Origin of the sequence: Paraburkholderia sp. J12 (genome assembly GCF_905220215.1) — a bacterium.
GTDB lineage: Bacteria > Pseudomonadota > Gammaproteobacteria > Burkholderiales > Burkholderiaceae > Paraburkholderia.
The window spans coordinates 1-55588 of sequence record NZ_CAJMZC010000014.1; the positions used below are offsets into that span (position 1 = coordinate 1).

Genomic DNA, 55588 nt, shown 5'->3' on the forward strand with positions numbered 1-55588 from the left:
TCGGGGACCCCAGTGTTGTATCAATCGCGGCGTTCCGGTTACGCCGCGTTCTCCGACTTCGACTTCGCTCTGTCTCGATCCCGCTCATGGCCGGCGGTCTTGCTGCCGCCTGTCATTTGCTAATGACCAAAACAGATATCCATATTGGAAAAGTTGGGGAAATGGTAATAAACTCGCCTTATATTTCAAACGACCAAAAAATCAGGTTGATATGCGACCAGGTTATAAGGGGTATCGATGAACCTGCACCAGTTCCGGTTCGTGCGCGAAGCCGTGCGCCAGAATTTCAATCTCACGGAGGCCGCCAAGGCCCTGTACACCAGCCAGCCCGGCGTTTCGAAGGCGATCATCGAGCTGGAGGACGAACTTGGGGTCGAAATCTTTACGCGCCATGGCAAGCGCGTGCGCTCGCTCACGGAGCCGGGGCGCATCATCCTCGCCTCGGTGGAGCGCATTCTGCAGGAAGTGGAGAGCCTCAAGCGCGTCGGCAAGGACTATGCGGCCCAGGATCAAGGCAATCTGGTGATCGCGGCCACCCACACCCAGGCGCGCTACTCGCTGCCGGCCGCCATCGCCGAGTTCAAGCGGCGTTTTCCCAAGGTGCACCTCTCCATTCTGCAAGGCAGCCCCACTCAGGTAGCGGAAATGGTGCTCCACGACCAGGCCGACCTCTGCATCGCCACCGAGGCGATCTCGGGCTACAAGGAACTGGTGTCGCTGCCCTGCTTCACCTGGCACCACGTGGCGGTGATGCTGCCCGACCACCCGCTGCTGGAACGCAAGCCGCTCTCGCTCGACGATCTGGCCCAATATCCGCTCATCACCTACGACAACGCCTTCGCGGGCCGCACCAAGATCAACGACGCGTTCCGCCTGCGCGGCCTCTCGCCCGATATCGTGCTGGAGGCAATCGACGCCGACGTCATCAAGACTTACGTCGAGCTCGGCATGGGCGTGGGGATCATGGCCGACATCGCCTTTAACGCCGAGCGCGACCGCCATCTGCGCGCCGTGCCCGTCGGCCACCTGTTCGGCAGCAACGTGACGCGCGTGGCGCTCAAGCAGGGGGCGTATCTGCGCAGTTATGTATACACACTCGTCGAACTGCTCTCGCCGAGCCTGAACCGCAAGCTGATCGAGCAGGCGCTCAAGGGGGAGCACGAAACCTACGAACTGTAAGGGCCGGACGGCGGTAGATCGCTACCCATCACAAGAAGACATTCCACGCCAACTCTGGCCGACAGGAGACCCACCGCATGAAGCCGCACCGCTTTCCGCGCCCGCTCGCCCTCGCTCTCGCTGCGGCGGCTACGCTCGTCGCCACCGCCGCACCCAGCGCCTTCGCCGACCTGAAGGTCGGCGTCGACCTCTCGAGCACGGGGCCGGCTGCCGTCATCGGCATCACCAGCAAGAACGCGATGCAGATGTGGCCCGACACCATCGCGGGCCAGAAGGCCGACTACATCGTGCTCGACGACGGCTCCGACCCGGGCGCGGCCGTGCGCAACATCCACAAGCTCATCAACGAAGACCACGTCGACGTGATCGTCGGCCCGAACATCACGCCGGCCGCGCTCGCGGCGCTCGATCCCGCGGCCGAAAGCAAGACGCCGATGATTACGCTGGTGGGCTCGGCCTCCGTGGTGGAGCCGCAGGAAGGGCCGCGCGTGTGGGCGTTCAAGATGGCGCAGACCGACGCCGCCATGGCCGACGTCATGACGCGCTACATGGCCGCGCACAACGTAAAGACGGTGGGCTTCATCGGCTTCGCGGACAGCTACGGCGACAGCTGGCTCAAGGAATTCACGAAATTCGCCGCCGAACGGCACATCCAGATCGTGGCGACCGAGCGCTTCAATCGCACCGACGCGAGCGTGACGGGCCAGGTGCTCAAGCTGATCGCGGCGAAGCCCGACGCGGTGCTGATCGCGGGCGCCGGCACGCCCACCGTGCTGCCGCAGCGCACGCTGGTGGAGCGCGGCTACAAGGGGCCGATCTACCAGACGCACGGCATCGCCACGCCCGAATTCATCAAGCTGGGCGGCAAGGACGTGGAAGGCACGCTGTTTCCGACCCAGCCCGTGGTCGTCGCGCGCACGCTGCCGGCCGGCGAGCCGGCGCAGAAAGCGGCGCTCGCCTTCGTCGACGCCTACGAGGCGAAGTACGGCCCCGGCACGGTCACGCAGTTCGCAGGCGATGCGGCGGGCGTGTATCCGCGCCTGCAGGACGCCGTCGCGCGCGCGCTCAAGACCGCGCAGCCCGGCAGCGAAGCGTTCCGCGTCGCATTGCGCGAAGCGCTGGAGCAGGCCCACGAGGTGGTCGTGCCGAACGGCTTCGTCACCACGAGCCCGGCCGATCACGTCGGGCTCGACCAGCGCGCAAGCGTGATGGGCACGATCCGCGACGGCAAGTTCGTGTATCTCGGGCAGTAAGCGCGCCGCCACCCTGCGGACCCGCAAGCCCCGCCGCAGGGGCCTTTGGTACAATCTCGCGGTTGCCGGTCACCTTTTTCCGGCGCTGCTGCGAGCGCGCCTGGGAGCGTACTTCCGAGCGCATCGACACGCGAGCGGCACGCCAGGCCGCCTGCTCCGAATCCGAACCACAACGCCCAGTCACCATGAACATCGAACAAGCGCGTTTCAACATGATCGAACAGCAGATCCGCCCCTGGGAGGTGCTCGACCAGGACGTGCTCAATCTGCTGTCGATCGTCAAGCGTGAGCAATTCGTCCCCGCCGCCTACGCGGACATCGCGTTCGCCGACCTGGAGATTCCGCTGCCCAACGGCCAGCAGATGCTGGCGCCGCGCATCGAGGCGCGCGTACTGCAGGAGCTCGCGGTGAAGAAGCACGAAAGCGTGCTGGAGATCGGCGCCGGTTCGGGTTACATGGCCGCCCTCCTCGCCCATCGCGCCCAAAAAGTGCTGACGGTCGAAATCGACCCGGAACTCGCGGAGTTCGCGCGCGCGAACTTCGTCAGGAACGGCGTGCTCAATGCCGAAGTCGCGCTCGGTGACGGCGCGCGCGGCTGGGCCGCCAATGCCCCCTACGACGTGATCTGCGTCTCGGGCGGCCTGCCGGTCGTGCCGCAGGAGCTGCTGGAACAGATCAAGGTGGGCGGCCGCATCGCCGCCTTCGTCGGCACCGCGCCGGTGATGGAAGCGCAGATCATCACCCGCATCGACGAAAAGCAATACCGTATCGCAAGCGTGTTCGAGACGTATGTCGAGCCGCTCGCAAACGCCATTCAACCGCCGCGCTTCAAGTTTTAAGCTCACGTTCCCGGCGCTTTCACGACTTCGAGTTTTCCATGCAGAACCTGACCGCTCCCGCCCTCGCCGAATGGCTCGCCGATACCTCGCGCGCCGCCCCCGTCCTGCTCGACGTGCGCGAGCCCTGGGAGATCGAAACGGCGAAGATCGCCGGCTGCGTGTCGATCCCCATGCGCGAGATCCCCGCACGCAGCGAAGAACTCGATGACGAGGCGCAGATCGTCTGCGTGTGCCACCACGGCGGCCGCAGCGCCCAGGTGGCGATGTTCCTCGAATCGCGCGGCTTTACGAAGGTGTTCAACCTGCAAGGCGGCGTTGACGCGTGGTCGCGCCAGGTCGACCCCAAGGTGCCGACTTACTGAGCGACGGCCGAGCCGCTGCGGGTACGCGCCCGCGACGGCCGGTTGCTCTTGATGGCTGTTGATTGTTACTGATTGCTCTTGAAGAAGGGCGCGGCTCCTGCCGCGCCCTTTTGCTTTGCCGCTCCCGCCCGCTCCCCCACCACCCTGCCTCGCAGAGCGCCCGCCACGCACAAGGGTGCAGCGCCCGCACCTTTCATGCACCTGTGTGCGCCTCGATGTACCGGTTGCCACACCTTGGCGCATCCGCGTACATCGCTGTGCGCGATCGCGCCTCCGGACGCACTGAGACGATGCAAAGCGCCCGAACATGCGCCTTCATGCACCACATTCGTCTGCACGCGCCGGCCAGCGCGCGAGCGCGCCGTCACGTCCCTGCCTTGATGAGCAGGCACGACGCATATTCGCAGCCCGTCGTCACAACTGGCATAGCGCTTGCAGAAGCAGACGCGCAAGACAGGCCATAACAAGGGACGGCGCGTCACCACATGCGCCGCATCCGCGACCTCACCCTCCCACCGTCAAGGGGAACTGAATGAAACGTCGTAGTCTGTTGAAACTGGGGACGATGTCCGGCGCGCTCGCCGTAGCGGGACGCATACCGTTCGCGCACGCGGACACCGGCAGCGGACCGATCAAGGTCGGCGTGCTGCATTCGCTGTCGGGCACGATGGCGATTTCCGAAACTTCGCTCAAAGATACGGCGCTCATGACCTTCGCCGACATCAACGCGAAGGGTGGCGTGATGGGACGCCAGATCGAGCCGGTGGTGGTGGACCCGGCCTCCAACTGGCCGCTCTTCGCCGAAAAGGCGCGCCAGCTGCTCACCCAGGACAAGGTCGCCGCCGTGTTCGGCTGCTGGACTTCGGTGTCGCGCAAGTCCGTGCTGCCCGTGTTCGAGGAACTGAACGGCCTGCTCTACTACCCCGTGCAATACGAAGGCGAGGAGATGTCGCGCAACGTGTTCTACACGGGCGCCGCGCCGAACCAGCAGGCCATTCCCGCCACGGAATACCTGATGAGCAACGAAGGCGGCGGCGCGAAGCGCTTCTTCCTGCTCGGCACCGACTACGTCTATCCGCGCACGACCAACAAGATCCTGCGCGCGTTCCTCAACTCCAAAGGCGTGCAGGACGCCGACATTCAGGAGGTCTACACACCGTTCGGCCACAGCGACTATCAGACCATCGTCGCCAACATCAAGACCTTCTCGCAGAGCGGCAAGACCTGCGTGATCTCGACCATCAACGGCGATTCGAACGTGCCGTTCTACAAGGAGCTCGGCAACCAGGGGCTGAAGGCCACCGACGTGCCCGTCGTCGCATTCTCGGTCGGCGAGGAAGAGCTGCGCGGCATCGACACGAAACCGCTCGTCGGCAATCTCGCGGCATGGAACTACTTCATGTCGCTGCGCAATCCGGAGAACACGAAGTTCAAGGCGATGTTCGCCGACTGGGTGAAGAAGAACAATCTTCCCGGCGGCAGCAAGCGCGTGACCAACGATCCGATGGAAGCGACCTTCGTGGGCATCCACATGTGGAAGCAGGCCGTGGAGAAGGCGAAGAGCACCGACGTCGACAAGGTGCGCGTCGCCATGATCGGCCAGGAGTTCGCCGCGCCGAGCGGCTACACGCTCAAGATGGACGGCAATCACCACCTGTGGAAACCGGTGATGATCGGCGAAGTACGCGCGGACGGCCAGTTCAACGTCGTGTGGCGGACCAAGACGACCGTGCGAGCCCAACCGTGGAGCCAGTACATCCCCGGCGACAAGGACAAGCCCGATGTCGTCAGCTCGATTCCCGACTTCCTGCGCCGTCGCCGCATGGCGTGAGCTTGCCCGCTTTGCTTCGAAAGGACGCGGCCCGGGGGCCGTGTCCCCACGATCCCTCCGGTCGACTTTTCAGGTTCCGCCCATGACATTCCGCCCCTTTCTGCGCACGTTCCTCGTGTTCGCATGGCTTGGGTGCGCCAGTTCGGCCGCGCTCGCGCTCGATGCCGCCGACGTCACGCCGCTCGGCGGCGACGACTTCGACGCCAAGTCCGCGGCCATCGACAAGCTCATCGCCACCCGCGACGCCGCATCGCTCGCCCTGCTCAAGGCGCTTGCGAACGACAACGTCACGGCCACCGACGCGGGCGAAGTGCTCCTGCAGGACGGCGACACCGCGCGCGATGCGATCACGGGCAAACCGGTCGCCGCCGATGTGGCGCAGGCGGCCCAGCCCGTCACGCTCAACAACCTGCTGCGCTCGAAAGTGGCCGGCGCGGTCTCGGGCCTGCAACTCGATTCGCCCGACCTCGAAACGCGCCGCGCCGCCATCGCGGAGCTCCTGAAGAATCCCGACCCGTCGATGAAGCCGATGATCGACGCGGCCCGCGCGAAGGAAACCGACCCCACGCTCAAGCGCCGCCTCGACACGCTCTGGGCGATGACCGCACTGCATAACCCCGACGCCGCCCTGCGGCTCGAAGCCGCGAAGCTCGTGGCCGCGCGCCACGATCTCGACATGTACGAACTGCTGCGCCCGCTCGTCGCGAAGACCGCCTCGGGCGCCTGGGCCGAACCCGACGCGCGCGTGCGCGCCGCCGCGCAAGCGGGCATCGAGGCGCTCGATTCGATCCAGCGCCGCAGCGAAATCCTCGGCACGCTGTTCGCGGGTCTCTCGCTCGGCAGCGTCCTGCTGCTCGCCGCGCTCGGCCTCGCCATCACGTATGGCCTCATCGGCGTCATCAACATGGCGCACGGCGAGTTCCTCATGATCGGCGCGTATGCCACCTATGTCGTGCAGACGCTCGTGCAGCACTATGCGCCGGGCGCGTTCAACTGGTATCCGCTCTTCGCCATTCCGGTGTCGTTCGTCGCCGCCGCGCTCGTGGGCGCCGTGATCGAGCGCCTCGTGATCCGCCATCTCTACGGGCGGCCGCTCGAAACGCTGCTCACCACCTTCGGCATCAGCCTGATCCTTATTCAGGCCACGCGCACGATCTTCGGCGCACAGAACGTGGCAGTGGAAAATCCCGCGTGGATGAGCGGCGGCGTGACCGTCATGCCCAGCCTCATCCTGCCGTACAACCGGATCGCGATTCTCGCGTTCTCGCTGATCGTGGTGGGCATTGCCTGGACCGTGCTCACGAAGACGCGCCTTGGCCTCTTCGTGCGCGCCGTCACGCAGAACCGCCGCATGGCGGCATGCGTGGGCGTGCGCACCGCGCGCGTCGATGCCTGGGCGTTCGCGTTCGGTGCGGGCATCGCGGGACTCGGCGGCTGCGCGCTCTCGCAGATCGGCAACGTCGGACCGGATCTCGGCCAGAGCTACATCATCGACTCGTTCATGGCCGTGGTGCTGGGCGGCGTGGGCCAGATCGCGGGCACCGTGATCGGCGGCTTCGGGCTCGGGCTCGTCAGCAAGGCCATCGAGCCGTTCTGGGGCGCGGTGCTCGCGAAGATCGTGGTACTCGTGCTGATCGTGCTGTTCATCCAGAAGCGTCCGCAGGGCCTGTTCGCCTTGAAGGGCCGCAGCGCGGAGGTATGAGATGACCACCGCCACGCATGACACCACCCACGCGCCCTACGGCGCCCCCACGCCGCAGCGCGGCGACGGCCCCGAGACGTTCGCGCTCGGGCTGCCCGCGCGGCCCGCGCTGCTCTCGCGCGGCGCGTGGCTCGCGCTCATTGCGCTCATCGTCGCCATCGGCGTGGGCGTGCCGCTTTGCGCGCTCGTACTGCCGCAATCCAGCGCGCTCCATCTCTCGGCCTATTCGATGACGCTCGTCGGCAAGCTCATGTGCTACGCGATCGCCGCGCTCGCGCTCGATCTCGTGTGGGGCTACTGCGGCGTCCTGAGCCTGGGCCACGGGCTTTTCTTCGCGCTGGGCGGCTACGCCATCGGCATGTACCTGATGCGCGAGATCGGCCACGACGGCGTGTACGGCAGCGATCTGCCCGACTTCATGGTGTTCCTGAACTGGCACCAGCTGCCGTGGTACTGGCAAGGCACCCAGCATCTCGGATATGCGCTCGCGCTCGTGGTGCTCGTGCCCGCCGTGGTGGCCTGGGTATTCGGCTTCTTCACGTTCCGCTCGCGCGTGAAGGGCGTGTATCTCTCCATCATCACGCAGGCCATGACCTTCGCGGCCATGCTGCTCTTCTACCGCAACGAGACGGGCTTCGGCGGCAACAACGGCTTTACCGACTTCAAGCGCATCGCGGGCTTTCCCATCACGCATCCCGGCACGCGCACGGTACTGTTCCTCATGACGTTCGCCACGCTCGTGCTCGCGTTCCTCGCGGCTCGTGCGATCGTCACTTCGAAGCTCGGGCGCGTCGTGACCGCCGTGCGCGACGGCGAAACGCGCCTCATGTTCCTCGGCTACAGCCCGCTCGGCTACAAGCTGTTCGTGTGGACCGTTTCGGCCGTCCTCTGCGGCATCGCGGGCGCGCTGTACGTGCCGCAGGTGGGCATCATCAACCCGAGCGAGATGTCACCCGGCAACTCCATCGAAATGGCGATCTGGGTGGCCGTGGGCGGGCGCGGCACGCTCATCGGCCCCATCATCGGCGCCTTCGCCGTGAACGGCGCGAAGAGCTTCTTCACCGCCTACTTTCCGGAGTACTGGCTATTCTTCCTCGGCCTGATCTTCGTGCTCGTGCCGCTGCTTTTGCCCCACGGCATCATGGGTCTCATCGAGCTCGCCCTGAAGCGGATGAAGGGCGCGAAAGGTACGAAGAGCACGAGAAGCCCGCAAGGAACCCGCAAAACATGAAGCCGGAACACGAGGCGCGCATGAACGGACACGCGATACTGCACGACCCGCTCGGCCACAACCCCTTCGACAACGCCATCGAGCACGACGAACTCACGCTCTCCGGCGTGGCCGGTCTCGGGCACGTGGTCGAGCCCGGCGCGATCGACACTTCGCACGGCACGATCCTCTATCTGGAAGACGTGACGGTGAGCTTCGACGGCTTTCGCGCGCTCAACAAGCTCACGCTCTCGATCGACGTGGGCGAGTTGCGCTGCGTGATCGGCCCGAACGGCGCGGGCAAGACGACGATGATGGACGTCATCACGGGCAAGACCGGGCCCGATTCGGGCAAGGTCTTCCTCGGCCAGACGCTCGACCTCACGCGCATGAACGAGCCCGCAATCGCACGCGCGGGCATTGGCCGCAAGTTTCAGAAGCCGACGGTGTTCGAACAGCACCCCGTGTGGGAAAACCTCGAACTCGCGATGAAGGCGGACAAGGGCTGGTTCGCCTCGCTGCGTGCGCGGCTCGACCGCGAGGCGCAGGCGAAGATCGAAGAAACGCTCGAGGTGATCCGGCTGGAAGGCGACGCGCGGCGACTCGCGGGCGAGCTCTCGCACGGCCAGAAGCAGCGGCTCGAGATCGGCATGCTGCTGATGCAGCGCCCCGCCCTGCTGCTGCTCGACGAACCGGCCGCCGGCATGACCGACGACGAAACCATGGAGCTCGCGGCGCTCCTCAACCGGCTGCGCGGCGGCTGCTCGATGATGGTGGTGGAACACGACATGGAGTTCGTCGCGGCGCTGGCCGGCGAGAGCGGTCGCGTGACCGTGATGGCCGAAGGCAGCGTGCTCGCCGAAGGCACGCTCGATGCCGTCAAACGCGAAGAAGCGGTGATCGAATCGTATCTGGGCCGCTGAAACGCATAACGACGAACCTACCGACAGGCATCGACATGCTGACTATCGACTCGCTGAACCAGTACTACGGCGGCAGCCATATCCTGCGCAACGTCTCGATGACGGTGCCCGAGGGCAAGCTCACCGTGCTGCTCGGGCGCAACGGCGTGGGCAAGACCACGCTGCTGCGCTGCCTGATGGGTGTGGTGCCGACGAAGAGCGGCGCCATCGCCTGGAACGGCGAAGCGCTCACGAAACTGCCCACGTGGGCGCGCGTCGCGCATGGGCTCGCGTATGTGCCGCAGGGGCGCGATATCTTTCCGCGCCTGACCGTGGAAGAAAATCTGCTCGTCGGCGCGGCCAGCAAGAAGCGCGCGCCTTCGAAGGTGCCCGCGCATATCTACCGGCTCTTTCCCGTGCTGGAGGACATGAAGGCACGGCGCGGCGGCGATCTCTCGGGCGGCCAGCAGCAGCAGCTCGCGATCGGCCGCGCGCTCATGAGCGAACCCAGACTCCTGATCCTCGACGAACCGACCGAGGGCATCCAGCCTTCGATCATCCAGGACATCGGCCGTACGCTGCGCCAGCTCGTGGAAGAGATGCAGATGACCGTACTGCTCGTCGAGCAGTACTACGATTTCGCCAAGGCGATTGCCGACCGCTACTGGGTGATGAGCCGCGGGGAAATTGTCGCCGGCGGCGAAGGGGCGGACATGGATGCCGATGGCGTGCGGGCGCTGATTGCGGTTTGAGGAGCGCGCGGCGGTCCGGCTGTCACAGAAAGTGAAAACTGCGCCAGGTCAGTGAAAAACCGCCGATCTCAATCGCGGCAAATCGAGCGGCCGGTGTGCGAACTCAACCGGCTAACCGGCCACCTCGCCCAGATCGGAACCGGCGCCCCCATGCGGAGGCAACGCAAGCACCGGCTGGGCAATAGATGGCCGCTTGCTTCAGCCCGACTGCCTGGTTGCCCGGCAGTGGCCGGTCAGTAGCGCTTTTTCGGCGGCAACGAACGTTTGATCTGCTTGCGCAGGCGTGCCACGGCAGCAGCCTTTTTGCGTTTGCGTTCTGCGGTAGGTTTTTCGTAGGCGGTCCGGGCACGAAGCTCCGGAATCAAACCATTGCGCTCAATCGCGCGACGGAAACGGCGCAATGCAACTTCTACGGGCTCGTCGGGTTTCAGAATAACGGTAGTCAATTTTTTCCTTCGTTGAGGTCCAGCCGCAATGGCGAATGATGAGGGGGATGGCGCGCAGCGTCGTCACAGGCAAAGGTCACAGACGACGCCCGGGTATCGCGTCATCAACGACGGCGAAACGCGGCTCTTTGCGTTGCGCCGCCGCTGCGTTCATCCTTGTGCCGAAAATTGATTCGCCCCTTCGTCAGGTCGTACATCGAGAGTTCCAGCGTTACCCGATCGCCCGCAAGGATACGAATGTGATTCTTCCGGATACGACCGGACGCATACGCCCCTACCACCACGCCATTGTCGAGCGTGACGCGGTAGCGGCTGTCTGGCAGCACTTCGTCAACGATACCGTCGAGTTCCAGCAGTTCTTCTTTGGCCATTCAAGGTTCCTGATCAATTGGCGGGACATGGGCTCGGATGTCGCGCCGAGGAAGAAGCCGCGGGCGTTGGCCGGCACGCGCTCCCGCGGTAGTGGGAAGCATGAAATTTGCTGGGCAGCCCTCGTGCCCGGGATGTCTTGGACACCGCCCTGCCCGGGCGGCGAATCAGGTACACGAGGGGATTGTCCAAACGCGGCGGCTCGCAATACCGGTCCGATGCGAGTCGGGGCGTGCAGTCCAGCGAGCCCTGTTATCGCTGGCCTCACTGGAATCGATCAAAGGAAGATTCGCGACCAGCGACAGGCTTTTTTCTGCGTTGTGCAAAGCAAACCAGCCTTACATTGTAACCGAAGGCCGCCATCTGCACTGCCATTATCGGTGGGGCCAGAAAGAAGGCGGCTCAGAATACATGCCGACGATGCGCAGTTCGGGATCCCGCGTGATGTGGGCACTTCGAACCGTGACCTCGTTTTTAACCGCGCGTGTCGACCCAGTTGCGTGCCCAGTGGGTCGAGTGCTGCAACGCCTGCTCTTCACTCTTGAAGTAATCGAGCGAATAGAACCAGTAGCGGCCTTCGGCTCGCGCGTTATCGATACGTTCGAGCAGCAGGTTGGATGAAAAGCTACCGTCGGGCAAGCGATGCGCCGAGGGTTGGACGGCATAGCCGTTGTATTGTTGAATTTGTTTGTTCTGCATTTTAATTTTAATAATATTTGAGTGCGCGCGTGCCGTGCGAAAAGGGCACGGGTGCGCCGATCCAGCGCCATTCGAGCCGAATTCTCAAGCGATCGAAAAGCGGGAAATGACGTTGAAGCCTGAGGGGAAATGAGGTGCAACGAGGCGTATGGCGCCTGGCAAGCTGCTCAATAACAGATGCCAACCAGAAACGGGTGCGCCAACTGAGGGAGACAAAGCTCCGCGAGGGTGTCGCTGCAACCCGGCATCCGTGGCAGGAGGCCGGGTCCTTCAACTTTACAGCGGCTTGATGTTAGCCGCTTGCAGACCCTTCGGGCCTTGCTTCGTTTCGAAGCTCACCTTCTGGTTTTCAGCCAGCGTCTTGAAGCCGTCGCTGCGGATTTCGGAGAAGTGAGCGAACAGGTCGTCGCCGCCCTTGTCCGGGGTGATGAAGCCAAAGCCCTTGCTGTCGTTGAACCACTTAACGGTGCCGGTATCCATGAAGAATCCTTGATGAAAAAATATGAAAAAAAGCTCTATTAAAAAAGAGAGTATGAAGCTTCAAGGAGGGAGAGGACAACGAATACCGCCGAGGAGCGAGCAATTGATGAACAGCAATCGAGCTTCTTGAACTTCGAGCTGCACGATACCTGCCAGGCGGCCCAGCGTCAATACCTATCTTGTAACTATTTCAACAGGCGGCCCGTTCTGCAGACGAAGTGATGCGGCCCCGCGGAGCTGCGCCCCCTTACTTGGCACGGTGCGCTGGCATGGCGCGCAAGCTAGACAGAGGGGGCGGGCAGGCCCAGGGCGGCACCGCACCTGCTGCGACGGAATCGACCCGGCGGAGATGCGCACCACCCCCTTAAATTTGTGTCGGATCGGCGGATCGGTGGATTGACGGGCCGCTTCCGGGGTCGCAGGCGTTAGCGCTTGAGTGCGAAGGTAGCCAAAAACGTTGGAAGGAAGTTGTCGATGACGAACCATGGTTTGGGTTGTTGATCTTCGTAGAATCCCTTGAGCACAAATCCCGCTTCAAGTTGACCGCCGATCTGCTCACTCAGGCTGTGACCGAATACCAGGGCCTCTCCGCCCGCCTGCTTCCGGGCCAGTTCTGCTGGTGAGAGATCGCGCATGTCCGAATAGGGAATCTTGAAGCGCGGGCGAATCAAGCCCTGCTCGGCAAACTCAGGACTCCGATCGGCAACAAACACGACGGGATTGAAGAAGCTGGCAAGCAATCGTCCTCCCTTCGCCCGCAATACCCTGAAGCATTCGTGCCACACGGGACGCACATCCGGCACATACAGGTTGGAGATCGGATGAAAAACGATGTCGAACGATTCATCCGCAAAAACGGACAGATCGCGCATATCGCCTTGCACGATTTTAATGGCGAGGCTATCTCGACGAGCGACCCTCTCGTCTTGCGTGAGTTGCATCGCAGACGCGTCGAACACCGTGACGTCGGCACCGGCTGCCGCGAGAATCGGCGCTTGCTGACCACCGGCAGAGGCGAGGCAGAGAATACGCCGTGTCCGGACATCGGGCAGCCAATCCGGAGGAAGCGCATTGGGCGTCACACAGGTGCGTCGTAGGTGCCACGATAAGTGAAGAGGTCCGATGAATTCAGCGCCCCGGTTTTCACCTTCCCTGGCGTCCGATAGCGGCGATCCGGCAAGCACCGGCCACCTTGCACGAAGACCATAAAAAATCTATATTCGGACCGGTTCAGCCTTCCAGGAGCGCGGCATGCGCTATTCGTCCCAGGTCAAACCCATCAGCTACCTCAAGGCCAACGCGGCCGAAGTGCTGGCGCAACTGGCCGAGCAGCGGGAACCGCTCGTCATCACGCAGAACGGCGAGGCCAAAGCCGTCTTGCAAGACGTCGCTTCGTACGAGGAAACCCAGGAAACGCTGGCGCTGCTGAAGATACTGGCGCTCGGCAACCAGGAGGTCGCGGCGGGCAAGGTGAAGCCGGTGGCCGACGTGGTGGCACGCCTGCGGGCCAAACGGTCCGCGAGCTGATGCGGGGCCGAACCGAGCGCTTCGCCGTCGTGCTCACGGCCGGCGCGGAGCAGGACCTGGCGTCCCTATACGGCCACATCGCCGAATTCGATTGCGTGGCCAATGCAGACTACGTGCTGAACCGACTGACGACCGTGGTAGCAGACCCGTCGCGCTTGCCGGAACGAGGCCACTACCCGAAGGAACTGGCCGCACTCGGGATCAAGGAGTACCGGCAAGTCTCGTTCAAGCCCTGGCGCGTGATCTATCGCGTCCTGGACCGACAAGTGGTGATCTACCTGATCGCCGACAGCCGGCGCGATATGCAATCGTTACTCGCCCGCAGACTGCTCGGCGCCTGATGCGCCGGCGCCGCGCCTTCCCCAAGCTCCTTTCGCTCCCGCATGTCGCTTCACGAAAATCACCCGGCACTCGCCACCCGCACCGCCACCGCCCAGGAATGGCGCGCGCGCCTCGAACTCGGCTTCGTGCGCCACGGCGAGCGCACGACGCTCGCCCATCGTCTGCACACGGGGCCGCTGCGCGTGCAACGGCCGCTCTATCCCGAAGGCGATGCGATCTGCCATGCGGTGATCGTGCATCCGCCCGCCGGCATCGCGGGCGGCGACCGGCTCGACATCGAGGTGAACGTCGGCGCGCACACGCATGCCGTACTCACGACCCCCGGCGCCACCAAGTGGTACAAGTCGAACGGCCGCGTGGCGCGGCAGCGCATTGCGATCGCCGTGGGCGAAGGCGCGAAGCTCGACTGGCTGCCGCAAAACAATCTCGTCTTCGATCACGCGCACGCGGAACTCGAATTTGCGCTCACGCTCGGAAGCGATGCCACGGCCATCGGCTGGGACGCCGTGCAGCTCGGCCGCCAGGCGGCGGGCGAGCGCTGGTCGGCCGGCATGCTGCGCTCGGTCGCGCGCATTGCACGCGTCACGCGCGAGGCCGATGAAGGCGGCGACCTGCTGTGGTTCGAGCGTGCCCTCATCGACGCCGCCGATCCGCTGCGCGATGCGCCGCAGGGGCTGGCCGGCTATCCGGCGTTCGGCGTGCTGTGGGCCGTCGGCCCTGCCTGCACCGATGTCCTCGCGCAGCAACTCGCCGCCACCCTGCCGTTCAACGATGCGCTGCGCGGCGGCGCAAGCTGCGTTTGTCCGGGCGTGCTGGTGGTGCGCGTGCTCGCCCGCTCGATGGAGCCTTTGCAGCAGGCCCTCACGCGCTGCTGGACCGGCTTGCGGCCCATCGTGCATGGCGTCGAGGCCACCCCGCTGCGTCTCTGGACAACCTGAGCAACGCCTTCGCTCACGAACAGGCACTGTGGTGGGGCGATTGCGCACTGCCGCGCGTCGACGCATTCCATAAAAACACCACAACAGTGCGAAAACATGCCGAAAGTGGTGCAACCAGCCCTGTCCCCTTCATTGGCACATACCTTGCTGTGAGCTTGCAAACCCGCGCGTGGATCGCCCACGCCATTGCAATGGAACCGTAAATGGGCTCCGGTATGCTGCGGCAGAACGACTCCGGCCTACCGGCGTCGGCGCTGCGCGCCTGCCGCACCCCCGACGTCCCAACCGACTCAGAACGATGAAGCTCACGCCACGCGAGAAAGACAAGCTCCTCATCTTCACCGCCGCGCTGCTCGCCGAACGGCGCCGTGCACGCGGTCTCAAGCTCAACTATCCGGAGGCCGTGGCGTTCATCAGCGCCGCGCTCATGGAGGCCGCCCGCGACGGCAAGACGGTGGCCGAGGTCATGCACTACGGCACGACGCTGCTCACGCGCGACGACGTGATGGAGGGCGTGCCGGAGATGATCCCCGACATTCAGGTGGAAGCGACGTTTCCGGACGGCACGAAGCTCGTCACCGTCCACCACCCGATTCCGTGAGTGAGCAAGCGAGGCAGCCATGATCCCAGGCGAAATGCTGATCGACGACGGCGAGATCGAACTGAACGCCGGCCGCGAGACCGTCACCGTCACGGTGGCGAATACGGGTGACCGGCCGGTGCAGATCGGCTCGCACTTCCACTTCTACGAAGTCAACGACGCGCTCTCGTTCGAGCGCGAGGCCGCGCGCGGCTTTCGCCTGAACATCGCGGCGGGCACCGCCGTTCGCTTCGAGCCGGGCCAGGAGCGCACCGTCGAGCTGGTGGCGCTGGCAGGCGATCGCGCCGTCTACGGCTTCAACGGCAAGGTCATGGGGCCGCTCTGAGCGCGCGGCGCTCGAGCCCCAGGCGACGAATTCATCAGGAATCCTGATATGACATTGAAAATCGGCCGCCGCGCCTATGCGGAGATGTTCGGCCCCACCACCGGCGACCGCGTGCGCCTCGCCGACACCGAACTCGTCATCGAGGTCGAGCGCGACTACACCGTCTACGGCGACGAAGTGAAGTTCGGCGGCGGCAAGGTGATCCGCGACGGCATGGGCCAGTCGCAGCGCCTCGCGGCGGAGGTGGCCGATACGGTCGTGACGAACGCCGTGATCGTCGATCACTGGGGCATCGTGAAGGCGGACATCGGCATCAAGGACGGGCGCGTCTGGCGCATCGGCAAGGCGGGCAACCCCGACGTGCAGCCGGCCGTGACGATTCCCATCGGCGCCTCGACCGAAGTGATCGCGGGCGAAGGGCAGATCGTGACGGCGGGCGGCATCGATACGCACATTCACTTCATCAGCCCGCAGCAGATCGACGAGGCGCTCGCCTCGGGCGTGACCACGATGCTAGGCGGCGGCACCGGCCCCGCCACCGGCACCAACGCCACCACCTGCACGCCGGGCCCGTGGCACATGGAGCGCATGCTACAGGCCGCGGACGGCTGGCCGATCAACCTCGGCTTCCTCGGCAAGGGCAACGTGAGCCTTCCGAAGCCCGCCGAGGAGCAGATCGCCGCCGGCGCGATCGGCCTCAAGCTGCACGAGGACTGGGGCTCGACGCCGGCCGCCATCGACAACTGCCTGACGGTTGCCGACGCCACCGACACGCAGGTCGCCATCCACACCGACACGCTCAACGAATCGGGCTTCGTGGAAGCGACCGTGGGCGCCTTCAAGGGCCGCACGATCCACACGTACCACACCGAAGGCGCAGGCGGCGGCCACGCCCCCGACATCATCAAGGTGTGCGGCGAACCGAACGTGCTGCCCTCCTCGACCAACCCCACGCGCCCGTACACCATCAACACGCTCGACGAACACCTCGACATGCTGATGGTGTGCCATCACCTCGACCCCTCGATTGCCGAAGACATTGCCTTCGCCGAATCGCGCATCCGCCGCGAGACCATCGCCGCCGAAGACATCCTGCACGATCTCGGCGCGCTGTCGATGCTTTCATCGGACTCCCAGGCAATGGGCCGCGTGGGCGAAGTCATCATCCGCACCTGGCAGACCGCGCACAAAATGAAGGTGCAGCGCGGCACGCTGCCCGGCGACAGCGCGCGCAACGACAACTTCCGCGTGAAGCGCTATGTCGCCAAGTACACGATCAACCCCGCCATCACGCACGGCATCTCGCACGAAGTGGGCTCGGTCGAACCCGGCAAGTGGGCCGATCTCGTGTTCTGGGAACCCGCGTTCTTCGGCATCAAGCCCTCGCTCATTCTCAAGGGCGGCATGATCGCGCTCGCCCAGATGGGCGACCCGAATGCGTCGATCCCCACGCCGCAGCCGGTGCACTACCGCGAGATGTTCGCCACGCGCGGACGGGCTCTCGGACAGACGTCGCTCACCTTCGTCTCGCAGCTCGCGCTCGATCATGGCGTGGCCGGGCGCTACGGCCTGCAAAAGCGCGTCGTGGCCGTGCGCGGCTGCCGCAACGTGACCAAGGCCGACATGATCCACAACGCGTGGCAACCGGCGATCAGCGTCGATCCCGAGACCTACCAGGTGGTGGCGGACGGCCAGTTGCTCACGTGCGAACCCGCCACGGTGCTGCCGATGGCACAGCGTTATTTCCTCTTCTAGAATGAAACTGCCGCCGCGCCGCACAGCGGTCGCGGGCCGGCAGGAACCGATATGCGCACGATCGACAAACGCCTCAACGCGAAGCTTGCACCGGTACTGGTGAAGCGCGCCCCCACGCTCACGCTCCCCTACGACGCGCGCTGCAAGAGCCGCCTCGCCGCCACGCTCGACACAGGCGAAGAAGTGGGCGTGGTGCTGCCGCGCGGCACGGTGCTGCGCGACGGCGACATGCTGGTCGCCGACGACGGCGGCCTCGTGCGCGTGATCGCCGCCGCCGAAAGCGTGCTGCTCGTGCGCGCGCCCGACCGGCTCACGCTCACGCGCGCCGCATACCACCTCGGCAACCGCCATACGCCTGTCGAAGTCGGCGCCGACGAACTGAAGCTCGAAGCGGACCCCGTCCTCGAAGACATGCTCAGGCGCCTCGGCGCGCAGGTCGAGCGCGCGACGCTGCCGTTTCAGCCGGAAGCCGGCGCGTATGGCGGCGGGCATCGTCACGGCCACGACGAAACCTTCGCCGACGACTACGCTTTGGCCCAGCGCGTGTATGACGAACACCACGGCCATGCACACGATCATGCGCACGGCCACGATCATACGCACGACCACGACCACGTCCACGGCCCCGATTGCGGACACGATCACGGCCACGACCCTCACGGCCATGCGCATCGCTGAGCTGACCGCGCTGCTGCACCTCGCGTCGCCGGCGCTGCCGATCGGCGCGTTCAGCTACTCGCAGGGGCTCGAGGCGGCCATCGACGCCCACCTGATCGAAAACGCCGACGACGCCGCGCGCTGGATCGAAAGCGGCCTCGCGAACGTGCTGGCGCCGGGCGAACTGCCGTTTGTCGCGCATCAGCTCGAACGCTGGCGCACGCATGACGCCGAGGCACTCATCGCGGCGAATGCGGAGTTCATCGCGAGCCGCGAGTCGGAGGAATTGCGCCGCGAGACGGCGCAGATGGGCTGGTCGCTGCGGCAGCTCTGCACCCAGCTCGAATGGGGCGACGCCGCGCGCCGCGCCACGCTCGAACGCATGACGCCCGTCGCGCAGCCGAGCGCTTACGCCCTCGCCGCCTGGGCGCACGGCGCCGCGCCCGACGCAGCGCTCGCGGCCTATGCGTTCAGCTGGGTCGAGAACCAGACCGCGGCGGCGCTCAAAGCCGTGCCGCTCGGCCAGGTAGCGGGGCAACGCATCATCGTCGCCTTGCGGCCCGTGATCGAAGCGGCCGTTGCACGCGCGCTCGCCACGCCGCCCGATGCACTCAACACCTTCGCGCCGCAGCTCGGCATCCTTTCGGCGCGTCACGAATCGCAATACTCGCGGCTATTCCGCTCCTAGCACTTCACGAGAATCATGAACAACACCAAGCGCACGAAGAAACTGCCGCCGCTGCGCGTCGGCGTAGGCGGCCCGGTGGGCTCCGGCAAGACCACGCTGCTCGAAATGCTCTGCAAGGCGATGCGCGAGCGCTACGACCTCGTCGCCATCACCAACGACATCTACACCAAGGAAGACCAGCGCCTCCTGACCGTGGCGGGCGCGCTGCCCGCCGAGCGCATCATGGGCGTGGAGACGGGCGGCTGCCCGCACACGGCGATCCGCGAAGACGCTTCGATCAATCTCGAAGCCGTGGACCAGATGCTCACGCGCTTTCCCGATGCGGATATCGTCTTCATCGAATCGGGCGGCGACAACCTCGCGGCCACCTTCAGCCCCGAGCTGTCGGACCTCACGATCTACGTGATCGATGTGGCGGGCGGCGAGAAGATTCCGCGCAAGGGCGGCCCCGGCATCACGAAATCGGATCTGCTCGTCATCAACAAGACCGATCTCGCCCCGCTCGTGGGCGCGAACCTCGACGTGATGGCTTCCGATGCGAAGAAGATGCGCGGCGAGCGCCCCTTCGTGATGTGCAACCTGAAAGCGCTCGACGGCCTCGATCAGGTGATCGCGTTCATCGAGAAGAAGGGGTTGCTCGCAGCGAACTGAACCGGCTGAGCGGAATGAAAGAACAAGGGCGCGGACGATCCGCGCCCTTCGCATTCAGAGGTCGAGCGAAGCCGACGAAGGCGACGACGCAGCCGATGCGCCAGGCTCCGGCAACAGCGTCATGAGCACATCCACCGTGCGCTCCGTGGCACCGCGATGGCGCGCCGCGAATGCGGCCGCGGCCGCACCCATCGCCACGCGGCGCGGCTTGTCCTCGAAGAGTTCGCGCAGGGCGCGCGCGAGCTCCACCGGATCCTGGACCTGCAGCGCAGCGCCGGCCGCGACGGCATCGGCCGTCGCCTGGGTGAAGTTGAACACGTGCGGACCGATCAGCACCGGCACGCCCACGGCGCACGCCTCGATCAGGTTCTGGCCGCCCAGCGGCAGCAGGCTGCCGCCGATGAACGCCAGGTCGGCGGCCGCGTAATACGCGCCCATCTCCCCCATCGAGTCGCCCAGCAGCACGTTCACGTCCGGCGCCAGCGCGCGCGGCCCCGCATGCGCCGAAGCGGCCGATGCAGCCGATGCAGCCGATGCAGCGGCACTGTCGGCCCATTGCGAGCGGCGCACGAGCTTCAGGTTCCTGCGCTCGACAAGCGCGGCAACCTCGTCGAAGCGCTGCGGATGGCGCGGCACGAGAATCAGCAGCGCATCCGGGATACCGAGCGCCGCGAACGCCTGCAGCACCAACTCTTCTTCGCCCTCGCGCGTGCTGGCCGCCACCCACACGGGCCGCGCGCCGAACGCGCGGCGCCACTCGCGCCCGCGCGCAACCAGCGCAGGCGGGCTCGCCATGTCGAACTTGAGGTTGCCGAGCACCGCCACGTTGCGCGCGCCCAGCTCGGTGAGCCGCCCCGCATCGGCCGGACTTTGCGCGAGCACGCGCGTGAAGCCGCCGAACACTTCCTTGACCGCATCGCCGAACTTCGCAGCGCGCTTGTACGAACGCGCCGACATGCGCGCATTGGTCAGCACGAGCGGCACGTCGGCGCGCCGGCACTCGTCGATGAGCGTGGGCCACACTTCGGTCTCCATCACGAGGCCGAGCGACGGGCGCCACGCGCGCAGGAAACGCCGCACGGCAGACGGCGTGTCGTAGGGCAGATAGCAGCGCAGCACGCGATTGCCGAAGAGCTGCTCGCCGGCAGCGCGCCCGCCGGGCGTCATGTGGGTGAGCAGCACGCGGGCGTCGGGGCGCGCGGCGAGCAATGCGTCGACGAGCGGCTGCGCCGCGCGCGTCTCGCCCACCGACACCGCATGCACCCAGATGAGCGGCGTGTCGTCCTCGGGCAGGCGCCCGGCCGAGCGACCGAAGCGCTCGCCGATATGCTCGCGATAACCGCGCTCGCGCCGCGAACGGATGAAAAGGCGCAGCACCGCGAGCGGCGCGACGAGCCACCAGGCCGCACGATAAATGGCCCTCAGCATCGGGCCTCCGCGGGCAACGCGCGGCGGCGCACGAAAAGTCGCACGAAAGCGAACGCGCTCAAACCAGTTCCTTGCCCTTGAGGCGTTCGAGTATGCCGAGCGGCGCCCAGTCCGGATGCACCATGTCCTTGAGCGGCAGGAAGAAGGTCTGCTCCATCATGAACTGGCCGGACATCACCGCATGCGAGGTGTGATCGGAGAAACACACCCACACGCTGCCCGGCGGAAAACCGATGGTCTCCTGCGGACTCGTCTTCTGGTAGTCGAGGTCGGCCTTCATGCCGTCGTGCAGATTGAGCATCAGATGGTCGTACTCGCTGCGCGGCGACTTCGTGATGTGCAACAGATGCTGCAGCCAGGCCGAGCCCGGCATCTGCGGCTTGATGTTGGGGAGAAAGCGCCGCGCCATGTCCTCGAAGGGCTCGCCCACGCGCCACACGCGCGGCACGCCGTTCGGGTTCACGTTCGTGAAGACGCGCAGGATGCGCTCGCCGTAGTTGGGGCGCGAGGGGAAGGCGTCCACGTGCAGGCGCGAATCGTCCTTGCGCCACGAAGTCTGGCGCGTTTCCACCTGGTGCAGGCGCAGACTCGTGGGCGCGACGCGCAGCTTGCCGTCGTACTCGGGAAACAGGCCGTCGACGAGCGTGCGCGCGCAGCTCTGGTAGCGCGCGATGAGCGCGCGCACCGCCGACTGCGTGACGGTGTCGCCCAGCACGCCGTGCAGCGCGCCGCCGTTCGGATCGAGGCTGATGTTCTTGCGCTTGGGGTCGGCAATGGCCGGGTCGAGCAGCGCGCGCTCGCCGCCTTCCACCGGGAAGGCCAGGTTCGGGAAGTACAGCACCTTGCCCTGCTCGACGGCGTCGAGCAGCGTTTCGCGCGGCTGCGAAAGCTGCTGGCCGTGCCAGTCGGCGGAAGTGATTTCGATGATCTGGGATTCGTTCATGGTCGCCCCTGGAAGCGATGGATCGGGTTGCGTTGCGCATGGCATTGCCGGCAACCCTTATACCTGCCTGTCTGACCTGCCGCCTTGATCTGTCTTGAGCCGTGTCGATCTGCCTGGGTCTGCCTGGGCCGGCCTCGATCTGCCACAGCGCAGCGGCCGGCCCTGCCCGCGACACCGGGTCGCGTGCCGGGCGCGCTAAAGCAGCCCGAAGCCCGCCAGCGCGGTCTTGACCTGCGCGAGCGTGGGCGGCTGGCCCGCGGTGCCGAGATTGACGACGTTCGGCGACCAGTAGCCGCCCGTGCGCCACGCGGTCGCGAAATTGTACAACTCGACGGTCGGCCGCTTCAGCGCCGCGGCAATGTGGACGAGGCCGGTATCGACGCCCACGGTCGCCGCCGCGCCGTCGATCAGGCCCACCACGGCGGGCAGCGAAAGCCGCGGCGGCACGATGGCCGCCTCGCCGAACTCGCGCGCGAGGCGCTCGCTCGTGGCCCGCTCGGCGTCGCTGCCCCAGGGCAGCACGAGCGAGGCGCCGCGCCGCACCAGCGCCTGGCCCAGTTCGATCCAGTGGGCATCGGGCCATTGCTTGTCGGCGCGCGAGGTCGCGTGCACGAAGACCACATAGGGCACCGGCAGGTTCAGGCCGAGGGCGGCCAGCGCCTGGCCGGCGCGCACGGTGTCGAGGCCGAATTCGATGTCGTCGGTGGGCCGGGGCGGCGGCTCGTTCAGCGCCGCCGCCACCAGTTGCCGGGTGCGCTCGACCACGTGGGTGCGCGGCTCGATGCGGATCGCCCGGTCGTAGAAGAAGCGCACCGGCCACTCGTAGCCCGCGCCGTCCGTGCGGTTGCCGAGGCCCACGAGCGGGCCGCGGGCCCAGCTCGCCACCCAGGCGGTCTTGATGAGCCCCTGGCAGTCGATCACGAGGTCGTACTTCTCGGCGGCGAGCGCGTGGCGGAATGCCGAAATTTCGCGCCAGTTGGCCGCGGAAAAGAGCCGCTTGCGCCAGCGGCGCAGCGAAAACGGAATCGCGCGGCGCACGCCGTGCACGAGCTCGACGAGCGACTGGAAGCTTTCCTCGACGAGCCAGTCGATCTGCGCGTCGGGATGCCGCCGGCGGATATCGGCGATCGCGGGCATGTTGTGGACGACGTCGCCCAGCGACGATACGCGCACGATGAGGATTTTTTGTACGCTCAAAAGAGGATTGGCGGCGATCTGCGCCCAAAGATGCGTTAAAGGTTCGTGATTTTAACGCGGCGCGGGGCCGGGCGAGGAAAAGTCGCAGCCCGCGGCCGGCCCCGCAGGCAACGCGCCCGCCGGGGCCACCGGGGCTACCGGAGCCATCCGAACCATCCGAACCATCCGAACCATCCGAACCATCCGAACCATCGGAACCCCCGGAACCCTCCGAACCACCAACGCGGCTCAGGTCGCGCCGAGCGGAATCAGGCGCGGCTTCGTGAGGCTGTAGGTGATCTGCGTGAAGATGGTGCCGAGGCTGGACGTGCCGCCGGCGTTCGAGCAGGTGTCGGAGTAGAAGTAGCCCGAGCCCGAGGAGATCGACTGCATGGTGCCGCACGGCGACCACGGCGTGGTCGCGTCGAGCCCCTTCGCGTTGCTGGAGGCGTCGCTGCACGGCTGCGTGGTGTTCGCGCCCGACTCGCCGCCGATATAGGCGATCGTGTAGATCAGCGTGGCGGTGGTGTTGGGCGACTGCACGCTCGATTTGATCGAATTGGCGACGGTGACGGCGTCGGCGCATTCGCTGCCGACGATCGAACTGGCCGTCACCTTGCTGCCGCTGCTGCCGGGCGCAAGCAGACTGCCGCTGCCGAGCTGCTTCGACGAAGACGACGCATCGCCGTCGCTCAGCAGGATGATGGCGTTCTGCCCAGGCGGGCTCTGCGTGTTCGAGAGGGTCAGCAGCGCCGCCTGCGCGGCGTACAGCGCATCGCCGTAGAACGTGCCGAGGCCGCCCGGCGCGCTCATGCCGCTGCAACTGCCGCCGCCGAGCGCCTGCACGGTGGACGAACTCGTGTTGAGCGTGGTCGAACTGCTGCCCGAGGTGCCGCTCGTACTGAGAAAGCCCGTGGACAGCGGCGAGATCTGGTAGCTGAGGCCCGACGCCGAGTAGCTGCCGGCAATGCCGGGCGACTTCTTCGAGCACGAGAAGTTATAGGTGGACGAGAGCGGCGGAAAAACCATCAGCCCGACGTTGTCGCCGGCGTTGGTCAGCCCCTGCAGCAGCGACTGTGCGCCCGCTTCCGCACACGCGAGGCGCGTTTGCGTGACGCCGTTGATCTTGCAGTTGCTGTCGGTGGTGTTCATCGAGGCCGTCGTGTCGAGAATGATCATCACGTTGTACGGCGCCGGCTGCGAGCCGCCGCCCGCCGCCGCCTTCGAGGTGGCCGAGATCGGCACGGTCTTCACGCCGAACACCTGCGCGAAGAAGAGCGGCACGCTGGCCTGCTGCTGCACCTGGATGCCGTTGTAGCCCGAGGCCGCCTTCGCATAGGGCAGCGGCGAGGACGAGCTCGAAAGCTGCTGGCCCGTGATGGTCGTGGTCGTCACCGTCACGCTGCCGGGCAGGCCGTTGCCGGTCGCGCCGCTCTGGCCGGCGGCATAGGACTGGGCGTCGGTTTTCGCGGTGCTCCAGCTCTGCGTCCACAGGTCCACGGCGCCGGCCAGCGCGGCGGCGTCGGTGGCCGCCTGCAGACGGCGCTGGCTATACACCACGTAGCCGATGTCGGTGCCGAGCGCGACAAAGCCGAGCAGCATGAGCGTCGAGATTGCCACGAGTATCGCCACTGCCCCGCGCTGACGGGCAAGGCGCGTTCGCCGCTGGTTCCGTCTCATGATTTCTCCTCCCTGGTGGGTGCTCATTGGGTGCCCGTTGGGTGCCCGCTGTTATTTCTGTGTGAGCTCCGTGGATCCGCCGCCGTCACTCCACGCGCGCGTTGACGCTCACCGACGCGGTGATCATCGACGAGGCGCCGCTCGCGAGCCCGAATGCGAAGCTCTTCAGGAACGGCGCGAAGCTGTAGGTCACGGTGACGGTGGACGAGCCACCCTGGGCCGCCGAAAGCGCGGTGGCGCAGGTGCTGTCGCCCGTGCTCGCGCCCGACGCGCCGATCGCCATGCTCGCGCACTGCGTATCGTTCACGAAGCTCGTCACGACCACGTTGCCCGTCACGACGCTGAGCGTGGCCATCGTCGCCGAGACGGTGGACTGCGTGAGCGAGTACGGCTGGCTCACGCCGCGCTGCGCCGCGAAGTAGCGCGCGCCGGTGGAGGCGGCGCTCGCCACCACCGCGTAGTTCGCGAGATACCAGCCGAACTGCGCCACGCCGATCACGAGCATGACGATGAACGGCGCAATGACGGCGAACTCCACGACCGCCGCGCCCCGCTGCTTGCGCCGCGCTCGCGCGGCGCCCGACCGGCCTCGTTCCATGACACGACTCCTCTTCGCCACGACGCGCTGCGCCCTGCGCGCGCTCATTGCACGAGCTCCGACATCGAGACGGTCAGCTTCCTCGCGAGGAAGCTGCTGTTGGCGTACGACGTATCCGTGAACGGCACGCCGAACGTGTAAGTGAGCGTGACCGTCGCCATCGTGCCGGCCGCGGGCGTGGCCGTGCTCGACCCGAGCGCCGTCACGCAGGCGCTGTCCGACGTGCAGGTCGTGTCGCCCACGGTGAAGATCGCGGCGATGAGCCCCGAGGCCTTACCGCACAGCACCGAGCCGGACAGCGCGCCGCTGAGCGGCGTGCCCGTGGCGGCCTGGGTGCCGACCTGCTGGATCGCGGTCTGCGCGTCGCTGCACGGAGTGGAGAAACCGCGTTCGGTCGCGAGCGTATGCGCCCCGGCCGCAGCCGACTGCACCATCACCACATAGTTGTTGAAGAGCCAGCCGAAGTACACGATGCCGAGCACCACCAGCACGAGGAGCGGCAGCACGAACGCCATCTCCACTGCCGCGGCGCCTCTTGCACGCGATCGACGCAAGCGTTTTGTCCTGTTCATATCGTCTCCTCGCCGCTCACTGGTCGCTTACTGGCCGCTCACTGGCCGCCCGCCATGGCCGGCAGCAGCACGCGATAGACGTGGATGAACGCCGGGCCCATCAGCACGACCATCAGCGCGGGAAAGATGCAGAACATCAGCGGAAACAGCAGCTTCAGAGCGATCTTCGCGGCTTGCTCCTCCGCTCGCATGCGCCGGCGCACGCGCAGCGTGTCGGAGAGCACGCGCAGCGACGAGCCGATGCTCGTGCCGAAGCGTTCGGCCTGGATCAGCATCGTGCTGAACGAGTCGATGTCTTCCACGCCGGTGCGCAGCGAGAAGTTGCGCAGCGCCTTTTCCTTGGAGAAGCCGGAGCGGATCTCCAGCAGCAGCAGTTCCAGTTCGTCGGCCACCGCCGGGCTGCGCAGCCGCACTTCCTCGGCGACCTTCATGAGCGCGGCGTCGAGCCCGAGGCCTGCTTCGACACACACGGTCATGAGGTCGATGGCATCGGGGAAGTCTTCGAAGATCGTGCGCTGGCGCTTCGCCACACAGCGCCCGACGACCAGGTTCGGCAGGTAATAGCCCGCGCCGCCCAGCGAAATCAGCAGCGCCGTGAAGCCGACCGTGCTGCCCGTCACCGGACTGCCGATCAGCCAGACGGCGGCCAGCAGCGGCAGCGCGAGCGCGAGCGAGGTTTTCGCGGCGAAGTACACGGCTACCGCGCCCGGCTGGCGCCAGCCCGCGTTCATGAGCCGCACGCGCAGCGCCGAGACTTCCCAGCCTTCCTTCGGCACGGACAGCCGCGAGATGGGTTTGGACAACTCGACGAGCTTCTCGAACCAGACGCTGTCGTCGCGGCCGCCGGTGTCGCCAAAACGCGGCTCGAAGCGTGGTTCGAGGCGCGGGCCCGCCGGCTGCTCGATCCGGTGGCGCATGTCGCGCGGCGAGAGCAGGTGCATGAGCCCGAACGCGAGTGCGAATACCAGCGCGAACACGCCGCCCAGCACCAGCATCGAGGTCGTATTGAGGAGTGCCATCGTTTTTCCCCGTTTGTTTCTCTTCTCTTCGCGCGGCTAGACCCGGATCGCGATCGTGCGCCGGATCCAGAACACGCCGATCACCATCAGGAGCCCCGCGGCCTGCACGACATGCACGCCCGCATCGTCCTGCCACAGCACGTCGAGAAAGCCGGGATTGAGCACCGACATCAGCCCGGCGGTCACGAACGGCAGCAGGATCAGGATCCACGCCGAAAGCTTGCCCTCGGCCGAGAGCACCCGCACCTTGTCGAACAGCTTGAAGCGCTCGCGCACGAGCGCCGTGATGCCGTCGAACAGTTCGGCCAGGTTGCCGCCGGTCTCGCGCTGGATCAGCACCGCGATCACGAAGTAGCGCAGATCGTGCACCGGCACGCGCTGCGCGAGGTTGGCGAGCGCGTCGTTGACCGGCACACCGTAGTTGATCTCGTCGAAGGTCGCGCGGAACTCGCCGCCCATCGGCTCGGCAAACTCGTCGCCCACCATCTGGATCGCCGCCGCGAAGGCGTGGCCCGCGCGCAGCGAACGCGCGAGCATGTCGCACGCGTCCGGCAGCTGCCGCTCGAACTGGTAGAGCCGGTGCGCGCGGCGGCGTCGCAGATAAAGCACGGGCAAGAGCGCGGCGAGCGCCGCCGCCGCACTCACATAGCCGAAGGGCACCGGCAGCAGGTAGCCCGCCAGCAGCACGAGCGGCGGCAGCGCCACGCACAGGCCGAAGAGGCGCGCGACCGACCAGCGCAGGCCGGCCTGGCGCAACTGGCGCTCGATGGCCTGGAAGAACGACAGGTTCGCGAGGCCGCGGCCCAGCGACGATGCGTTGCCATTAGCGCGCGACTTGAGGATCGACAGCGTTTCGCGCGGAATGCCGCTCGCCGCCGACACCGCCTGGATGCGCGACTCGAGGCGGCGCGCAGCCGCCCCGTGGCGGCTGTTCCAGAACATCCACGCGCCCTCGATCGCCAGCACCACGGCGACGAACACGAGGACGACGGCAGCGTAGAAGATCGGGCTCATGCGTGTCTCCGCTCAGTCTCAGTTCGTCTCGAAGCGGCGCGCCGGATCGTAGATGTTCTCCGGCAGCGTGACGCCGAACGCCTCCAGCCGCTCCGAAAACTTCGGCCGCACGCCGGTCGCGCAGAAGTAGCCGCGCACCGCGCCCGTCGAATCAATGCCCGTGCGGCGGAACGTGAAGATCTCCTGCATGTTGACCACGTCGCCTTCGAGGCCCGTGATCTCCGAAATGCTCATGATCTTGCGGCGCCCGTCCGTGAGACGCGCGGCCTGAACGACCACCGTGATCGCCGAGGCGATCTGCTGGCGCATCGTTTTGGGCGGCAGCGCGAGGCCCGCGAGGCTGATCATGTTTTCGAGCCGCGTGAGCGCATCGCGCGGCGTATTCGCGTGGATCGTGGCAAGCGACCCTTCGTGGCCCGTGTTCATCGCGTTGAGCATGTCGAGCGCTTCGGCGCCGCGCACTTCGCCGAGGATGATGCGATCGGGCCGCATGCGCAGCGCGTTGCGCACAAGCGAGCGCTGCGTGATCTCGCCGCGCCCTTCGATGTTGGGCGGACGCGTTTCGAGCCGCAGCACGTGCTGCTGGCGCAGTTGCAGTTCGGCGGCATCTTCGATCGTCACGATGCGCTCGTCGTTGGGAATGAAGCCCGAGAGCACATTGAGCAGGGTGGTCTTGCCGCTGCCCGTGCCGCCCGAAATCAGGATATTCACCTTGGCGCGCGCCAGCCCGTCGAGCACTTCGGCCATCGGCGGCGTGAGCGTTTGCAGCGAGATGAGGTCCGGCACCTGGAGCGGATTGACGGCGAAGCGGCGGATCGAGACGAGCGGGCCGTCCACCGCCGAAGGCGGAATGATCGCGTTCACGCGCGAGCCGTCGGGCAGGCGCGCGTCCACCATCGGGCTCGATTCGTCGATGCGGCGGCCCACGCGCGAGACGATCTTCTCGATCACCTTCATGAGGTGCGCGTCGTCGTAGAACGTGATGTCGGTGAGCTCGAGCCGCCCGCGCCGCTCCACGTAGGTCTGCTTCGACGTGTTCACGAGAATGTCCGACACGGTGGGGTCGCGCAGCAGCACTTCGAGCGGGCCGAAGCCAAACATCTCGTCGTACACGTCGACGGTGAGCTGGCGACGTTCGAGATCGTTCGCAGGTTCCTTGCGCTCGTCGAGAATGCGCGCGATCAAGAGGCCAATCTCGCTGCGGATCTGTTCTTCAGGCATGCGCACGAGCCGCTCCAGTTCCACGCGGTCGAGCACCGTGAGGTGCGTCTCGCGCTTGAGCCGCTGATACGCCTCCGACTTCGTGCGCACCGCCAGCGCCGCGGCGGCGCCTTCATCGCGCTCGCCCACGAGCTGCAAGCGGTTTCCTGCAATCTGGTCACGAAGCGACATGATGCTGCTCCCCTCTCAGTACAGCGGGTTCGTTGCCGGCAGATTGATGACCGCTGCCGTGCGAAGCAGCGGCACGGCGTCCGACCAGACGCCTCAGGAGCGACTCGCGCTTTCCGCTCTTCTCGTCGCCGCCCGCCGCACCGCTTGCGAGCTTCGCCGCAAGGCCGCGCAGGCTGCGCGCCACGGCGCTCTTGCGCGCCGCCTCCGAGACCGGCAAACCGTGATTCACGGCCTCGCTCGCGGCGCGCGGATCTTCCGGCACGACGTGAAACGGCGCGTGCCCGAGCGTGCGCTCGATCGCCTCGCGAGCCCGCGCGCCCTCCTTCGCGTAGCGGTTCAGCACGAGGCGAATGCGCTCGTTGCCGTAGCCGAGCGAGCCGAGAATCTCGAGCAGGCGCCGCCCCGCGTGCAGATGCGGCATGGTCGCGTGCAGCACGACGTGAATGTGATCGCTGCGATCGAGCGCGAGCATGGAAAGCTGGTTGATCGTCTGGCCGATGTCGACCACGACGAAGTCGTAGCGCGGCGTCGCCACGCCGAGTATCCATTCGAGCCGGTCGGCGCGAATTTCGGCAGCCTTCACCGGGTCGCCGGCGCCTGCGAGGATGTCGAAGTTCTCGGCCGCGTGAATCACGCTCGCCTCGAAGAACGCCGCATCCATGCGGTCGATCTGCGCGCTCATCTGGTCGAGCGTCGAAGGCGCCGACGACGAACTGATGAGGAACGCCGCGTCGGCGAACTGCTGGTTCAGGTCGACGAGCAGCACGCGCTTTTTCTCGATCTGCGCCATGCCGTGCGCGACGTTCGCGGCGATGAAGCTCGTGCCCACGCCCCCGCGGCTCGACATGAAAGCGGCAATCGGCGTCCTGCGCGACGCGTCGGCCGGGCGCTGGCCCGCCGCGCGACGCAGCGCGTCGCCGAGGCCCTCCGTATCGAGCGGCCAGTTCAGCACGTCGCGCACGCCTGCGCGCATCGCGGCGATCACCATGGCCGAGCTCGTATCCGCCGTCACGAGCACGCAGGTGAGGCGTCGATGGCGGCGGCACAGCTCCGCAATCGTGGCGAGCTCGGTGCTGCCCGGCGACGGCACGTCGACGATCAGCACGTCGAACGCGCCGAGCATGTCGCCGCGATCGAGCAGAAGCGCCGGGCTGCCGGCCGCGCGCGTGGTCCGGTAGTTGCCGCACGCGGCGATCAGGCGTCCGACCTGGTCGAGCCGCTCCGGGTCATTCGAAAGGGTGAGGATATCGATCATGATGGTTGCCCCGCCGGTCCTTACTGCCCTGTTGCGCCGCTCGTGCCGCTGCTCACCCCGATCGCGTAGGGGTTCGTCGACACCACCGGCTCCTTGAACGACTTGTCGTAGAGATCCATGGCGGACACCGCCGAATTGCCGTCGATGCCCTGCGGCGACGGCGCGTTCTCGCCGGCGTGCGGATCGATGATCTGCACCTGCGCCGAGGTGCGCGCGGCTTCGCCGAAGTGCGCGTCCCAGATCGGCGTGCTGGTCATGCAGCCGCCGAGTGCCGCGCAGGCGGCGACGAGCAGCGCCGCGCGGCGGGCCACAACGATAGTCTCGAGTTTCATGTCGGTCCCCTCGGCTCGCATCAGTGATCCGTGGCGGCGGCCTGGGCGACGGCCGTCACGACTTGCTTGTTGGTCAGATCGACGCGCGCCAGGTACTTCACGTGGGCGGCGTCGCTCTGCGCCGTGGCGTCGGGCGCGGCCTCGCGGTCCGGCTCCTGGGCACTGCCATTGCGCAGCGAGACCGGCGTGCCGGGCGCCGCGGGCACAGCAGGCGTGGCCGGGCCGCTAACCGGCTGCCCCGCGGGCTGGGCCGGTGGCATGGGCTCGCCGGGCTGCGCGGGTTGTCCCGGCATGGCCGGCGCCGCCGGCGGCATGGGCGCCGCGCCGCTGCCCTTGTTCGCGAACGCCGCGGCGGCGGCACGCCCTTCCATGTCGCCCGTTGCGTACACATCCGCTTCGTTCGGCTGCGTGAAGCTGTCTGTCGGCAGGCGGTACTGGGCCGTCTGCACCGGATGCACGAGATGCGGCGTCACGACGAAAACGAGCTCGGAGCGGTCCTGCTGGAACGAGGTGCTGCGAAAGAGCGCGCCGAGCACCGGCAATTCGCCGATACCGGGCAGCGCCTTGAGCGAGCCGGTCACGTTGTTGCTGATGAGGCCGCCGATCGCGAACGACTCGCCGTCGCGCATCTGCACCGTGGTCGAGGCGCGCCGCGTCGTGATGAGCGGCAGGATCGAGGTGCCGCTCACGTTGGCCGCGCTGATCGTCACCCCCGTGGGCGAGAGTTCCGACACCTCCGGCGAGACCTTCAGGTTGATGCGCCCGTTGCCGAGCACCGTGGGCGTGAACTTGAGCCCGACGCCATACTCCTCTTCCTGCAGCACGATGGCCGTGGCGCCCGTGCCCGCGCTGCTCTGCGGCACGGGAATGAACACTTCGCCGCCCGCGAGGAAGGTGGCCTCCTGGCCGCTGATCGTGACGAGATTCGGTTCGGCCAGGATTTTGACGAGGTTGTCGGTCTTCTGTGCGTCGACGGAAAGCTGGAACGGCTTGTTGTTCGCCTTGCTGATGCCGATCGCACTCGACACCCCCGCGAGCAGGTTGCTCACGAGCGCGCCGGACCACGAGCCGAAGCCGCCCTGGATGTTCACGGCCGCGCCCAGCTGGTCGATGAGCGTCTTGTCCACCTCGGCCACCTTCACTTCGAGCATCACCTGTTCCGGCGAATCGACCGTGAGCATGTTGAGCACGCCGCCCTTCGTGCCATTGCCGCTCTGGCCGTGCGCCACGCTGTAGACCGTCGCGATCTGCGCCGCTTGCTGCGCGGCCTGTGCGCTCGACACGTGGCCCATCAGCACGAGATTGTCGGCGGCGGTCGAAACGCGGATGTCGTGCTCGTCGGGCAGCAGTTGGGCAAGCGACGCCTGCAGCCCGCCCGCATCCGCATTGACGACGACGTCGATCACCTCGCAGGCGCCGCTGCGGCCCTGGATGATCATGTTGGTCGTGCCCACGGATTCGCCGAGCACGTAGAGGGTTTGCGGCGAAACCATGGTCGCCTGGGCCACGCTCGGGTCGCCGAGCGTGCGGTTGCGCACCGGCTCGTCGATGGGCACGAGAATCGACTTGCCGAGCGGCACGACGATGCTGCGTTCGCCGCGCACGGCGCCCACGCAGTTGGGCCCGTGCAGCGGTCCGGCCGGCGCATGCGCGGCGGCCCCGGAAGCCGGCGCGGGCGCCATGCTGATCGTCATCTGCATCGGGCCACCCGCCATCGGCATGGTGGCGGCACGCGCAGCGGCAGCGCTCTGTGCGGCTTCCTCGGCCATCGCCTGGGAAACGGCGAGGAGCCCCACGCACGTCATGGCGGCACAGACCCACCGTGCCGACCGCGCCGGGTGCGCCGCCGTGCGGGCGCCCCCTCGCAACACCCTCTGACTGGATTTCATATCGTTATACCCCGTGGCTCGATGCAGCTGGAATTCGGTTATGTGCGTCCGTGCGGGTCGTTCTGCCCGGGCGCTGCCTTCGAGAATTCGTTCTTGATACGCTCAGAAGCACTCCTGACTACCTGTGACCCCCGACAGCACACCGACGCACTCGTGCTTGACCTCGGCGCGCGCGTATTTGACGCGAACCACCGGCCTGGCGGCAGCCGGCGCGGAAACCGGCAGGTCGGGAGCGCCGAGCAGCGTCAGCTTGGTCGCGCCGTCCGTCGAGAGCTTGTCCTTGTCGATCTGGTTGCGCAGCACGAGCGACAGGTTGCCCACGCTGCGCGCGAGATCGAGCTTCTCCGCCTGCTCGGGCGTGACTTCGAGCGTCACCGCGTTCACGACCTTCGGCTGGGTCTCGTCGCGGCTCACTTCTTGCGCGACGGCGAGCACGAGAATGCGCTCGAGCACGATCTTCGAAATACTCTGTCCGTTGGCGTTGCTGTTCTTGCTTTCCGGCGACTGGGTATTGACGATCACGTCGACGTAGTTGCCCGGCAGCGCGAAGCCCGCCACGCCCACCACGTCGTTCACGCGCACGGTGATGGCGCGGTGGCCTTCGTCGATCATCGCCGAGAGACCGCCCTTGGTGCCCACCGGCGCGAGCTTGGCTTCGAGCACCGGCTCGCCGCGCGCGAGGCTCGTGCGCACCACGCGTCCTTCCAGCGCCTTCAGGTCCGTGAAGGTGCCGGGCGGCACGCTGTCCTTTGGCCAACTGACGGTGCGGACCATGGTCCCCGTAATGGGCTGGCCGAGGCCGATGTCGTCAGTGGCGACCGCCACGGTAGTCACTGCGTCCGACGACGTCTGCATCAGCCAGTGAGAGGCGAACACCACGGCCGCGAGCCCGGCCAGCAGCGCGACGACGAACATGACCACTGCACGACTGTTATTCATGATCCCCTCCTCGAACGCACGACGTTCTTTCGATCCGGCACGGCCTGCTCAGCCGGCCATGGCAAACAGCACTCCTAGCGTCCCCGCCGCGATGGCGACGCCGTAGGGCAGCGCACCGACCGATGGGCCGGGCGCGTCGATCTTCGTTATCGACAGCGGCATAGCCGATGCCAGCGGCAGCCTGCGCAGCACGCCGGGCAGCAGCGCCCGCACGTTGCGCAGCAACTGCCCGAGCCGGCCCCGGCACACGACGATCAGCACGGCGCCTACGCCGCCCAGCACGAACGTCGCGAGGACGATGTGCCATGCCGCATTGACGCCCAGCCACGCGCCGACCATGGCCATGAGCTTGACGTCGCCGGCTGCCATGCCGCGCAGCAGATAGAACGGCAGAAACGCGGCGAAGCCCGTAGCCGCACCGGCCAGCCAGGCAAAGCCGCCCGCCGCGACACCGTGCAGCCAGATCTGGATCGCCAGCGCGCCGACGAGGCCCGATCCGACGAGCCAGTTCGGAATGCGGCGGGCGACGAGATCCGTGCTTGCGGCGACCAGCACCCATGCGATCACGCACAGCGGAACGGGATGCGGGGGAAGCGGCGCGAGGTGCATGGTGGGTCTCGGTAAGGTCGGGTTGCGTGATCCGGAATGGCCTGAAATACGGATGAAACGAATGCGTGCGGATAACCGCATCATGCGAAGTGCCGGGCGAACCGCACGGTGGCCGCCCGGCGCTCGCGTCACGTGCTCGCTGCGAGGTCCGAAAACACCTTGCTGAGGTTCGAGCCGATGGTGGTCACACCTGCGATGATGGCCAGCGCGATCAGCGCTGCAATAAGGCCATATTCGATCGCGGTCACACCACCATCGTCCTTCAGGAAGCGCTTGGCGCCGGCAATGAATTGAGTCATGACTAACCCCTTTTGGAAGATTGACTACCTGATTACCCCAAACAGCCCAATGTTCAGGGATCCGAACTACGGATACTTCAATAAGTCCTGCCAGGCGATTACGTTTTAGGTGATGCGAAATGGATTGTGTGTTCGGTTGTGCACGCATCCTTTCACATCGCCGCCGCTTGAGGAAAACACGCAACACCGCAAACGGATCTCTTCTTTCCTGTACTGACAGAACGCCCGCTACGCCCTGCGAATCGAGGCAACAACAGACATTTCGATTCGCCGGATACAACACGACATCGACATCGTTCCGCCTTGCGTGATGCGGTGTGCCGAAGAACAAAAACGGCAGCACCGATCGCGCACGGCGTTCGACTGCGGAGAGCGACAGGAATCGGGGGGAATGTCATCTCGCGGATGAAGCGGATGTGGGTCACACGCTTCGCGAGGCCGGCTTGCCGCCTGGCGAAGGTGTCCCGCTTCGCGAGACTTCATGACGATCCGCTCGAACCGTGTTGGCCCAGTTGAGCGGTGTCGTTGTACTACCCCCGATGTGCCGCGGTGGCCGGTGGACGAACCACCGGCTTCCGCTCTCGAACCTTTATGCTTTTATCCAGGTACTACCGTTACCCCTGGTACTGCTTCGATCGACGCTATCCACCTCGATCGAATTTCCCGCCTGTTCACCCGAAATTCTCATTTGAAAAAAGTGGAATTAACGGGCTGGCGATTGCTTTTTAGGTGACGGAAAAGAGAACGTATGTGGGGAACGGCACACATTTGCCCGTCGGGACGCCGAACTACGGGTAGAACCCGATCCCGCGGGCGCCCTCGAAGCCTGAGTCCGACAGCCATTGGCCTGCGGATTCAGGGTCTGCCCTGAGCGTATCGCCCCGGGTGCGCGGTAACCCCCTTTTTTACGCGCAATCGATTGCGGCTCTGTCGGAAGTCGCGGCTCGTTTTTCATCGTTTCCGAAATGTTCGATGCGTCACGCTCGCGAATCGAATGGCATTGAACAGGGCAATTTCTGTCGAACATAATTCGCCAACAAGATCCGGCTGACCGGCAGACTGGATCGACAAGAAGCAGACCAGACACAACACGAACTTCATTCGGAATCCGACGCGTACAAGAAGTCGGATCATCACGAACGGACGGGGATATGGATCTTTCCATCAAAGAAGCCATCGGGGCACGGCGGCCCGTGCGCACCTGGATCACGCGCTCGCGTGTTCGCCTGTACTCTCTGGCGACGCTCGCGCTCTACGCCGTCTTCCTCGTCGTCTGGTCCCTGCACAGCACCGGCTTCACGGACACTGGCATTGCGAGACCCGCCACCGACTTCTCCGTATTCTGGGCCGCCTCGCACGTCATGCTGCACGGTGCGAGCTGGCAAGCCTACGACCCAACGACCTTCGCGTCGATCGAGCGCGCACTCTTCGGCAATCGCGCAGAGTTCTCGCTCCTGCCCTGGCTCTACCCGCCCACGTTTTTGCTCGTCGTCACGCCGCTTTCGCTCCTTCCGCTGCCGCTCTCGTATGCGCTCGCTACGATCGCGGGTCTCGTCGCATTCTCGTGGACAGTCATGCGTCTCTCGGGCCTCGCATCGACATCGATCGGGCGCGACGTGGGTGTCCTCGCGCTCGTGGCAAGCCCGGGCGCTTTCGTTGCGGCGCTGTATGGCCAGAATTCGCTCTTGACCGCAGCGCTCGTCGCCACCGCCATTCTGTGGCTCGACAGGCGCCCCGTTTTCTCCGGCATTTTTATCGGTCTGCTAAGCATCAAGCCGCAAATGGCACTGCTCTTTCCGTTCGTGCTGATCGCAACACGGGCCTGGCGCACGTTCATTTGCGCCGCTGTCACGGCCAGCCTCTTCACGCTCGTGAGCGCACTGATCTGCGGCACCCAGACGATCGCCCTGTTCCTCGCCGGCACGCGCTTCGTACGCGAGTCGATTCTCGAGCGCAACGACCACTTCTGGCGCTGCTCGCCCACCGCCTTTGCCGCCTTGCGCTCGGCCGGGTTGCCGCAGTGGTCCGCCTACGCGGTGCAGGCGCTCGTGGCCTGCGTGGCGATCGGCGTGGCCTGCTCGGTGTGGCGCGGCACCCGCGACGTGCGCCTGCGCGCGGCCGTTTTCGTCATCGCCACGCTGCTGGCGAACCCCTACGTCTGGCACTACGAACTCGCCTGGCTCGGCGTTGCCCTCGCGGCCCTCTTCGCTGCCGGCCTGAGCGAAGGCTGGCTGCGCGGCGAGCAAACCTTGTTGGCCGCCGGCTGGCTGCTGCCGCTTTTCGAGCTCGCCAATAGCGTCGCGGGGCTGCCGCAGGCCGGCGTCGTCGTCCTGCTGCTCATGCTGATGATGGTCCTGCGCCGCCAGCGCCTCATGATGAGAGCCCGCCCATGAACCCGTTCATCCCGGCGCCCGCGCGCAACCCTGCCGCACCGGATTTTCCGGTCGACCAGACGACCTCGCACTGGCTGAACAGCGAGCGCCTGTGGCTTTATCCGCTGGTCGCGCTGGCGTGTTATGTCCTCGCCACGCTTTCGTATCTCGTGCGCGTACTCTGGCTGCACCCCGGCGAACACCTCGGCCCGATCTCGCTCGATTTCGTCGCCTTCTGGAGTGCGTCGCATCTCGCGCTGCAAGGGCATGCCATGAGCGCTTATCACGTTCCCACGATCACGGCCGTGGAAAACGCCGCGCTCGGCCACGACGTTGGCCTCCTGCCGTGGCTGTATCCGCCGACCTTCCTGCTCTTCGTCTATCCGCTCGCGCTGATGCCGTATCGTCTTGCCGCGACGGTGTTTCTGGGTTTCACGCTGCTCGCGTTCGTCGCCGTATGCCATGCGACGCTGCCGAGGCGCCGCGTCGCGCTGATCGCGCTTGCGTTTCCCGGCGCGGCCATCGTTCTGGCTGCCGGCCAGAATGGCCTGCTCACCGCCTCTTTCATCGGACTCGGCCTCGTGCTGCTGCCGCGCCGGCCGTGGCTTGCCGGCTTCTGCCTGGGTCTGCTCTGCGTCAAGCCGCACCTCGCCGTGCTGATCCCGCTCGCGCTGTTGTGCTCGCGCTCCTGGCGCGCGCTCTTCGCGACGGCCACCACCGCGCTCGCCATGCTCGCAGTCTCCACGCTCGCCTTCGGCATCGGCACATTGGAAGCCTTCGTGCAGAACATGGGACTGATTGCGGGTTTCGTCGACAGCGGCGTGGCGGCGCTCGCGCGCATCCCCACATTCTTCTCGCTCGCGAGAATGCTCCATATCCCCACTTCGTTTGCGTACGCACTGCAAGGCGTGTCGGCATGCGCGGGCGCCCTCGCCGTCATCTATGCGTGGTGGCGTCCATGTGCCTACGAGTTGCGCGCTGCCACGCTGATCTGCGCGACGCTGATGGTGAGCCCCTACCTGTTCGACTACGACCTGACATGGTACGGCATCCTGATCGTCTGGTTTGTCCGCTACGCGCTGAAGCACGGTTTTCTGCGCGGGGAGAAGGAGTGGCTCGCGCTGCTGTGGGTCGCGCCCGTGAGCGGCATCGCCGTGATCGACCGCGTGCACTTCCAGTTCTTCCCCCTCATTACCTGCGTCACCCTCGCGATGCTGATGCGCCGCGTCGCCCTCGAACGGCGCACGTCCGCCGGTATGGCTTGCCGCCTTGCGGCACAGGAGACACCATGAAGACCCTCTTCCCCGACACTACGGCCACGGGCGACGCACCGGCAAAGAAGCCGCTGATCTCCGTGATCGCGCCGTTCTACAACGAGTGCGAAGCCGTCGAAACGTTTTTCAAACAGGTGCTGGCCGTGCTCGAACGCGTGCCGGCGATCCGCTTCGAGATCGTCTGCGTCAACGACGGCAGCCGCGACGGCACGCTGGAAAAGCTGGTCGCGATGAGCGAGCGGGATCGCCGCGTGAAGGTCGTGGACTTCACGCGCAACTTCGGCAAGGAAGCGGCGCTCACGGCCGGGCTCGACGAGGCCTCGGGCGATGCGGTGGTCGTCATCGACGCCGATCTCCAGGACCCGCCCTCGCTGATCCCTGAGATGATCGAACGCTGGCGCGCCGGCGCCGAGGTCGTGCTCGCACGGCGGGCGAATCGCGCCTGCGATTCGTTCCTCAAGCGCACGACGGCCGGGCTTTTTTATCGCGTGCACAATAAGCTCTCCGAAGTGAAAATTCCGGAGAACGTGGGCGACTTTCGTCTCATGGATCGCCAGGTCGTCAACGCGCTGCGCAGCCTGCCCGAGCGGCACCGCTTCATGAAAGGCCTGTTCGCGTGGGTGGGCTTCCAGACCGTGACGATCGACTACGAGCGCACGCCGCGCAGCGCGGGCAGCTCCAAGTTCTCGGGGTGGCGCCTGTGGAATTTCGCGCTCGAAGGCATCACGAGCTTCAGCACGGTGCCGCTGCGCAGCTGGACCTATATCGGCGGCGCAATCGCCTTGCTGGCGTTCTGCTATGGCGGCTTCATCATCGGGCGTACCGTGCTGTTCGGCAATCCGGTGCCGGGCTATGCCTCGCTCATTTCGATACTGCTGTTCATGAGTGGCATCCAGTTGGCCGGCATCGGCGTGATCGGCGAATATATCGGCCGGATCTACGACGAATCGAAGGAGCGGCCGATCTATCTGATCCGCCGCCGCTACGAAGCGCCGAGCAAGATCAGCACGTTGCCCGTGCAACCGGCCAGCATGCGCGGCAACGGCAACGCGGCGATCGATCTCGCCCGTCGGCGCGGCGGCGCGCGTCTGCGCGTCATGGGCCGGTAGCTCATGGAGATGCGTCGTACGTCGATCATGAGCGACAGGGCGGTCATCGCACCGTTGCGCTGGCTGACCCGCGAGCGCGTCGCACTGTACGGTGCGGCGTGTCTCGTGCTGCAGGTTTCGCTCATGGGTATCTGGGCCATCGCGTACTGGTGCCTGCACGTGCCGGGCATCCCGCTGCCCGGCTCCGATTTCCGCGTGTTCTGGTGCGCATCGCAGGTTTCGCTGCATCACGGCGCGCTCGCTGCCTTCGATCAGTCGCGCATGCTCGCCTGCGAGGCCGAGCTGCAGGCCGGCACGCCGCTCGCGCAGATGTTCGGGCCATGGGTCTATCCGCCGCCCTTCCAGTTGCTCGTTTATCCGCTCGCCGGGTTGCGCTACGCGAGCGCCTATGCGGCGTTCATGAGTGTGAACGCGGGCGCCAGCCTGCTGGCCTGCGTTCCGGCCATGCGATCGAGGCCGCTACCATGGGTGGTCGTGCTTGCCTTCCCCGGCTTTGCCGTCATCGCCGTGCATGGTCAGAACTCGTTGCTCACGCTCGCCCTAGCCGCCGGCGCGCTTGGTTTGCTCGATAGCTCACCCGTATGGGCTGGCCTGTGTGCCGGGCTGCTCGTCATCAAACCTCAGTTGGCCCCGCTGTTTCCCCTGCTGTTCCTGTGCGGTGGTCACTATCGGGCCCTGGCCGCCGCAATCGGGAGCGCCGCGTGCCTGTGCGCCGTGAGCGTGCTCGCGTTCGGCTGGCCGCTGTGGCTCGCGTGTCTGCATACGCTGGCGTGGTTTCAGGGCGCCGCACTCGATCACGACGGCGGCCATCTCTGGCGCGCCATGCCGACCGTGTTCGCCGTGGCGAAACAAATGGGTGTTGCGCACGGCACCGCGCTCGCGCTGCACGGAGCCATTGCCGCGGCTGCCGTGGGCGCGACCGCGCTGGCGTGGCACCGGCGCATGGACCGGAACCTTCGCGCGGCAGCGGCCATCGTCGCGGCACTGCTCATTCCGCCGTATCTGGTGTACTACGAGCTCGCGTGGCTGCTGCTGCCGGTCATCTATTTATGCGCCTATGCGCGTTCCCAGCGTGGGCCGCGGTCGTCGAGCTATGCTGCCTATGCGCTCGCCGCGGCCGCATGGTGCGCTCCGCTCATCGGCTTCCTCGCGATCCTGCTCACAGGTACGGGCCAATGGGCAGTGTTGCTGCTGCCGCTCATGCTCGCTGCGATACTGCATCAGGCGTTTCGTCGCTCGCCGCGCCGCCGCTCGAACAACGCGCCGCTTGCCGCCTAACTCGCCCGATACGTCCACCGCGAGTGCATCACATACGAAACCGCAGGAATGCAAACGACCACAGCGAGCGTAGGCAGCCAGATGTTCTGCCGGCCGCAAGCGAGGGGAATCAGCGCCGCGACGAGAAACCCGCCGAGCGACACGGCGCCAAAACGCAGAAAGCGCGCGAAAGTCGGCTGCGAGGAGAAGCTCCACAAGGTCTGGAGCAGGAAGGAAACGACATTGGCCACGATGAAGGCCGTCACGTTCGCGACGGTGGAGTCGCGCACGATCCATTCGAACACGCACCAGGCGACCGAAACGTGAACGCCCGTGGCAACGCCACCCGAGACGATGAACCTGACGATGCGCGGCATGCGTTGCATGGGTTTCCCCCCTTCATGTGTCAAGTGAAGTATGGGGGAATCGCCGCGCGCCCGGTTGCCGCAACCGGTTGGGAATGTTCACCGCTGCACAGAGCACCAACAAAACGGCGGCAAAGCAGCAACGCCAGCCGAAAAAAAGCCCGGCAAAAGCCGGGCTCTTCTCTCCACTCGGTTCGCGACTTAAAACGGCAGCTTCGCGTCCGGCTTTTCCGCGAGAATGACACGCTTGAAGTCGGCCTGGATACGCGCGAGCGCGGCGTCGTTGTCCGCCTCGAAGCGCATCACCACCACCGGCGTCGTATTCGACGAGCGCGCGAGGCCGAAGCCGTCTGGATACTCCACGCGCAGGCCGTCGATCGTGATGACCTCGTCGGCGCCCGTGAACTTCGCGTTCTGCTGCAGCTTCCCGATCAGCGCGAAGTTCTCGCCCTCTTCGAGCTTCAATTGCAGCTCGGGCGTAGCGTGCGAGTTCGGCAGGCTGTTGAGCAGCTGGCTCGGATCGGCCACGCGCGTGAGGATTTCGAGCAGACGCGCGCCCGTGTACAGGCCGTCGTCGAAGCCGTACCAGCGGTCCTTGAAGAACACGTGGCCGCTCATTTCGCCCGCGAGCGGCGCGCCGGTTTCGCGCAGCTTCGCCTTCACGAGCGAGTGGCCCGTCTTCCACATGAGCGGCTCGCCGCCCTTCTCCTTCACCCACTTCGCGAGGTTGCGCGTGCACTTCACGTCGTAGATGATCTGCTTGCCCGGGTTGCGCGAAAGCACTTCCTCGGCGAACAGCATGAGCTGACGATCCGGATAGATGATCTGGCCGTCCTTCGTCACGACGCCGAGGCGGTCGCCGTCGCCGTCGAACGCAAAGCCGATTTCGGCGTCGGTTTCCTTGAGCGCGCGGATCACGTCCTGCAGGTTCTCGGGGTGCGCCGGGTCCGGGTGGTGGTTCGGGAACGTGCCGTCCACCTGCGTGAAGAGCTCGACGAGCTCGCACCCCATGGCCTTGAAAAGACGCGGCGCGAGCTCGCCCGCCACGCCGTTGCCGGTATCCACCACGATCTTGATCGGGCGCGCGAGCTTCACGTCGCCCACGATGCGCGCCACATATTCGTCGGCGATGTCGTAGTTCGTGTAGCTGCCCTCGCCCGAGTCGAAGCGGCCATCCACGATGCGCTGGTAGAGCGCCTGGATCTGGTCGCCGTAGATCGCCTTGCCGCGCAGGACCATCTTGAAGCCGTTGTAGTCGGGCGGATTGTGGCTGCCCGTCACGACGATGCACGAATCGATCACGCGCTCGCCTTCCGGCAGCCCGAGCGGCACGCTCGCGGCAAAGTAGCCCACCGGCGTGGGCACCATGCCCACGTCCACGACATCCACGCCGGCCTCGCACAGGCCGTCGCCCAGCGCGCGGATCAGGTCCGGGCCCGAGAGCCGGCCATCGCGCGCGATCACCACGGCGTCGCCGCCCTGGGCGCGCACTTCGCTGCCGAACGCGCGGCCGATGGCGCGCGCCGTATCGGTGTCGAGCGTCTTGCCGATCACGCCGCGAATGTCATAGGCCTTGAAAATCGATTGAGAGATCATGATGAGGCTCGCTATCCATTGAAATACGCGCTATTCGTAACACAGCCCGCTGACCGGCTGATGCAGGCGGTTACGAAAAATCGAATCCGTTACAAACTATAATTGCCGTCTTTCGTCCGTCCCGCCGGGCGCTGGCCCCTGGAACGTTAGCCACCTATTTTAATGCCCAGCCGTTTCTCCCCGATCACAAAATTAATGCTGCAAAAAAAATCACCGCCCGCGGTGTTGCCAAAACGGTTGGCAGAACGGGTAACGGCGCCGTCGCCCGAACCCGCCCGCGCTAGCACGCGGCGTGCCCGCGCGGTCAAGCCATGCTGAACGTCAAGCGCTACGCCAACCCGGACGTGGCCCGGGCGCTCGCCAACATCGTCTGGCTGGGGCTCGAACGGGTCACGCAGATTGCCGTCGCCATCGTGATCAGCGGCGTGCTGGCGCGCTATTTCGGCCCCGACGTGTTCGGCAAGTGGCAGTACGCCAATACCCTCCTGCTCGTGCTCGCGCCCATCACCTGGGTTTGCGGCGCGGAAATCCTCGTGCCGACCATCGTCAACCGGCCACCGCAGGAGCTGGGCACCGTCCTCGGCAGTGCGTTTGCCCTGCGCATCGGCGTCTCGGCCGCCGCCTTGCTGCTGACCTGGGCGGGCATTGCGGCAGGCGCGACCGACCCGCTCGTCGGCGCGATGCTCGCCGGGCTCGCCGCGACCATGCTCTTTCGCGAGCCTTTCGTCGGCGTAATCAACGCCTGGCTGCAGAGCATGACCTACAGCAAGCCACAGTTGCTCGCGAGCATGACGACGGCCGTCATCAAGGCGCTCCTCGTCTACCTGCTCGCGCGCGCGGCGTTCCCGGCCGCGGGCTTCGGCTGGCTCTGGGCGCTCGAAGCGGCCGCGATCGGCGCGGCGCTCGTGCTCTACTACCGGCGCCGCCACGGCGGCACGCTCGGCTGGCATGTGGACCGCACGCTGTTTCGCCATTTCGCCACGGCCGGCACCGTGTTCTGGCTCGGCCTCATCTGCATGTACCTGTTCCTGAAGCTCGACCGGCTCATGCTCGAACGCACGATCTCGTTCGCCGATCTGGGCCGCTACTCGGCCGCACAGCAGCTCAACGAAAACTGGATCACGCTCGCGCTCATGCTCGCGCAGACGATTGCCCCCGCGTTCGTCTATCGCGTGCAGGAAGCGGCGCAGCTCCGGCGCAACCTCGTGCGGCTCTTCGCCATGACGGCCATGCTGATGATCGCGGGCGCGCTCGTGCTCGACGCGCTGGCCGGCTTCATCATCGGCCACGTGTTCGGCCCCGCCTACGCCGAGGCGACCGGCATCTTCCGCTGGGCCGTCTGGCTTTCGGTGCCTGCGGGCATCGAGGCGATCGGCAACCTCGTCGTGCTCAAGTACCAGGCCCGGTTCGTCCTGCTCGCGAAATGGCTGCTCGCGCTCGCCGTGGCCTTCGCCGTGAACCTCGTGGCCATCGGGCGCCTCGGCGCCTATGGCGCGCTCGTGGGACTCGCGGCGGGCTACGTGGCCGCCGCATGCGTGAACTTCTATTACATCCGCTTCAAGCTCGCCCCATGACGAACACCCCCGCCACCTCACGCGAGGGCGCACTCGCCGACGTCGCCGTGCTGATGCCCGCCTTCAACGGCCAGGCCGACGTCGAACGCACGCTGGCTTCGTTCGAGGAGGACGCGCCGATCTACGCGCTCGTCGTGGACGACGGCAGCACGCCGCCGATCGTCGCGCCCACGATACCGGGCATGCAGGTGGAGATCCTGCGCATGCCGAAGAACGGCGGCATCGAGCGTGCGCTGGAAGCCGGCATCGACGCACTCGCGGCGCGCGGCTTTCGCTATGCGGCGCGCATCGACGCAGGCGACCTGAGCGTGCCGCAGCGGCTCGCGAAGCAGCGCGCGCGCATGGAAGCCTCGCCCGCGCTCGCGGCGCTCGGCATGTGGACCCAGGTGGTGACGCGCGCGGGCGAGCCGCTTTTCATGCTGCGGCCGGCGGTGGAGCCGCAGCGGCTCAAGCGCGAGCGGCTGTTGCGCTCGCCGCTCGTCCATCCTTCCGTGATGTTGCGCGTGGACGCGGTCAAGGCCGTGGGCAACTACCGTTTGAAGTATCCCGCCGCCGAGGATCTCGATCTGTTCCTGCGGCTGATGCAACGTTATGACTGCGCGAACCTGCCCGAGCAGGGCCTTTTCTACGAGGTCAACGAAGGGGGCATCAGCGCCACGAAGCGGCGGCGGCAGATCGTCTCGACGTTGCGCCTGCAACTGGCTTACCTGAATGTGTTCAACTGGCGCGACTGGGCGGGGCTTGCGAAGAGCCTGCTGCACTTCGTCATGCCTTATCGGACGCTGCAGCGGATCAAACGGCGCTTGTTCGCGTGAGCGAGGCGTCGCCCCGCCGACGCACGACATGCCACGTCACGACACGACACGGCGCGCGGCTACGCGCGCGTTATTTCTTCGCGCTGCAATCGTAGGTGTATTCGCCGAGCGCCGTATTGCCTTCGCGCAGCACGAGATCGATCTGGCAGGTGGCCCCTGCCTGCTGCGCGGTGCGAACCGAAGACAATGCCTGGCTCTGTCCCGGCGCCAGCGTGGCACCGCCGCTCTGGCCGATGCGCGACGTGCCCGCGCGGCTTACGGTGATGACCTTGAGGTCGTATTCGATGCGGGCTTCCTGCGCGGAGCGCACGTAGGCCACGACATAGCCGGGCCCCTGGTTCGTAGCGGCGTCGAACCAGACCTGCAGATCGGGAGCAGTGATCATTCTGGGCACCTCATTGCTCGTGCCGCGGCGCGGCCCTGCATGAGAAAAGCCGGGCGACTGCACAACGCCGCCCGGCAGGAACGCGCAGCTTAGTGCTGCGTGATGTTCGCGTAGTTGCCGACGCCGGTCTGCGTGACCGTGCTGCTGTTGCCGTTGCCGATCTGCGTGACGTAGGCGTGGTTCGTGGCGAGCGACTGCGAAATGTTCAGATAGTTGTCCGAACCGCTCTGGTACGTCTGCGCGTAGTTGCCGAGGCCCGACTGCGTCACGTCGGCCGTCGAGCCGAACGACGCTTCCTGATCCACATAGGCCGTGTTGCCCGCACCGGCGCCACGGTCGGCGACATCCTGGTTCACGTTGACGGTATTGTCGGCACCGTACTGCTGCAGGATCGTCGCGCTTTCGCCCGTGCCGCCCTGGCCGATCTTGTCGGTGTCGGCGGCTTCGGCGTTTTGCGTCACCGAGGCCACCGCCTTGTCGCCGGTCTGGTTCACGCTCACGTTGTTATATTGGGCGCCGGTCTGGGCGATGGCTGCCTGATCGCCGCTGCCGCTTTGCGTGATGGCGGTGTTCCAGTTGTCGTAGGTGTTCGTCTGCGTCACCGTTGCGGTGTCGGCCGGCGAGAAGATCCCGCCGCCGCTCTGGTTGATCGTGACGTTGTCCGAGGTGCCGTTGGTTTCGGTAACGGTGGCGGACTGGCCGAGGCCGGTCTGGTTCACCGTGACGTCTTCGTTATACGAGTTCGCCCAGGCTTGCGAACCGATGGCGAGCAGACTGACTGCAACGAGAATTGCCTTGCGCTTCATGTTGATCTCCACGTTTTTACGGGCCCCGAATAAAACGCCGCCAGCAGGCCCCGAACTGGGCGGCGCAGGATGACGCCCTCGCCCGAGCGGCGAGAAGGCGAAACTTCAAAAGGGAATCTGGGCGTCAGCGCTGCACGACCGAAGCGCGCATGCCGCTGCCCGTCTGCTTGATCGAAATCGACTGGCCGGCGCCGTACTGCTTCACCTGTGCGACGTCGCCGTTGCCGTTCTGCTGAACCGCCGCGCTGTTTGCCGTGCCGCTTTGCTGGGCCGACGTCGAATTGCCGTTGCCGTTCTGCGTGACGGCGAGCGTGTTGCTCTTGCCGCTCTGCGAGGAAGAAACGGCGTTGCCCGTGCCGAACTGGCTCAGCGTCGCGCTGTTGTTGGTGCCGGCCTGCCAGGCCGTGGCGAGGTTGCCGGCCACGCCCTGCGTGATCGACGCACCGTTGCCGTTACCTTGCTGGTCGAGTGTCGCGCGCTGGCCGATGCCGGTCTGGACCATGTTGGCCACCTGGCCGCCGTCGCCGAAGCCCGGCTCGCCGGGCCCCAGATCCGATGTGGGGGCCATGCTGCCCGCGTAGGCGCAGCACGGAATCGCCGCCGCAACCAGCGCTCGCACGAGAGTCTGGCGTGTGCGTCTTGCAATCTCCTTCATTTCGTAATCCTTATGATGAATAGTGGATTAGCCGGCATAGTGGCTCCGCCATGTCACGACTGGTTTAGGGTAGTTGCCTGGCTTGGCTGCCTTGATTAGCCGCCGGGATTAACTGCCGGTCCCCGCCGCCTTGGCGTCGCTCGCCGGCGTCGCGGTAGCGGCTGTTGCGGCTGCGCTCGCGGGCCGTTGATATTCCGTGTCCTCGCGCGCATAGGTCTGGATGACGGGCGACGTCCAGTCCTTGTCGTCCTTGAGATGCCACGTGCCCGCGCTGATGCCCTGCACGATCAGATGCATCACGGCTGCCTCGATGGCCTCGCGCACGCACAGCTGCGCAGGCTCGGTATAGGTGAGCCCCGCATCGACCTGCAACAGATTCTGATAACCGACGAACTTGAACACCCCGGCCGTGAGCTCGTACGAATAGACGGTCTTGGTCGTCGAAACGCTGTTGAGCACCTGCCCGTTGCGGATGTCCACGGCGCGCAACGCCACCGTCACCTGATCGACGCGATACTGCGTGGCGCCGCCGATGCCCAGGTAGTTCACGCCGATGCCGCCCGTGCGCAGATTGGTGTCGTAGCCGACGATGCCGCCTTCGATCAGCACGTTCGCGGGCGTGAGCGCACCGATGTTCTCGAGCGGTTTCGCCTTGTCGGCCGGGGTTTCGAGCGCCCGCACGATCTTGCGCTCGGTGAGCACGTCCTGCAGATTCTCCCGCTCGACCGGCATGAACCAGCCCGACTCGCGCAAGGCGTCGGTGAGGAGCGACGCGGCGCCCTGGGTCACCTCGGACGAGAACGAACTGTCCGGCGAAGGCTTGTACTGGCCGGTCTGATCGCGGAAACCATAAACCGCCACGACCACCTTGCCCATCGGCTGCGGCAGCTGGAGCAGGTCGCGCGTGAGTTGTGTGGTGGGCGTGAGCCTGGCGTTGTCGAACGGCGGCACCGGCGACGCGCAACCCGACACTCCCACGATTCCCCCGATGGCCAGCGCCAGGGCGGCGCGGCGGATATTGTTATGAATAATTTGCATTATTGGCCCACCTGGAAGCTCGTGCTCTGGCCGGTCGTGTTATCGGTCGTGGTGACCTGGAGCGAGCCGTTGTTGAGGTTCGTCACCGTCACCGAGAACTGGCCCGTGGTGATGGTGCCCGGCTGCAGCTGGCCATTCGCGCCGACGATCGACGACGTGGCCGACGAAGCGATGCGCGACAGAATGGCCTGCTCGAGCTCGGAATTGAACTGCTGGAGCGGCGTTTGCTCCGAGGTGCCGTCGAGTTCGCTCGTTGCCGGCGCGCCGTGCTTGTTGACCGCGTTGGCGGTCGAAAGCAGGAACGAACCGTTGTCGGGGTCGCCCCCGAAAGTGGGATTGACCGGCGTGTAGATCAGGCCCGTCGCGTGACAGACGCTAACCTGCAAACCGCAGCACAGCACAAACGCACCCGTGGCCCGAATTTTTCTCTTCATTTTGGTCTCCTTACATTTCATCAGGACCGAGGTCCTGGTCGCGAAACAGCAATCGGTCGATATCCACCCGTACCACGCTTTGATAGGCCTCGGCCGCGGCGCGCCCGGCGGCCTGCTTGATGTCGCTGCGCGCGGGCGAGAGGAAGGCTTCGAAAAGGCGCCGGTGCTCGTACTCCACCCAGACGAGACTGCCCCAGCGCGCGTCGGGGCGCTCGTGGATCGAGATGTTGTAGCGCTCCGCGAGCGGATAGTCGCGCCAGAGCGAGGCGAAGTAGTTGTAGAAGTTCTGGCCGATCATCGTCACGACTTCGTTGCTGACGATGCCGCCCAACGCCTCGTCGAGCGTGCGCGTGTCGCCCACCTCGGGATGCGGCGCGGTGATGGCGGCGCTGCCGTTTCCGGAGGGTTCCGTCGAGGGCGACAGCGGCGTGCTGCTGAGCGCGTCTTTCGGATGCGGGCTCGTGATGGCCTGCGGCGGTTGCTGCTCGTTTGCCGGCGGCGTGGCGGCCGGTGCGATCGACTGACCGTGCGCCGAGCCGCCGAACAGGCAGCACAAAAGCGCGGCGGCGGCGCACGACGCCGGCCACGTCGCATGTGCGCGCAGGCTCCCGTCCCCCAGTACTTTCAAAAATGGCGCGCAGGACTTCTCCGCGCCCAGAATCGTGGTTTTCAAATTTGGCCCCTCGTTTTTCCGCCTTCTTACGTTCGCGGTTGCGTGTGCGGGGGGTAAGGGAGCAGGAAGTGTGCCAATGGAATGCGAGGTGCATGAGTGAGGAGGCGCCGAGGCCCGCGGTGCGTGCCGCGAGACCGCCTCGCCGTCGATGCCGGGCAGGCAATCCGGCATAGGATCGCGGTCAAAAATGCGCCCCGGCAGGCCGAGGTCACGTGACGCCGCGCGAGTGGCGTAACGCGCCGGCCGTAACACGCGGTAAGACGAATGAGGGTCGGCTAAAATGTGCGCCGCGACCGATCCGTCAGGGCCGCCGGACGATCCCGGCGGCCTGCCCGTCCGCCCCGAACCAACCCGACATCGTCTACATCGCCTTTGTGAACTCGCACGCCGCTCCCGCCAACCGGTCCGTCTCCACCCTGCGCATCGCACTCGTCTGCAACACCGCCTGGGCGATCTACACCTATCGGCACGGGCTGCTGCGCGCACTCACGCAAGCCGGTGCGCAGGTCATCGTCATCGCGCCGCGCGATCGGACCTTCGAACCGCTCAAGGCGATGGGATGCCGCTGCATCGACTTGCCCGTGGCCTCCAAGGGCACCAATCCGCTGCACGACCTCGGCACGCTGCGCGCGCTCTACCGCCGCTATCGGGAACTCAAGCCGGACGTCGTCTTCCATTACACGATCAAACCCAATATCTACGGCTCGATCGCGGCGTGGCTCGCACGCGTGCCGTCGGTGGCCGTCACGACGGGGCTCGGCTACGTGTTCATCCAGAAGAGCCGCGCCGCGCAGGTCGCCAAACTACTGTACCGCTTTGCGTTCCGCTTTCCGCGCGAAGTGTGGTTTCTCAACCAGGACGACGAAACCGCCTTCAGGAGCGGGAATCTGCTAGCTCATCCGGAACGGGCGCGGCTGCTGCACGGCGAAGGCGTGGATCTCGAACAGTTCGCCTTCACCCCGCTACCCGAGCGCGACACCTTCTCGTTCGTGCTGATCGGCCGGCTGCTGTGGGACAAGGGTGTCGGCGAATACGTCGAGGCGGCGCGCTCGCTCAAAGCCCGATATCCGCATGCGCGCTTCCAGTTGCTCGGGCCGGTGGGCGTGGACAATCCGAGTGCGATTTCCCGCGAGGACGTGGCCGCGTGGGAGCGCGAGGGCATCGTCGAATACCTGGGCGAAACGGCCGACGTGCGGCCCTTCATCGAGGACGCCGATTGCGTCGTGCTGCCCTCCTACCGCGAAGGCGTCCCGCGAACGCTGATGGAAGCCAGCGCCATGGGGCGCCCCATCGTGGCGACGGACGTGCCGGGATGCCGGGAAGTGGTCGAACATGGCGTCAACGGACTGCTGTGCGAGGCGCGCAGCGCGGCATCGCTCACCGGACGGCTCGCGGACATGCTCGAGCTCGCACTGCCCGAGCGCAAAAAAATGGCCGCGTCGGGCAGAAAAAAAATCGAAAAAGAATTCGACGAACGCGCTGTGATACAACGCTACCGTGAACTCGTCCAGCATCTCACCGGCGTGACGTTTTAAGCGCACCACACCTCATTCGAAATCCGGGAATACAGCATGGCAACGACACCTTCCAAAGGCACCATTCTCGTCACGGGCGGCGCCGGCTATATCGGCTCGCATACCTGTGTCGAGCTGCTGAACGGCGGCTACGACGTGGTCGCCGTGGACAATCTCGTCAACAGCCGCCGCGAATCGCTCGCGCGGGTCACGCAGATTACCGGCAAGCCGGTCACGTTCTACGAAGCCGACGCCTGCGACGAAGCGGCCCTCACCCGTATCTTCGAACAACATGCGATCACGGGCGTGATCCACTTCGCGGCGCTCAAGGCGGTGGGCGAATCGGTCGCGAAACCGCTCGAGTACTACCGCAACAACCTGGACGGCCTGCTGGTGGTGCTCGACGTCATGCGCCGGCACGGCGTGAAGCAGTTCGTCTTCAGTTCGTCGGCGACGGTGTACGGCGTGCCCGAAAAATCGCCCATCGACGAAACCTTCCCGCTCTTTGCGACGAATCCCTACGGCCAGTCCAAGCTGATCGCCGAACAGATCCTGCGCGACCTCGTCGTTTCCGATCCGTCCTGGCGCATCGCGGTGCTGCGCTATTTCAACCCGGTCGGCGCCCACGAGAGCGGGCTGATCGGCGAAGACCCGGCGGGCATTCCGAACAACCTCATGCCCTACGTGGCGCAGGTGGCAGTGGGCAAGCTCGAGAAATTGCGCGTGTTCGGCGGCGACTACCCCACCCCGGACGGGACGGGCGTGCGCGACTACATTCACGTGGTCGACCTGGCGCGGGGGCACCTGTGCGCGCTCGACGCGCTGACCGCCCGCGATGCCGGATTTGTCGTGAATCTTGGGACGGGGCGCGGGTACAGCGTGCTCGAGGTGGTGAAGGCGTTCGAAGCGGCCAGCGGGCGTCCGATTCCCTACGAAATCGTGGCGCGCCGCCCCGGCGACGTCGCCGAGTGCTACGCCGATCCCGCGGCAGCCGGGCAATTGCTGGGCTGGACGGCCCAGTTCGGCATCGAACGCATGTGTCAGGACCACTGGCGCTGGCAGGAGAAGAATCCGCGCGGGTTCGCATAAGGAACGAGAGCGGCCCGCACCGGAAAGTTGCGCCCGACACCAACCAACCGGCTTTACATACCGGCATCTATTGTTGCAGTTTATTACACAGCCGTAACATAGATTAAAAAAACGCTACAATTTACACAATAGCCGTTGAATTGGAGCGGATGCAGTGAATACAACACCCCCCAAGGGAGTCGTGGTGTGGCTGACCGGCATGTCGGGTGCCGGCAAGTCGACGATCGCCCATGCTTTCGTGACCCACATCCGCATGCTCGGCGCGCGGGCGACGCTGCTCGACGGCGACGTCCTGCGGACCGGGCTTAATTCGGATCTGGGATTCAGCGACGAAGAACGTACGGAAAATCTTCGGCGTGTGGCTCATGTGGCGGCGTTGTTTTGTGATGAGGGTTTTATCGTCGTGACCGCAACGATCTCGCCGAATCCCGAGCATCGCGAGAATGCGCGGCAAATCGTTGGCGATGCGTCGTTTGTCGAGGTTTTTGTCGACACGCCAATCGAGGTCTGCGAAGAACGGGATCCGAAGGGCCTTTACCAGCGTGCCCGCCGCGGCGAAATCAAGCAATTTACGGGGCTCGGCGCCCCCTATCACCGGCCGGAGAATCCGGATATCGTCGTGCGCACCGAGGGAATCGGCGTAGACGAGTGCGTGGCCAAGGTCATCGACCACCTGATGCACTCGGGGCAAGGCTCGCTGCTTCGTGGGCCGAATACCAGCCCGGTGCTGGCCTTCTCGCGGACGGCGGCGGCTGCTGCCACGGGCGAGAAGCTGGGGTAATACCGTCTCTCGATCCCGTTAGGGATGCACTACCCGTGACACCGCGTCACTCCACTCTCTCCAGGTAACGCAGCAAAGGCGCGACCGAGTCGCTCATCGACAAGGCAGTGACCGCCGCCGTAGGCGGTGCGCCATTCCTGACGGCATCGCTCACCGCAGCCCGGACTTGCCCAACGTCGTCGGCATCCACTTGCGTGGAAGCACCGGCGAGAAACTCCTCTGTCCAGTCCGACCGCGAAAGCACGAGGCGGCACCCCATCGTCGCCGCTTCGAGTGCCGATGTTCCGGGAAAGTCCCGCGGCAGTTCGATGAAGAGGCTGCTGTAGGTCAGCGCAGACAGATGGAGCTCAGAGCCGAACGGCATCACCGGAATAAACGTGACGTTCGGGCCGGCGGCACGCCGGCATTCGGCTGCATACGCTTCGTCCCGCACGGCCCCCGAGATAACGAGCGCCAGATCGAGTCCCTGAAAGGCCCGCACCGCCGCCAGCTGATTTTTCTGCGGCTCGATGATCCCCGGCCAGATAGCGTAGCGATCCAGCCCGTAGGACTCCTGGAACACTCTCGAGATGCTCGCCCGGCGACGAAACTTCGGCGAAATCAGTGGCGCGATGCGGATCACCTCCTTACCCGCAAGGCTCAAATAGCGGCCAAAGTGCTCCTCTTCCGATAGCGACTTGAATACCACAGCGTCGAAACGGGCCAGCAACCGTGACAACCGCTCAAGATGCTGGGGACTGGGTTCGTTGATGAACCAGAGGTTGGGCCAGAGAATCAAACGCCGTCCGGTACCCGCCAACGCATCGATGATCAGCTCCGATCCTTCCTGCATCGAAAAGTGAATCACCGAGTCGTAGGCATTCAAGGCGCGCGAGGTCGGTCCATAAATATCCGACATGGCCCCGGACGCGTTCAGGAATTCATTGAGCAACAGAACTTCCTGCTCTCCGCCACCGCGATACAGAAAAGCATTGGGCGAGGTCGTCAGCAGTATGCGTTTCATGGTCAGTCGGCCAAACTCGTCAAAGGTATGTGCCGGTATGTCACCGTGTGTCCGGGTACGATCGTGGCGTGGAGAAGATCGCAGTTTCCGATCGGGAAATCCGGGTAAGCGCTCAGTTCGCCACCTAGCAGGCGCAGCAAGATCGAACGCAGCGTCCCCTCGTGGCCGACGATCAGGACGGTCTCGTCCGGCTCCCAGTTGCGGGACTCGCGGTCGTACCACCCCGTTATCCGCGAGACCATTTCGCTAAAACATTCGCCTCCGGGATAGCGCAAATCGGGCTGCAGCCACGGGCGCTGATAACGCGGATCCCGTTCCCACAGCACGTCCAGCGTCAGATGGCTATACGAACCGGTATTGAGTTCGACGAGTTCCTGTTCGACGCGAATCCGGTCAGCCTCCTTCACCAGCGGCGCGACCGTATTCCTCGCCCGCGATAGCGACGACGTAAAGATGCGCGTGAAGGGGATCTGCTCGAGGTGCCGGCAGACCCTGGCGGCCTGCGCGAGTCCCGTCTGGGACAGCGGGAAATCCTCGGCGCCGCAGACCAGCCTGCGCTCGTTGGCCGTGCTCGCCCCATGCCGTAGCAGATAGAGTTCCAATTCAGAATCCGTAGGTATTGACGATGCCTACATCGACGTCGATGGGCCGATCGGTCATGTCGTCGGCAAAGGCGAAGTTGCTGTTAATCAGTTCGATGCGCTCGTGCATCATCTGTCCGACTGCCGCAACGGAAAAATCACGGGCCACGCGCTCCCGCGCATGCACGGCCTGCTTGAGCCAGTGCCCATAGTTCTCAACCATATCGCCGAACGCACGAATCGCATCGTCCATGCTGGGCTCCGCCCACAGATCGTCGCTACGATAACGCGGCCGGTTGTGGCCGACCCGACACAGATCGTAGGCGACGAGGCAAGTGTCCGAGGCATCACAGAATTCCATGTTCCCGGAATACCCGGTGACCATGACGGGAATGCCGCGGCTCATCGCATCCGAGATCGTCAGCCCGAAGCCCTCGGCCCGATGCAAGGAGACGTACACGTCCGTATCGTCGTACAGGGACGCCATTTCGGCCGCCTCGAAATGCCGGTCGATCAGTTCGATGTTCGAATGCTGCCTGACGATTTCACCCAATTTTTGTGACAGTAGCGAATCGTATTCGAGATTCTTGACCTTGACGGTCAGCCGAACCGACTCGTCGTTGGCGTACTGATCGAGGAATGCCCTTATCGTGAACAAAGGGTTCTTCCGCTCGGCGTCGCTATACACGTCGAAGACCGTCAAAAAATTGAAGGTATCGAAATGCCGGCCCGCACGACGCGCCTCCATTCTCAACGTCATGTCATGCGTTTCGACAGGATACGGAATCTTGACGACCGGGATATTGGCCGAACGCGCAATCGCGGCCTGGCATAGCGACGACGGCGTCCAGATCTCGTCGAAAAATTCGAACTGCCGGGCCCACTGTGCAGGAATGCTCTGCATCTCATGAACCCAATAGCCGATATTGTAGAAGCCGTTGAAAGAGTCCTCACCCAGCCGCGAAAAATACAGCGGTACCCGCCGCGCGTTGAAATGAAAGAGGTTGACCTTGTGCTTGAGTGAAGCGAGCAGACGGTCGTCGATCGTGGCATATTCGACGACTTGTGACGGCGACGGCCTGGAGAGCAGATAAACGTCGAAGGGCAGCGTAGACGCCTCGAGACAGTCGATATTGAGCGAGGCGACACGCCCTATACTGTCCTTCGCTTCATACGGCCCAAAGAAGTTGACGCCTTTTTTCATAAATCGGTTCTGCAATTGGTGATGCGTTGTGGCCGCCGGCCCGGTGTCCCCTGGTTTCGTTCAGCGTCAACCCCATTCAGGTGCTTGCTGCTCAGTATAACGCCTCGTCATACGGCACTCCCGCGCCTGCCCGGCGCGGCGCGGCGCGTCGACCATGCTGGCGCGGTAGAGGCTTAATCCCTGATATCGAACCGACGATCCAGCGCGTCGATATGGGCCTTCGCCGTTTCGTACAGTTGCCGGTCGATCCAGTAGTACTCTTCAACCGCGCGGCGCACTTCCTCGTCGAGGGTATCGTGCCGGCCGTCCACGCCGCTGTCCCGCATGTTGAGGTGCCCGATATCGAGGTGCTTGCCGCTGCGCGCGAACACCATCTTGTTGAGTACGTCGAGCCGCTCGATGGGCACGAT

58 protein-coding genes and 1 pseudogene (1 of these 59 cut by a window edge) are annotated in these 55588 nt (G+C 65.6%); 27 read left to right on the forward strand and 32 right to left on the reverse strand.

The window, feature by feature from the left end; all coding sequences use genetic code 11:
- Window positions 1–237 precede the first annotated feature (237 nt).
- From U5760_RS24990 to urtE, 9 genes are all read left to right on the forward strand, one after another.
- Complete coding sequence (locus tag U5760_RS24990) at window positions 238–1179, forward strand: CysB family HTH-type transcriptional regulator (protein ID WP_322014999.1); 942 nt, start codon at window positions 238–240, stop codon at window positions 1177–1179.
- Window positions 1180–1256: 77 nt separating this feature from the next.
- Window positions 1257–2432, forward strand: a complete 1176-nt coding sequence (locus tag U5760_RS24995; RefSeq protein WP_322015000.1) for an ABC transporter substrate-binding protein — start codon at window positions 1257–1259, stop codon at window positions 2430–2432.
- Between the two features lie 185 nt (window positions 2433–2617).
- Window positions 2618–3271 (forward strand): protein-L-isoaspartate O-methyltransferase, encoded by a 654-nt coding sequence (locus tag U5760_RS25000; protein ID WP_322015001.1) that lies wholly within the window; start codon window positions 2618–2620, stop codon window positions 3269–3271.
- 38 nt (window positions 3272–3309) lie between these two features.
- A complete protein-coding gene (locus tag U5760_RS25005; protein ID WP_322015002.1) occupies window positions 3310–3633 on the forward strand; it encodes a rhodanese-like domain-containing protein in 324 nt (107 codons plus the stop codon).
- A gap of 532 nt (window positions 3634–4165) precedes the next feature.
- Window positions 4166–5464, forward strand: coding sequence for an urea ABC transporter substrate-binding protein (urtA, locus tag U5760_RS25010; RefSeq protein WP_322015003.1), 1299 nt, complete (start codon window positions 4166–4168; stop codon window positions 5462–5464).
- 82 nt (window positions 5465–5546) lie between these two features.
- Window positions 5547–7166: an urea ABC transporter permease subunit UrtB gene (gene urtB, locus U5760_RS25015; RefSeq protein WP_322015004.1), complete on the forward strand. Its 1620-nt coding sequence runs from the start codon at window positions 5547–5549 to the stop codon at window positions 7164–7166.
- A gap of 1 nt (window position 7167) precedes the next feature.
- Entirely contained in the window at window positions 7168–8397 is a 1230-nt protein-coding gene (gene urtC / locus U5760_RS25020; RefSeq protein ID WP_322015005.1) for an urea ABC transporter permease subunit UrtC, read from the forward strand.
- A complete protein-coding gene (gene urtD, locus U5760_RS25025; protein WP_415914176.1) occupies window positions 8394–9299 on the forward strand; it encodes an urea ABC transporter ATP-binding protein UrtD in 906 nt (301 codons plus the stop codon). Before urtC ends, urtD begins: the two co-directional genes overlap by 4 nt.
- A 35-nt stretch (window positions 9300–9334) precedes the next feature.
- On the forward strand, window positions 9335–10030 hold the full coding sequence (gene urtE / locus U5760_RS25030) for an urea ABC transporter ATP-binding subunit UrtE (protein ID WP_322015006.1): 696 nt from the start codon (window positions 9335–9337) through the stop codon (window positions 10028–10030).
- A gap of 233 nt (window positions 10031–10263) precedes the next feature.
- On the opposite strand, the gene rpsU is transcribed toward urtE, so the two are convergent.
- The 5 genes and pseudogenes from rpsU to U5760_RS25055 form a co-directional block, all read right to left on the reverse strand.
- A complete protein-coding gene (gene rpsU / locus U5760_RS25035; protein WP_132020865.1) occupies window positions 10264–10476 on the reverse strand; it encodes a 30S ribosomal protein S21 in 213 nt (70 codons plus the stop codon).
- A gap of 104 nt (window positions 10477–10580) precedes the next feature.
- Window positions 10581–10847, reverse strand: coding sequence for a translation initiation factor IF-1 (gene infA / locus U5760_RS25040; RefSeq protein ID WP_028225990.1), 267 nt, complete (start codon window positions 10845–10847; stop codon window positions 10581–10583).
- A gap of 472 nt (window positions 10848–11319) precedes the next feature.
- Window positions 11320–11544, reverse strand: coding sequence for a hypothetical protein (locus tag U5760_RS25045; protein ID WP_322015007.1), 225 nt, complete (start codon window positions 11542–11544; stop codon window positions 11320–11322).
- Window positions 11545–11820: 276 nt separating this feature from the next.
- Window positions 11821–12024 (reverse strand): cold-shock protein, encoded by a 204-nt coding sequence (locus U5760_RS25050; RefSeq protein ID WP_028225987.1) that lies wholly within the window; start codon window positions 12022–12024, stop codon window positions 11821–11823.
- 425 nt (window positions 12025–12449) lie between these two features.
- A pseudogene (locus tag U5760_RS25055) lies at window positions 12450–13106 on the reverse strand (class I SAM-dependent methyltransferase); the annotation flags it as partial.
- A gap of 169 nt (window positions 13107–13275) precedes the next feature.
- Between U5760_RS25055 and U5760_RS25060 the strand changes: the two are divergent.
- The 9 genes from U5760_RS25060 to ureG all read left to right on the forward strand — a co-directional run bounded on the left by U5760_RS25060 (window position 13276) and on the right by ureG (window position 19508).
- Entirely contained in the window at window positions 13276–13551 is a 276-nt protein-coding gene (locus tag U5760_RS25060; protein ID WP_322015010.1) for a type II toxin-antitoxin system Phd/YefM family antitoxin, read from the forward strand.
- A complete protein-coding gene (locus U5760_RS25065) occupies window positions 13551–13892 on the forward strand; it encodes a type II toxin-antitoxin system RelE/ParE family toxin (protein WP_322015011.1) in 342 nt (113 codons plus the stop codon). The genes U5760_RS25060 and U5760_RS25065 overlap by 1 nt, the downstream gene beginning before the upstream one ends.
- A gap of 42 nt (window positions 13893–13934) precedes the next feature.
- A complete protein-coding gene (locus U5760_RS25070; RefSeq protein WP_322015012.1) occupies window positions 13935–14831 on the forward strand; it encodes an urease accessory protein UreD in 897 nt (298 codons plus the stop codon).
- Between the two features lie 298 nt (window positions 14832–15129).
- The gene (gene ureA / locus U5760_RS25075) at window positions 15130–15432 is read left to right on the forward strand and encodes an urease subunit gamma (protein ID WP_017773123.1); all 303 of its coding nucleotides are present in this window, start codon (window positions 15130–15132) and stop codon (window positions 15430–15432) included.
- Window positions 15433–15451: 19 nt separating this feature from the next.
- Window positions 15452–15757, forward strand: coding sequence for an urease subunit beta (locus tag U5760_RS25080; RefSeq protein WP_322015013.1), 306 nt, complete (start codon window positions 15452–15454; stop codon window positions 15755–15757).
- 48 nt (window positions 15758–15805) lie between these two features.
- Entirely contained in the window at window positions 15806–17512 is a 1707-nt protein-coding gene (ureC, locus tag U5760_RS25085) for an urease subunit alpha (protein WP_322015014.1), read from the forward strand.
- Window positions 17513–17563: 51 nt separating this feature from the next.
- Complete coding sequence (gene ureE / locus U5760_RS25090; protein WP_322015015.1) at window positions 17564–18190, forward strand: urease accessory protein UreE; 627 nt, start codon at window positions 17564–17566, stop codon at window positions 18188–18190.
- Window positions 18177–18857, forward strand: a complete 681-nt coding sequence (locus U5760_RS25095; RefSeq protein WP_322015159.1) for an urease accessory protein UreF — start codon at window positions 18177–18179, stop codon at window positions 18855–18857. Before ureE ends, U5760_RS25095 begins: the two co-directional genes overlap by 14 nt.
- A gap of 15 nt (window positions 18858–18872) precedes the next feature.
- Complete coding sequence (gene ureG / locus U5760_RS25100) at window positions 18873–19508, forward strand: urease accessory protein UreG (RefSeq protein WP_322015016.1); 636 nt, start codon at window positions 18873–18875, stop codon at window positions 19506–19508.
- 54 nt (window positions 19509–19562) lie between these two features.
- On the opposite strand, the gene waaA is transcribed toward ureG, so the two are convergent.
- From waaA to U5760_RS25175, 15 genes are all read right to left on the reverse strand, one after another.
- Entirely contained in the window at window positions 19563–20936 is a 1374-nt protein-coding gene (waaA, locus tag U5760_RS25105; RefSeq protein ID WP_322015017.1) for a lipid IV(A) 3-deoxy-D-manno-octulosonic acid transferase, read from the reverse strand.
- A gap of 58 nt (window positions 20937–20994) precedes the next feature.
- The gene (locus U5760_RS25110; RefSeq protein ID WP_322015018.1) at window positions 20995–21879 is read right to left on the reverse strand and encodes a Kdo hydroxylase family protein; all 885 of its coding nucleotides are present in this window, start codon (window positions 21877–21879) and stop codon (window positions 20995–20997) included.
- Between the two features lie 195 nt (window positions 21880–22074).
- Window positions 22075–23076 carry a lipopolysaccharide heptosyltransferase I gene (gene waaC / locus U5760_RS25115; RefSeq protein ID WP_322015019.1) on the reverse strand — a complete coding sequence of 334 codons (1002 nt, stop codon included), beginning with the start codon at window positions 23074–23076 and terminating at the stop codon, window positions 22075–22077.
- Window positions 23077–23304: 228 nt separating this feature from the next.
- Entirely contained in the window at window positions 23305–24735 is a 1431-nt protein-coding gene (locus tag U5760_RS25120) for a pilus assembly protein TadG-related protein (protein WP_322015020.1), read from the reverse strand.
- A gap of 85 nt (window positions 24736–24820) precedes the next feature.
- Entirely contained in the window at window positions 24821–25333 is a 513-nt protein-coding gene (locus U5760_RS25125; RefSeq protein WP_322015021.1) for a TadE/TadG family type IV pilus assembly protein, read from the reverse strand.
- Window positions 25334–25377: 44 nt separating this feature from the next.
- The gene (locus tag U5760_RS25130; protein WP_322015022.1) at window positions 25378–25905 is read right to left on the reverse strand and encodes a TadE/TadG family type IV pilus assembly protein; all 528 of its coding nucleotides are present in this window, start codon (window positions 25903–25905) and stop codon (window positions 25378–25380) included.
- 38 nt (window positions 25906–25943) lie between these two features.
- Window positions 25944–26924 (reverse strand): type II secretion system F family protein, encoded by a 981-nt coding sequence (locus U5760_RS25135; protein ID WP_322015023.1) that lies wholly within the window; start codon window positions 26922–26924, stop codon window positions 25944–25946.
- A 36-nt stretch (window positions 26925–26960) separates the two neighbouring features.
- Window positions 26961–27938, reverse strand: coding sequence for a type II secretion system F family protein (locus U5760_RS25140; protein ID WP_322015024.1), 978 nt, complete (start codon window positions 27936–27938; stop codon window positions 26961–26963).
- An 18-nt stretch (window positions 27939–27956) separates the two neighbouring features.
- Entirely contained in the window at window positions 27957–29330 is a 1374-nt protein-coding gene (locus tag U5760_RS25145) for a CpaF family protein (protein WP_322015025.1), read from the reverse strand.
- A complete protein-coding gene (locus tag U5760_RS25150) occupies window positions 29317–30585 on the reverse strand; it encodes an AAA family ATPase (RefSeq protein ID WP_322015026.1) in 1269 nt (422 codons plus the stop codon). Before U5760_RS25150 ends, U5760_RS25145 begins: the two co-directional genes overlap by 14 nt.
- 20 nt (window positions 30586–30605) lie before the next feature.
- Window positions 30606–30917 carry a hypothetical protein gene (locus U5760_RS25155; protein WP_322015027.1) on the reverse strand — a complete coding sequence of 104 codons (312 nt, stop codon included), beginning with the start codon at window positions 30915–30917 and terminating at the stop codon, window positions 30606–30608.
- A gap of 20 nt (window positions 30918–30937) precedes the next feature.
- Window positions 30938–32806 carry a type II and III secretion system protein family protein gene (locus tag U5760_RS25160; protein WP_415914177.1) on the reverse strand — a complete coding sequence of 623 codons (1869 nt, stop codon included), beginning with the start codon at window positions 32804–32806 and terminating at the stop codon, window positions 30938–30940.
- Between the two features lie 102 nt (window positions 32807–32908).
- Window positions 32909–33745 (reverse strand): Flp pilus assembly protein CpaB, encoded by an 837-nt coding sequence (gene cpaB, locus U5760_RS25165; protein WP_322015029.1) that lies wholly within the window; start codon window positions 33743–33745, stop codon window positions 32909–32911.
- A 48-nt stretch (window positions 33746–33793) separates the two neighbouring features.
- Window positions 33794–34354, reverse strand: coding sequence for a prepilin peptidase (locus U5760_RS25170; RefSeq protein WP_322015030.1), 561 nt, complete (start codon window positions 34352–34354; stop codon window positions 33794–33796).
- 128 nt (window positions 34355–34482) lie between these two features.
- Entirely contained in the window at window positions 34483–34653 is a 171-nt protein-coding gene (locus U5760_RS25175) for a Flp family type IVb pilin (protein WP_322015031.1), read from the reverse strand.
- 1151 nt (window positions 34654–35804) lie between these two features.
- Here U5760_RS25175 and U5760_RS25180 point away from each other — a divergent pair.
- The 4 genes from U5760_RS25180 to U5760_RS25195 are packed head-to-tail and all read left to right on the forward strand — an operon-like array spanning window position 35805 to window position 40686.
- Window positions 35805–37046 (forward strand): glycosyltransferase family 87 protein, encoded by a 1242-nt coding sequence (locus U5760_RS25180; RefSeq protein WP_322015032.1) that lies wholly within the window; start codon window positions 35805–35807, stop codon window positions 37044–37046.
- On the forward strand, window positions 37043–38317 hold the full coding sequence (locus U5760_RS25185) for a glycosyltransferase family 87 protein (protein ID WP_322015033.1): 1275 nt from the start codon (window positions 37043–37045) through the stop codon (window positions 38315–38317). Before U5760_RS25180 ends, U5760_RS25185 begins: the two co-directional genes overlap by 4 nt.
- The gene (locus U5760_RS25190; protein ID WP_322015034.1) at window positions 38314–39408 is read left to right on the forward strand and encodes a glycosyltransferase family 2 protein; all 1095 of its coding nucleotides are present in this window, start codon (window positions 38314–38316) and stop codon (window positions 39406–39408) included. Before U5760_RS25185 ends, U5760_RS25190 begins: the two co-directional genes overlap by 4 nt.
- A 3-nt stretch (window positions 39409–39411) precedes the next feature.
- Window positions 39412–40686: a glycosyltransferase family 87 protein gene (locus tag U5760_RS25195; protein WP_322015035.1), complete on the forward strand. Its 1275-nt coding sequence runs from the start codon at window positions 39412–39414 to the stop codon at window positions 40684–40686.
- Here U5760_RS25195 and U5760_RS25200 read toward each other — a convergent pair.
- Window positions 40683–41051, reverse strand: a complete 369-nt coding sequence (locus tag U5760_RS25200) for a GtrA family protein (RefSeq protein WP_322015036.1) — start codon at window positions 41049–41051, stop codon at window positions 40683–40685. The two genes, U5760_RS25195 and U5760_RS25200, sit on opposite strands and share 4 nt — an antisense overlap.
- A gap of 180 nt (window positions 41052–41231) precedes the next feature.
- A complete protein-coding gene (locus U5760_RS25205; protein ID WP_322015037.1) occupies window positions 41232–42626 on the reverse strand; it encodes a phosphomannomutase/phosphoglucomutase in 1395 nt (464 codons plus the stop codon).
- Between the two features lie 311 nt (window positions 42627–42937).
- Here U5760_RS25205 and U5760_RS25210 point away from each other — a divergent pair, with 311 nt between their 5' ends.
- The gene (locus U5760_RS25210) at window positions 42938–44200 is read left to right on the forward strand and encodes an oligosaccharide flippase family protein (RefSeq protein ID WP_322015038.1); all 1263 of its coding nucleotides are present in this window, start codon (window positions 42938–42940) and stop codon (window positions 44198–44200) included.
- Window positions 44197–45015: a glycosyltransferase gene (locus tag U5760_RS25215; RefSeq protein ID WP_322015039.1), complete on the forward strand. Its 819-nt coding sequence runs from the start codon at window positions 44197–44199 to the stop codon at window positions 45013–45015. Before U5760_RS25210 ends, U5760_RS25215 begins: the two co-directional genes overlap by 4 nt.
- Before the next feature lie 70 nt (window positions 45016–45085).
- On the opposite strand, the gene csgH is transcribed toward U5760_RS25215, so the two are convergent.
- From csgH to U5760_RS25245, 6 genes are all read right to left on the reverse strand, one after another.
- Window positions 45086–45400: a curli-like amyloid fiber formation chaperone CsgH gene (gene csgH, locus U5760_RS25220; protein WP_322015040.1), complete on the reverse strand. Its 315-nt coding sequence runs from the start codon at window positions 45398–45400 to the stop codon at window positions 45086–45088.
- An 89-nt stretch (window positions 45401–45489) separates the two neighbouring features.
- A complete protein-coding gene (locus U5760_RS25225) occupies window positions 45490–46206 on the reverse strand; it encodes a hypothetical protein (RefSeq protein ID WP_322015041.1) in 717 nt (238 codons plus the stop codon).
- A 124-nt stretch (window positions 46207–46330) separates the two neighbouring features.
- Window positions 46331–46861: a hypothetical protein gene (locus U5760_RS25230; protein WP_322015042.1), complete on the reverse strand. Its 531-nt coding sequence runs from the start codon at window positions 46859–46861 to the stop codon at window positions 46331–46333.
- A 108-nt stretch (window positions 46862–46969) separates the two neighbouring features.
- Window positions 46970–47899, reverse strand: a complete 930-nt coding sequence (locus U5760_RS25235; protein ID WP_322015043.1) for a CsgG/HfaB family protein — start codon at window positions 47897–47899, stop codon at window positions 46970–46972.
- A complete protein-coding gene (locus U5760_RS25240) occupies window positions 47899–48333 on the reverse strand; it encodes a curli assembly protein CsgF (protein WP_322015044.1) in 435 nt (144 codons plus the stop codon). The genes U5760_RS25235 and U5760_RS25240 overlap by 1 nt, the downstream gene beginning before the upstream one ends.
- 10 nt (window positions 48334–48343) lie before the next feature.
- A complete protein-coding gene (locus tag U5760_RS25245; RefSeq protein WP_322015045.1) occupies window positions 48344–49006 on the reverse strand; it encodes a CsgE family curli-type amyloid fiber assembly protein in 663 nt (220 codons plus the stop codon).
- A gap of 374 nt (window positions 49007–49380) precedes the next feature.
- Between U5760_RS25245 and U5760_RS25250 the strand changes: the two genes are divergently transcribed.
- The 3 genes from U5760_RS25250 to cysC all read left to right on the forward strand — a co-directional run bounded on the left by U5760_RS25250 (window position 49381) and on the right by cysC (window position 52390).
- Window positions 49381–50541, forward strand: a complete 1161-nt coding sequence (locus U5760_RS25250) for a glycosyltransferase family 4 protein (RefSeq protein ID WP_322015046.1) — start codon at window positions 49381–49383, stop codon at window positions 50539–50541.
- A 36-nt stretch (window positions 50542–50577) separates the two neighbouring features.
- Window positions 50578–51609 (forward strand): UDP-glucose 4-epimerase GalE, encoded by a 1032-nt coding sequence (gene galE / locus U5760_RS25255; RefSeq protein ID WP_322015047.1) that lies wholly within the window; start codon window positions 50578–50580, stop codon window positions 51607–51609.
- Window positions 51610–51763: 154 nt separating this feature from the next.
- A complete protein-coding gene (gene cysC / locus U5760_RS25260) occupies window positions 51764–52390 on the forward strand; it encodes an adenylyl-sulfate kinase (protein WP_322015048.1) in 627 nt (208 codons plus the stop codon).
- Window positions 52391–52436: 46 nt separating this feature from the next.
- Here the strand turns inward: cysC and U5760_RS25265 are convergent, their stop codons facing one another.
- The 4 genes from U5760_RS25265 to U5760_RS25280 form a co-directional block, all read right to left on the reverse strand.
- Window positions 52437–53393 carry a hypothetical protein gene (locus tag U5760_RS25265; RefSeq protein ID WP_322015049.1) on the reverse strand — a complete coding sequence of 319 codons (957 nt, stop codon included), beginning with the start codon at window positions 53391–53393 and terminating at the stop codon, window positions 52437–52439.
- A gap of 2 nt (window positions 53394–53395) precedes the next feature.
- Entirely contained in the window at window positions 53396–53995 is a 600-nt protein-coding gene (locus tag U5760_RS25270) for a histidine phosphatase family protein (protein ID WP_322015050.1), read from the reverse strand.
- 1 nt (window position 53996) lies between these two features.
- Complete coding sequence (locus tag U5760_RS25275; protein ID WP_322015051.1) at window positions 53997–55178, reverse strand: glycosyltransferase; 1182 nt, start codon at window positions 55176–55178, stop codon at window positions 53997–53999.
- A gap of 173 nt (window positions 55179–55351) precedes the next feature.
- Window positions 55352–55588: the 3' portion of a sulfotransferase family 2 domain-containing protein gene (locus U5760_RS25280; RefSeq protein WP_322015052.1), read on the reverse strand. The gene runs 615 nt beyond the window's last position; 237 of the gene's 852 nt are visible here — the last part of the coding sequence; the start codon falls outside the window, past its right edge; its stop codon occupies window positions 55352–55354.

What these genes read in the sequence shown, in the direction of transcription:
- U5760_RS25110 (WP_322015018.1), bottom strand. Translation starts at nt 21,879, where the DNA reads ATGAACGAATCCCAGATCATCGAAATCACTTCCGCCGACTGGCACGGC.
- urtA (WP_322015003.1), top strand. Translation starts at nt 4,166, where the DNA reads ATGAAACGTCGTAGTCTGTTGAAACTGGGGACGATGTCCGGCGCGCTC.
- U5760_RS25135 (WP_322015023.1), bottom strand. Translation starts at nt 26,924, where the DNA reads ATGGCACTCCTCAATACGACCTCGATGCTGGTGCTGGGCGGCGTGTTC.
- urtE (WP_322015006.1), top strand. Translation starts at nt 9,335, where the DNA reads ATGCTGACTATCGACTCGCTGAACCAGTACTACGGCGGCAGCCATATC.
- ureE (WP_322015015.1), top strand. Translation starts at nt 17,564, where the DNA reads ATGCGCACGATCGACAAACGCCTCAACGCGAAGCTTGCACCGGTACTG.
- U5760_RS25210 (WP_322015038.1), top strand. Translation starts at nt 42,938, where the DNA reads ATGCTGAACGTCAAGCGCTACGCCAACCCGGACGTGGCCCGGGCGCTC.
- U5760_RS25045 (WP_322015007.1), bottom strand. Translation starts at nt 11,544, where the DNA reads ATGCAGAACAAACAAATTCAACAATACAACGGCTATGCCGTCCAACCC.
- U5760_RS25265 (WP_322015049.1), bottom strand. Translation starts at nt 53,393, where the DNA reads ATGAAACGCATACTGCTGACGACCTCGCCCAATGCTTTTCTGTATCGC.
- ureA (WP_017773123.1), top strand. Translation starts at nt 15,130, where the DNA reads ATGAAGCTCACGCCACGCGAGAAAGACAAGCTCCTCATCTTCACCGCC.
- U5760_RS25095 (WP_322015159.1), top strand. Translation starts at nt 18,177, where the DNA reads ATGCGCATCGCTGAGCTGACCGCGCTGCTGCACCTCGCGTCGCCGGCG.
- U5760_RS25155 (WP_322015027.1), bottom strand. Translation starts at nt 30,917, where the DNA reads ATGAAACTCGAGACTATCGTTGTGGCCCGCCGCGCGGCGCTGCTCGTC.
- U5760_RS25170 (WP_322015030.1), bottom strand. Translation starts at nt 34,354, where the DNA reads ATGCACCTCGCGCCGCTTCCCCCGCATCCCGTTCCGCTGTGCGTGATC.
- U5760_RS25225 (WP_322015041.1), bottom strand. Translation starts at nt 46,206, where the DNA reads ATGAAGCGCAAGGCAATTCTCGTTGCAGTCAGTCTGCTCGCCATCGGT.
- csgH (WP_322015040.1), bottom strand. Translation starts at nt 45,400, where the DNA reads ATGATCACTGCTCCCGATCTGCAGGTCTGGTTCGACGCCGCTACGAAC.
- urtC (WP_322015005.1), top strand. Translation starts at nt 7,168, where the DNA reads ATGACCACCGCCACGCATGACACCACCCACGCGCCCTACGGCGCCCCC.
- U5760_RS25000 (WP_322015001.1), top strand. Translation starts at nt 2,618, where the DNA reads ATGAACATCGAACAAGCGCGTTTCAACATGATCGAACAGCAGATCCGC.
- ureG (WP_322015016.1), top strand. Translation starts at nt 18,873, where the DNA reads ATGAACAACACCAAGCGCACGAAGAAACTGCCGCCGCTGCGCGTCGGC.
- U5760_RS25200 (WP_322015036.1), bottom strand. Translation starts at nt 41,051, where the DNA reads ATGCAACGCATGCCGCGCATCGTCAGGTTCATCGTCTCGGGTGGCGTT.
- U5760_RS25180 (WP_322015032.1), top strand. Translation starts at nt 35,805, where the DNA reads ATGGATCTTTCCATCAAAGAAGCCATCGGGGCACGGCGGCCCGTGCGC.
- U5760_RS25215 (WP_322015039.1), top strand. Translation starts at nt 44,197, where the DNA reads ATGACGAACACCCCCGCCACCTCACGCGAGGGCGCACTCGCCGACGTC.
- U5760_RS25005 (WP_322015002.1), top strand. Translation starts at nt 3,310, where the DNA reads ATGCAGAACCTGACCGCTCCCGCCCTCGCCGAATGGCTCGCCGATACC.
- U5760_RS25120 (WP_322015020.1), bottom strand. Translation starts at nt 24,735, where the DNA reads ATGAGACGGAACCAGCGGCGAACGCGCCTTGCCCGTCAGCGCGGGGCA.
- U5760_RS25125 (WP_322015021.1), bottom strand. Translation starts at nt 25,333, where the DNA reads ATGGAACGAGGCCGGTCGGGCGCCGCGCGAGCGCGGCGCAAGCAGCGG.
- U5760_RS25185 (WP_322015033.1), top strand. Translation starts at nt 37,043, where the DNA reads ATGAACCCGTTCATCCCGGCGCCCGCGCGCAACCCTGCCGCACCGGAT.
- waaA (WP_322015017.1), bottom strand. Translation starts at nt 20,936, where the DNA reads ATGCTGAGGGCCATTTATCGTGCGGCCTGGTGGCTCGTCGCGCCGCTC.
- U5760_RS25065 (WP_322015011.1), top strand. Translation starts at nt 13,551, where the DNA reads ATGCGGGGCCGAACCGAGCGCTTCGCCGTCGTGCTCACGGCCGGCGCG.
- cpaB (WP_322015029.1), bottom strand. Translation starts at nt 33,745, where the DNA reads ATGAATAACAGTCGTGCAGTGGTCATGTTCGTCGTCGCGCTGCTGGCC.
- ureC (WP_322015014.1), top strand. Translation starts at nt 15,806, where the DNA reads ATGACATTGAAAATCGGCCGCCGCGCCTATGCGGAGATGTTCGGCCCC.
- U5760_RS25050 (WP_028225987.1), bottom strand. Translation starts at nt 12,024, where the DNA reads ATGGATACCGGCACCGTTAAGTGGTTCAACGACAGCAAGGGCTTTGGC.
- urtB (WP_322015004.1), top strand. Translation starts at nt 5,547, where the DNA reads ATGACATTCCGCCCCTTTCTGCGCACGTTCCTCGTGTTCGCATGGCTT.
- U5760_RS25130 (WP_322015022.1), bottom strand. Translation starts at nt 25,905, where the DNA reads ATGAACAGGACAAAACGCTTGCGTCGATCGCGTGCAAGAGGCGCCGCG.
- U5760_RS25070 (WP_322015012.1), top strand. Translation starts at nt 13,935, where the DNA reads ATGTCGCTTCACGAAAATCACCCGGCACTCGCCACCCGCACCGCCACC.
- U5760_RS25060 (WP_322015010.1), top strand. Translation starts at nt 13,276, where the DNA reads ATGCGCTATTCGTCCCAGGTCAAACCCATCAGCTACCTCAAGGCCAAC.
- U5760_RS24990 (WP_322014999.1), top strand. Translation starts at nt 238, where the DNA reads ATGAACCTGCACCAGTTCCGGTTCGTGCGCGAAGCCGTGCGCCAGAAT.
- U5760_RS25195 (WP_322015035.1), top strand. Translation starts at nt 39,412, where the DNA reads ATGGAGATGCGTCGTACGTCGATCATGAGCGACAGGGCGGTCATCGCA.
- U5760_RS25275 (WP_322015051.1), bottom strand. Translation starts at nt 55,178, where the DNA reads ATGAAAAAAGGCGTCAACTTCTTTGGGCCGTATGAAGCGAAGGACAGT.
- urtD (WP_415914176.1), top strand. Translation starts at nt 8,394, where the DNA reads ATGAAGCCGGAACACGAGGCGCGCATGAACGGACACGCGATACTGCAC.
- U5760_RS25140 (WP_322015024.1), bottom strand. Translation starts at nt 27,938, where the DNA reads ATGAGCCCGATCTTCTACGCTGCCGTCGTCCTCGTGTTCGTCGCCGTG.
- infA (WP_028225990.1), bottom strand. Translation starts at nt 10,847, where the DNA reads ATGGCCAAAGAAGAACTGCTGGAACTCGACGGTATCGTTGACGAAGTG.
- galE (WP_322015047.1), top strand. Translation starts at nt 50,578, where the DNA reads ATGGCAACGACACCTTCCAAAGGCACCATTCTCGTCACGGGCGGCGCC.
- U5760_RS25205 (WP_322015037.1), bottom strand. Translation starts at nt 42,626, where the DNA reads ATGATCTCTCAATCGATTTTCAAGGCCTATGACATTCGCGGCGTGATC.
- U5760_RS25160 (WP_415914177.1), bottom strand. Translation starts at nt 32,806, where the DNA reads ATGAAATCCAGTCAGAGGGTGTTGCGAGGGGGCGCCCGCACGGCGGCG.
- U5760_RS25230 (WP_322015042.1), bottom strand. Translation starts at nt 46,861, where the DNA reads ATGAAGGAGATTGCAAGACGCACACGCCAGACTCTCGTGCGAGCGCTG.
- U5760_RS25235 (WP_322015043.1), bottom strand. Translation starts at nt 47,899, where the DNA reads ATGCAAATTATTCATAACAATATCCGCCGCGCCGCCCTGGCGCTGGCC.
- U5760_RS25080 (WP_322015013.1), top strand. Translation starts at nt 15,452, where the DNA reads ATGATCCCAGGCGAAATGCTGATCGACGACGGCGAGATCGAACTGAAC.
- U5760_RS25190 (WP_322015034.1), top strand. Translation starts at nt 38,314, where the DNA reads ATGAAGACCCTCTTCCCCGACACTACGGCCACGGGCGACGCACCGGCA.
- U5760_RS24995 (WP_322015000.1), top strand. Translation starts at nt 1,257, where the DNA reads ATGAAGCCGCACCGCTTTCCGCGCCCGCTCGCCCTCGCTCTCGCTGCG.
- U5760_RS25175 (WP_322015031.1), bottom strand. Translation starts at nt 34,653, where the DNA reads ATGACTCAATTCATTGCCGGCGCCAAGCGCTTCCTGAAGGACGATGGT.
- U5760_RS25150 (WP_322015026.1), bottom strand. Translation starts at nt 30,585, where the DNA reads ATGATCGATATCCTCACCCTTTCGAATGACCCGGAGCGGCTCGACCAG.
- U5760_RS25240 (WP_322015044.1), bottom strand. Translation starts at nt 48,333, where the DNA reads ATGAAGAGAAAAATTCGGGCCACGGGTGCGTTTGTGCTGTGCTGCGGT.
- U5760_RS25145 (WP_322015025.1), bottom strand. Translation starts at nt 29,330, where the DNA reads ATGTCGCTTCGTGACCAGATTGCAGGAAACCGCTTGCAGCTCGTGGGC.